The 57,044-nt window shown below is 66.5% G+C and carries 48 protein-coding genes, 1 rRNA gene and 1 pseudogene (1 of these 50 running past the window's edge); 20 read left to right on the top strand and 30 right to left on the bottom strand.

The features are described from left to right. The 10 genes from AC6LKG_RS10970 to AC6LKG_RS10925 form a co-directional block, all read right to left on the bottom strand. Positions 1-906, bottom strand: partial view of an extracellular solute-binding protein gene (locus AC6LKG_RS10970; protein ID WP_498164354.1) — the 5' portion only. It extends 435 nt beyond the left edge of the window; 906 of the gene's 1,341 nt are visible here — the first part of the coding sequence; its start codon is at positions 904-906; the stop codon falls past the left edge of the window. A gap of 4 nt (positions 907-910) precedes the next feature. Beyond that, positions 911-2,167 (bottom strand): D-amino acid dehydrogenase, encoded by a 1,257-nt coding sequence (locus AC6LKG_RS10965; protein WP_498164352.1) that lies wholly within the window; start codon positions 2,165-2,167, stop codon positions 911-913. 203 nt (positions 2,168-2,370) lie between these two features. After that, positions 2,371-3,417, bottom strand: coding sequence for a CDP-6-deoxy-delta-3,4-glucoseen reductase (locus tag AC6LKG_RS10960; protein WP_498164350.1), 1,047 nt, complete (start codon positions 3,415-3,417; stop codon positions 2,371-2,373). A 65-nt stretch (positions 3,418-3,482) separates the two neighbouring features. Next, the gene (panD, locus tag AC6LKG_RS10955) at positions 3,483-3,851 is read right to left on the bottom strand and encodes an aspartate 1-decarboxylase (RefSeq protein WP_183003428.1); all 369 of its coding nucleotides are present in this window, start codon (positions 3,849-3,851) and stop codon (positions 3,483-3,485) included. Positions 3,852-4,103: 252 nt separating this feature from the next. Next, on the bottom strand, positions 4,104-4,976 hold the full coding sequence (locus AC6LKG_RS10950; protein WP_498164348.1) for an MOSC domain-containing protein: 873 nt from the start codon (positions 4,974-4,976) through the stop codon (positions 4,104-4,106). 116 nt (positions 4,977-5,092) lie between these two features. Next, positions 5,093-6,019, bottom strand: coding sequence for an ectoine hydroxylase (thpD, locus tag AC6LKG_RS10945; protein WP_498164346.1), 927 nt, complete (start codon positions 6,017-6,019; stop codon positions 5,093-5,095). A 15-nt stretch (positions 6,020-6,034) separates the two neighbouring features. Further along, a complete protein-coding gene (locus tag AC6LKG_RS10940) occupies positions 6,035-6,439 on the bottom strand; it encodes an ectoine synthase (protein WP_498164344.1) in 405 nt (134 codons plus the stop codon). Continuing rightward, positions 6,436-7,743, bottom strand: coding sequence for a diaminobutyrate--2-oxoglutarate transaminase (gene ectB / locus AC6LKG_RS10935; protein ID WP_498164343.1), 1,308 nt, complete (start codon positions 7,741-7,743; stop codon positions 6,436-6,438). Before ectB ends, AC6LKG_RS10940 begins: the two co-directional genes overlap by 4 nt. A 121-nt stretch (positions 7,744-7,864) precedes the next feature. Next, positions 7,865-8,425 (bottom strand): diaminobutyrate acetyltransferase, encoded by a 561-nt coding sequence (ectA, locus tag AC6LKG_RS10930; RefSeq protein WP_498164341.1) that lies wholly within the window; start codon positions 8,423-8,425, stop codon positions 7,865-7,867. Then, positions 8,422-8,970, bottom strand: a complete 549-nt coding sequence (locus AC6LKG_RS10925; RefSeq protein ID WP_006387826.1) for a MarR family winged helix-turn-helix transcriptional regulator — start codon at positions 8,968-8,970, stop codon at positions 8,422-8,424. The genes ectA and AC6LKG_RS10925 overlap by 4 nt, the downstream gene beginning before the upstream one ends. A 189-nt stretch (positions 8,971-9,159) precedes the next feature. Between AC6LKG_RS10925 and AC6LKG_RS10920 the strand changes: the two are divergent. Further along, positions 9,160-10,159: pseudogene (locus AC6LKG_RS10920) on the top strand (MurR/RpiR family transcriptional regulator). Between the two features lie 61 nt (positions 10,160-10,220). After that, positions 10,221-11,561 (top strand): aspartate aminotransferase family protein, encoded by a 1,341-nt coding sequence (locus tag AC6LKG_RS10915; RefSeq protein ID WP_498164339.1) that lies wholly within the window; start codon positions 10,221-10,223, stop codon positions 11,559-11,561. 16 nt (positions 11,562-11,577) lie between these two features. Here AC6LKG_RS10915 and AC6LKG_RS10910 read toward each other — a convergent pair whose 3' ends face one another. Genes AC6LKG_RS10910 through parE form a run of 4 tightly spaced genes read right to left on the bottom strand, consistent with a single transcriptional unit; the run spans position 11,578 to position 17,730 of the window. After that, positions 11,578-12,789: a DUF418 domain-containing protein gene (locus AC6LKG_RS10910; RefSeq protein WP_498164338.1), complete on the bottom strand. Its 1,212-nt coding sequence runs from the start codon at positions 12,787-12,789 to the stop codon at positions 11,578-11,580. An 11-nt stretch (positions 12,790-12,800) separates the two neighbouring features. After that, positions 12,801-15,122 (bottom strand): DNA topoisomerase IV subunit A, encoded by a 2,322-nt coding sequence (gene parC / locus AC6LKG_RS10905; RefSeq protein WP_498164336.1) that lies wholly within the window; start codon positions 15,120-15,122, stop codon positions 12,801-12,803. 35 nt (positions 15,123-15,157) lie between these two features. Beyond that, complete coding sequence (locus AC6LKG_RS10900; protein ID WP_498164335.1) at positions 15,158-15,769, bottom strand: YcxB family protein; 612 nt, start codon at positions 15,767-15,769, stop codon at positions 15,158-15,160. Beyond that, the gene (parE, locus tag AC6LKG_RS10895) at positions 15,769-17,730 is read right to left on the bottom strand and encodes a DNA topoisomerase IV subunit B (RefSeq protein ID WP_498164333.1); all 1,962 of its coding nucleotides are present in this window, start codon (positions 17,728-17,730) and stop codon (positions 15,769-15,771) included. The genes AC6LKG_RS10900 and parE overlap by 1 nt, the downstream gene beginning before the upstream one ends. Before the next feature lie 326 nt (positions 17,731-18,056). Here parE and trxA point away from each other — a divergent pair, with 326 nt between their 5' ends. Continuing rightward, the gene (trxA, locus tag AC6LKG_RS10890; protein ID WP_006387817.1) at positions 18,057-18,383 is read left to right on the top strand and encodes a thioredoxin TrxA; all 327 of its coding nucleotides are present in this window, start codon (positions 18,057-18,059) and stop codon (positions 18,381-18,383) included. 117 nt (positions 18,384-18,500) lie between these two features. Further along, complete coding sequence (rho, locus tag AC6LKG_RS10885; protein WP_175134072.1) at positions 18,501-19,760, top strand: transcription termination factor Rho; 1,260 nt, start codon at positions 18,501-18,503, stop codon at positions 19,758-19,760. Between the two features lie 102 nt (positions 19,761-19,862). Here rho and AC6LKG_RS10880 read toward each other — a convergent pair whose 3' ends face one another. Beyond that, complete coding sequence (locus AC6LKG_RS10880) at positions 19,863-23,483, bottom strand: YhdP family protein (protein ID WP_498164399.1); 3,621 nt, start codon at positions 23,481-23,483, stop codon at positions 19,863-19,865. Between the two features lie 101 nt (positions 23,484-23,584). Here AC6LKG_RS10880 and glnE point away from each other — a divergent pair, with 101 nt between their 5' ends. Both glnE and AC6LKG_RS10870 read left to right on the top strand, forming a co-directional pair. Continuing rightward, positions 23,585-26,353 (top strand): bifunctional [glutamate--ammonia ligase]-adenylyl-L-tyrosine phosphorylase/[glutamate--ammonia-ligase] adenylyltransferase, encoded by a 2,769-nt coding sequence (glnE, locus tag AC6LKG_RS10875; RefSeq protein ID WP_498164331.1) that lies wholly within the window; start codon positions 23,585-23,587, stop codon positions 26,351-26,353. Between the two features lie 78 nt (positions 26,354-26,431). After that, the gene (locus AC6LKG_RS10870; protein WP_175134070.1) at positions 26,432-27,106 is read left to right on the top strand and encodes an epoxyqueuosine reductase QueH; all 675 of its coding nucleotides are present in this window, start codon (positions 26,432-26,434) and stop codon (positions 27,104-27,106) included. A gap of 36 nt (positions 27,107-27,142) precedes the next feature. On the opposite strand, the gene AC6LKG_RS10865 is transcribed toward AC6LKG_RS10870, so the two are convergent. The 10 genes from AC6LKG_RS10865 to AC6LKG_RS10820 all read right to left on the bottom strand — a co-directional run bounded on the left by AC6LKG_RS10865 (position 27,143) and on the right by AC6LKG_RS10820 (position 36,395). Next, positions 27,143-28,114, bottom strand: coding sequence for an AraC-like ligand-binding domain-containing protein (locus AC6LKG_RS10865; protein WP_498164329.1), 972 nt, complete (start codon positions 28,112-28,114; stop codon positions 27,143-27,145). Between the two features lie 150 nt (positions 28,115-28,264). Then, positions 28,265-28,714, bottom strand: a complete 450-nt coding sequence (locus AC6LKG_RS10860; RefSeq protein WP_498164328.1) for a c-type cytochrome — start codon at positions 28,712-28,714, stop codon at positions 28,265-28,267. Between the two features lie 95 nt (positions 28,715-28,809). Beyond that, a complete protein-coding gene (locus AC6LKG_RS10855) occupies positions 28,810-29,325 on the bottom strand; it encodes a methylamine dehydrogenase light chain (RefSeq protein ID WP_498164326.1) in 516 nt (171 codons plus the stop codon). After that, complete coding sequence (mauD, locus tag AC6LKG_RS10850; protein WP_498164325.1) at positions 29,309-29,947, bottom strand: methylamine dehydrogenase accessory protein MauD; 639 nt, start codon at positions 29,945-29,947, stop codon at positions 29,309-29,311. Before mauD ends, AC6LKG_RS10855 begins: the two co-directional genes overlap by 17 nt. A gap of 20 nt (positions 29,948-29,967) precedes the next feature. Beyond that, positions 29,968-30,525, bottom strand: a complete 558-nt coding sequence (locus AC6LKG_RS10845; RefSeq protein WP_498164323.1) for a MauE/DoxX family redox-associated membrane protein — start codon at positions 30,523-30,525, stop codon at positions 29,968-29,970. Continuing rightward, entirely contained in the window at positions 30,522-31,712 is a 1,191-nt protein-coding gene (locus AC6LKG_RS10840; RefSeq protein WP_498164321.1) for an amine dehydrogenase large subunit, read from the bottom strand. Before AC6LKG_RS10840 ends, AC6LKG_RS10845 begins: the two co-directional genes overlap by 4 nt. Positions 31,713-31,743: 31 nt before the next feature. Continuing rightward, a complete protein-coding gene (locus tag AC6LKG_RS10835; RefSeq protein ID WP_498164319.1) occupies positions 31,744-32,625 on the bottom strand; it encodes a transporter in 882 nt (293 codons plus the stop codon). Between the two features lie 70 nt (positions 32,626-32,695). Then, on the bottom strand, positions 32,696-34,204 hold the full coding sequence (styD, locus tag AC6LKG_RS10830) for a phenylacetaldehyde dehydrogenase StyD (protein WP_498164318.1): 1,509 nt from the start codon (positions 34,202-34,204) through the stop codon (positions 32,696-32,698). A 170-nt stretch (positions 34,205-34,374) separates the two neighbouring features. Beyond that, entirely contained in the window at positions 34,375-35,364 is a 990-nt protein-coding gene (locus AC6LKG_RS10825; protein WP_498164317.1) for a quinone oxidoreductase family protein, read from the bottom strand. Positions 35,365-35,414: 50 nt separating this feature from the next. Then, positions 35,415-36,395 carry a DMT family transporter gene (locus AC6LKG_RS10820; RefSeq protein WP_498164315.1) on the bottom strand — a complete coding sequence of 327 codons (981 nt, stop codon included), beginning with the start codon at positions 36,393-36,395 and terminating at the stop codon, positions 35,415-35,417. A gap of 107 nt (positions 36,396-36,502) precedes the next feature. Between AC6LKG_RS10820 and AC6LKG_RS10815 the strand changes: the two genes are divergently transcribed. From AC6LKG_RS10815 to AC6LKG_RS10795, 5 genes are all read left to right on the top strand, one after another. Then, on the top strand, positions 36,503-37,387 hold the full coding sequence (locus tag AC6LKG_RS10815; RefSeq protein ID WP_498164314.1) for a DMT family transporter: 885 nt from the start codon (positions 36,503-36,505) through the stop codon (positions 37,385-37,387). Between the two features lie 31 nt (positions 37,388-37,418). Further along, positions 37,419-37,919: a MarR family winged helix-turn-helix transcriptional regulator gene (locus AC6LKG_RS10810; protein WP_498164313.1), complete on the top strand. Its 501-nt coding sequence runs from the start codon at positions 37,419-37,421 to the stop codon at positions 37,917-37,919. 100 nt (positions 37,920-38,019) lie between these two features. Beyond that, a complete protein-coding gene (locus tag AC6LKG_RS10805) occupies positions 38,020-39,441 on the top strand; it encodes an efflux transporter outer membrane subunit (RefSeq protein WP_498164312.1) in 1,422 nt (473 codons plus the stop codon). Positions 39,442-39,461: 20 nt separating this feature from the next. After that, positions 39,462-40,721 (top strand): HlyD family secretion protein, encoded by a 1,260-nt coding sequence (locus AC6LKG_RS10800; protein WP_498164311.1) that lies wholly within the window; start codon positions 39,462-39,464, stop codon positions 40,719-40,721. A 12-nt stretch (positions 40,722-40,733) separates the two neighbouring features. Next, positions 40,734-42,350 (top strand): DHA2 family efflux MFS transporter permease subunit, encoded by a 1,617-nt coding sequence (locus tag AC6LKG_RS10795; protein WP_498164310.1) that lies wholly within the window; start codon positions 40,734-40,736, stop codon positions 42,348-42,350. A gap of 71 nt (positions 42,351-42,421) precedes the next feature. Here the strand turns inward: AC6LKG_RS10795 and AC6LKG_RS10790 are convergent, their stop codons facing one another. The 3 genes from AC6LKG_RS10790 to AC6LKG_RS10780 all read right to left on the bottom strand — a co-directional run bounded on the left by AC6LKG_RS10790 (position 42,422) and on the right by AC6LKG_RS10780 (position 46,133). After that, positions 42,422-43,381 (bottom strand): WaaZ-like lipopolysaccharide core biosynthesis protein, encoded by a 960-nt coding sequence (locus tag AC6LKG_RS10790; RefSeq protein WP_498164309.1) that lies wholly within the window; start codon positions 43,379-43,381, stop codon positions 42,422-42,424. A gap of 26 nt (positions 43,382-43,407) precedes the next feature. Next, on the bottom strand, positions 43,408-44,475 hold the full coding sequence (locus AC6LKG_RS10785; protein ID WP_498164308.1) for a tartrate dehydrogenase: 1,068 nt from the start codon (positions 44,473-44,475) through the stop codon (positions 43,408-43,410). Between the two features lie 143 nt (positions 44,476-44,618). Next, positions 44,619-46,133: a helicase HerA-like C-terminal domain-containing protein gene (locus AC6LKG_RS10780; RefSeq protein ID WP_498164307.1), complete on the bottom strand. Its 1,515-nt coding sequence runs from the start codon at positions 46,131-46,133 to the stop codon at positions 44,619-44,621. Between the two features lie 159 nt (positions 46,134-46,292). Between AC6LKG_RS10780 and AC6LKG_RS10775 the strand changes: the two genes are divergently transcribed. The 7 genes from AC6LKG_RS10775 to AC6LKG_RS10745 all read left to right on the top strand — a co-directional run bounded on the left by AC6LKG_RS10775 (position 46,293) and on the right by AC6LKG_RS10745 (position 51,631). Beyond that, complete coding sequence (locus AC6LKG_RS10775; RefSeq protein WP_498164306.1) at positions 46,293-47,024, top strand: YebC/PmpR family DNA-binding transcriptional regulator; 732 nt, start codon at positions 46,293-46,295, stop codon at positions 47,022-47,024. A 165-nt stretch (positions 47,025-47,189) separates the two neighbouring features. Next, positions 47,190-48,497, top strand: coding sequence for a phosphoribosylamine--glycine ligase (gene purD, locus AC6LKG_RS10770; RefSeq protein WP_498164305.1), 1,308 nt, complete (start codon positions 47,190-47,192; stop codon positions 48,495-48,497). A gap of 12 nt (positions 48,498-48,509) precedes the next feature. Beyond that, positions 48,510-49,421: an oxygen-dependent coproporphyrinogen oxidase gene (gene hemF / locus AC6LKG_RS10765; RefSeq protein ID WP_049075287.1), complete on the top strand. Its 912-nt coding sequence runs from the start codon at positions 48,510-48,512 to the stop codon at positions 49,419-49,421. Further along, positions 49,418-50,005, top strand: a complete 588-nt coding sequence (nadD, locus tag AC6LKG_RS10760) for a nicotinate (nicotinamide) nucleotide adenylyltransferase (RefSeq protein ID WP_498164304.1) — start codon at positions 49,418-49,420, stop codon at positions 50,003-50,005. Before hemF ends, nadD begins: the two co-directional genes overlap by 4 nt. Before the next feature lie 76 nt (positions 50,006-50,081). Then, the gene (gene rsfS, locus AC6LKG_RS10755; RefSeq protein ID WP_498164303.1) at positions 50,082-50,486 is read left to right on the top strand and encodes a ribosome silencing factor; all 405 of its coding nucleotides are present in this window, start codon (positions 50,082-50,084) and stop codon (positions 50,484-50,486) included. Between the two features lie 11 nt (positions 50,487-50,497). Further along, the gene (rlmH, locus tag AC6LKG_RS10750) at positions 50,498-50,968 is read left to right on the top strand and encodes a 23S rRNA (pseudouridine(1915)-N(3))-methyltransferase RlmH (RefSeq protein WP_498164302.1); all 471 of its coding nucleotides are present in this window, start codon (positions 50,498-50,500) and stop codon (positions 50,966-50,968) included. 48 nt (positions 50,969-51,016) lie between these two features. Continuing rightward, complete coding sequence (locus AC6LKG_RS10745) at positions 51,017-51,631, top strand: Maf family protein (protein WP_498164301.1); 615 nt, start codon at positions 51,017-51,019, stop codon at positions 51,629-51,631. Positions 51,632-51,705: 74 nt separating this feature from the next. Here the strand turns inward: AC6LKG_RS10745 and AC6LKG_RS10740 are convergent, their stop codons facing one another. Further along, positions 51,706-53,043: a dicarboxylate/amino acid:cation symporter gene (locus tag AC6LKG_RS10740; protein WP_498164300.1), complete on the bottom strand. Its 1,338-nt coding sequence runs from the start codon at positions 53,041-53,043 to the stop codon at positions 51,706-51,708. A gap of 268 nt (positions 53,044-53,311) precedes the next feature. On the opposite strand from AC6LKG_RS10740, the gene AC6LKG_RS10735 reads away from it, so the two are divergent. After that, positions 53,312-55,264, top strand: a complete 1,953-nt coding sequence (locus AC6LKG_RS10735; RefSeq protein ID WP_498164299.1) for a sensor histidine kinase — start codon at positions 53,312-53,314, stop codon at positions 55,262-55,264. Positions 55,265-55,352: 88 nt separating this feature from the next. Next, positions 55,353-56,729 carry a sigma-54-dependent transcriptional regulator gene (locus AC6LKG_RS10730; RefSeq protein ID WP_498164397.1) on the top strand — a complete coding sequence of 459 codons (1,377 nt, stop codon included), beginning with the start codon at positions 55,353-55,355 and terminating at the stop codon, positions 56,727-56,729. A 213-nt stretch (positions 56,730-56,942) separates the two neighbouring features. On the opposite strand, the gene rrf is transcribed toward AC6LKG_RS10730, so the two are convergent. Further along, positions 56,943-57,044: ribosomal RNA gene (rrf, locus tag AC6LKG_RS10725) — 5S ribosomal RNA — on the bottom strand; the annotation flags it as partial.

Raw genomic sequence — 57,044 nt, 5'->3', positions numbered from 1 at the left:
GCCGAACGACAGCGACTTGGTGTTCAGGAATTGGCCGAACGAACCCGAATTGCCGGTCAGCACGGCGCATTCGCCCTTGGCGAAGAGCTTGTCGGCGGCGTTGTCGGCGGAGTGCGCCATGAACAGCAGCGAACGCTTCCAACTGACCATGAGCGAAACATGGCGCATGTAGAGCGTGTCGAACTGCATCGCCGGCGCGGCGCTCTTCTTGGTGATGGCGTCCAGGCCGTTGTTGTTGCTGGTGTACGGCTGGTTATTGACCGGCGCCAGATTCTCCAGGTGGATCGCCACCTGGTCGCTCGACGCGTAGGGACAGTCGAGATCGGCCACATCGCGCAGCTTCAGCAATTCGCCCTGCAGGCCGGTCCAGGTACGGGCAGGCTTGTCCGGATCGAGGCCGGCCTTCTTGTAGGCGGCGGTGTTGTAGAACATCACCGGAATCTCGGCCATCCAGGGGAAGGCCAGCAGGCGGCCCTTGCCGTCCCGGACGAAGCTGCTGGTGGCCGGCACGAACCAGTTCAGGTCCTTGACCGGATACTTGGCCAGCAATTCGTACATCGGCAGGATGGCCTTGTGCTCGGCCACGACTTCCGGCGAATGATTGTCGTTCAGTTGCACCAGGTTGGGGGCCTTCTTGGCCTTGACCGCGGCGGTCGCCTCCTGCTGCAGTTGCGCCTGCGTCGGGAAGGCGCGCAGGACCACTTTGACCTGATCCTGTTCCTTGTTGTACTGCTTGGCCAGCTTCTCGAACTCGGCCTTGTTCGCGTCCGGCAGGGTATGCCAGACCTGGATTTCAACGGGTGCCGCGTGGACCGCGCCCGCGACCGCCATGGCGGCGCCAAACACCCACGTCCGCCGGCTGGCGAACAGTGCGCGGGCAACGCCCGCCAATTGCAATTTCTTCATAGGTTCATAGACCAAGAAAAGGGAATTCCGGTTCTGGACGACGTCCGCTCAGCAGATCGGCCAGCGCCCGGCCCGAGCCGACGCCCATCGTCCAGCCGAGAGTACCGTGTCCGGTATTGATATACAAATTGGGGATATGGCTGCGGCCGATGATGGGCACGTTCGAGGGGGTGGACGGGCGCAGGCCCGACCAGTAACTGACGCGCTCGAAGTCGAGCGCGTCGGGAAAGAGTTCGCGGGCCAGCCGCGTCATGGCCTCGCAGCGGCCGGTATTGAGTTCGCGCGAGTAGCCCGACAATTCCGCCGTGCCGGCCATGCGCAGGCGGTCGCCCAGGCGCGAGAACACCACTTTGTGGCTGCTGTCCGTCAGGCTGACCGTGGGCGCGCCGTCAGGCTTCAGGACCGGGAAGGTGGCCGAATAGCCCTTGGCCGGATAGACATTGCACGGGATGCCCAGCGGCCGCAGCAGCGACGGGCTGAAACTGCCCATCGCCACGACGTAGGCGTCGGCCGCCAGGCTGGCGTAGCGGCCATCGGGTTCGATCAGCTCCACGCCCTGCACCGCGCCAGCGTGCGTGACCAGGCGCGTGACGCGGGTGCTGTAGCGGAATTCGACGCCGGCCCGCGCGCAGCGCTCGGCCAGGGCCACCGTGAACAGGTGGACGTCGCCGCTTTCGTCCTCGGGGGTGTAGTCGCCGCCGACGATCGTGCCGCGATGCGGTGCCAGCGCCGGCTCGATGGCAACCACCTCGTCGGCCGACACCACCCGCCGCTCGACGCCGAAATCGCGCATCAGGCCGGCAGCGCGCTGGGAATTCTCGAACTCGTGGGGATCGCGGTAGAAATTCAGGATGCCGCGCTCGAGGTGGTCGTACTCGATGCCCAGTTCGGCGCGCATGCCGCGCAAGGTGGCGCGGCTGTACTCGGCCATGCGGACCATCGCGCGGATGTTCGGCGCCAGGCGGCCCGGCAGGCATTCGCGCAGGAACGCCAGGCCCCACATCCACTGGCGCCAATCCAGTTGCGGACGGAACAGCAGCGGCGCGTCATCCTGGAACATCCACCGGAGCAGTTTCAGCGGCGCCTGCGGATTGGCCCAGGGCTCGGCGTACGAAACCGAAATCTGCGCGCCGTTGGCAAGGCTGGTCTCCTGGGCAGGTCCGGTGCAGCGGTCGATGACCACGACCTCATGGCCGGCCTGGCTCAGCCACCAGGCGCTGGAGATTCCGATGATGCCGCTACCCAATACCGCTACTTTCATGCCCGCATTGCTCCCTGCGTACCCATCGGGCCGTGGACACGATGTCCGCGCCCCATGGCAAGCCGCTGCCAAGATGACACCGCAGTTTACCCCGGCGCCCCGCCCTCGCCTACGGCGCGGGACATGAAAAAAGGGGAGGAACGTCGGGGCCCGAGACCGGCGCCGGATTCCTCCCCCCTTGCCAGGGCGCGCCCCGCTTCGGATCAGCCCGCGGCCTTCGCCAGATCGGCCTCGGACGTGAAGGCGTCCGCATAGAACTCTTCAGGCGGCAGGCCGCACTGGGCGCTGAATTCGCGCCGGGCGGCATCGACCATGGGCGGCGCGCCGCAGGCATACACCTGGTGGCCGGACATGTCGGCGATGTCGCGCATCACGGCGTCATGCACGAAACCGTCGCGGCCAGTCCAGCCATCTTCCTCGAGCGCGTTGGAAACCACCGGCACATAGCGGAAATCCGGCAGGTCGCGCGCCCATGACCGGGCCAGCTCGTCCATGTACAGGTCGCGCGGGCGGCGCCCCCCCCAGTAGAGCGCGACCGGACGCCGGATGTTCTTGTGGATCATGTGCTCGACGATTGCCTTGACCGGCGCGAAACCCGTGCCGCTGGCCAGCAGGATGATCGGCTTGTCGCTGTCTTCGCGCAGGAAGAACGACCCGAACGGACCTTCCAGGCGCAGGATTTCGCGCTCTTTCATCTGCGTGTCACCGGCGCCGAACACGTGATCGGTGAACACGCCCCCCGGCAGGTGACGGATGTGCAGTTCCAGCGGGCTGCCGGTATGCGGCGCGCCGGCCATGGAGTAGCTGCGGCGGCGGCCGTCCTTGAGAATGATCTCGATGTACTGGCCGGCGTAATAGCGGAACTGCTCCGACGCCGGCAGTTGCAGCTTGAGCACGACCACGTCCGGCGCCGCCTTCTCCATCGTTTGTACGCGCGAGGGCAGCTTGCGGATCTGGATGTCGCTGGCCAGGCGCACTTCGGTGGACTCGACCACCATGTCGGAGGCGGGCCGGGCCTGACAGAACAGGGTATAGCCGTCGGCCAGTTCCTCGGGCGACAGGATCTGCGCGGGATACTGGCCGGCGTCGAATTCCCCGGACACCACTTTGCCCTTGCAGGTGGAGCAGGCGCCGTTGCGGCAGCTATAGGGCAGCACGATGCCGGCGGCCAGGGCGCCGTCGAGCACGGTCTGGCCGGGCTCGACCGGGAATTGATGCTTGCTGGGTTGGATGATGACCTGGAAGCTCATGATGAAACGTATCAGGGGGGATCAGGGTTTACGGCGCATCGGCGGACGCGCCGCGCGGCCCGGCCTCAGGCCGGGAACTTGCGGATTTCCTTGACGCGATTGGCGTCGTCCACCAGCACGACCTGCGGCTTGTGGGTGGCGGATGCTTCTTCGGACATCGGTCCGTAGGTGCAGATGATCATCAGATCGCCGACCTGGGCGCGACGCGCCGCCGCGCCATTGAGCGAGATGATGCCGCTGCCGCGGGCGGCCTTGATGATGTAGGTATCGAAGCGCTCGCCGTTGTTGATGTTGTAGAGCTCGATACGTTCGAACTCGCGCATGCCGGCGGCGTCCAGCAGGTCTTCGTCGATGCCGCAGGAGCCTTCGTAGTGAAGGTCGGCTTCGGTGACCGTGACGCGGTGCAACTTGGCCCGCAGCATGATGCGTTGCATGATGGGAATGTCCTGGTATCGCGTGCCGGAACGCGATGTAATGCGATGAATGCGAAAATACCCGCGGCTGGCAAACCTGCGCGGGCATGCGGCCGGACGGCACCCGGTTTTGCCGTCGGCAGTCGGTATTCTATAGTTTTTGCGCCACGGGACGGCCCGCTGCGGCGTCCTCCGCCAAACGGCGGCATTGACCATAGCCGCGGCCAGCGGCCGGCTTCTTGCGTCCGCCGCCCTGGCGCCGGGCTTGGCAGCCTAGAAATCCAGCTCGATCTCGACCGGGTCGCCGACTTTCAGGCGCGCGCCGGCAGGCGCATCGACAATGGCGTTCTGGCCGAACACCACCCCGATCTCCAGATTGCGATAGCCCGCCAGTGTGCGACCCGGCTCATCGTGCTGCACGGCAGTGCGCTGGTCGATATCGGGAATCGAGCAGCGCGTGCACGGCTTGACGAACGCCATGCCGATCGCGCCGGTGGTGATCATGGCGGTATGGTCCTCCTCGAAGGCCTCCCATTCGCCCTGCACCACGATATTGGGCCGGAATCGGTCCATCGGCACCGGCGCCATGCCCTTGGCACGCAGGCGGGCGTTCAGATCGTCGAGCGAGGCCTGGTTCGCCACCAGCAGGGGGAAGCCGTCGGCAAAGCCGAAGAAGTGATCGCCCCCGAAACGGGCCGCCAGGCCAGGATGGCCGGCGCTCCATTGGTCCACCCATTCCGGCTTGGCCGGCCGCGTGGCGCCGGCATCGACCTTGTACAGGCGGCAAGGCGTCTTTAGAAAGTCCGAACACCACTGCGCGGCGGCCGCGCTTTCGCGACGCGCCTGGAGGGTGTCCTTCCACACGCCGACCGTTTCGACCCCGGCCTGCAAGGTCGAGCCGTCCAGCGGCACTGACAGGTCCGGCATGCCTGGCGCCGACAGGCGCAGCGCATCGGCCGAGAGCGCCGTGCGGATCAGGGCCATGGCAGGCCACTGGCGCTGCGTCATGAATTGGCCGTCGGCCGCCACCAACATCCAACGGCGATCATGCGCCAGGCCGGCGCGATCCAGCGGGGACTCGACCAGGTCGATGCCCGCACAGGATTTAACCGGGTAGATATGCAGGCTGAGGATACGGGCGGACATGGCGACGGTTTCCGGCAAGGCAAGGAGCGCAGAGCATAGCGGAAGGACGAAAAAAAGCCCAGGCCAAGGGCCTGGGCCGCGGCGCGGGCAAGCGCCGGGGGCAAATTGCCGGGTCGTCAGCCGCCAACCAGCTTCAGCGTGTCCAGCGGCGTCACCGCCTTGAACGCCTTGCGCGTGGCGATATGCTCCGGGCGCGGAGTCAGGCCGTACTTGGGCGGCTCCAGTGTGTTTTCCATGCTGTTGTAGACCATGAACACATTGGCGCGCGGCCACGGCGAGATGTTGCTGTTGGAGCCGTGCATGGTGTTGCAGTCGAAGAACACCACCGAGCCCGCCTTGGCGGTCATGGTGCGAATGCCGCCCTGCTCGACCAGCAGTTGCAGGCTGACCGGATCGGGCACGCCATACTCCTGCTTCTTGAGCGACTGCTTGTAGTGCTCGTTGGGCGTCTCGCCGACGCACGAAATGAACTGGCGATGCGACCCCGGCACCAGCATCAGCGGGCCGTTGCAGTCATTGTTCTCGGTCAGCAGCACAGAGCAGCTCAGCGCGCGCATCGACGGCATGCCGTCTTCCACGTGCCAGGTCTCGAAGTCGGAGTGCCAATAGAACTCCTTGCCCTTGAAGCCCGGCTTCATGTTGGCGCGGGACTGGTGAATGTAGACTTCCGAGCCCAGGATCTGGCGCGCCACGTTGACCAGACGCGGATCGCGCACCAGGCGCGCCAGCACCGGGTTGAGCACGTGCACCATGAAAATGGAGCGGACCGCGTTGCTGCCGGGCTCGGTGATCGACTCTTCGCGGCGGATGATCGACGGGTCGCGCGTCATGCGCTCGACCTCGGCCGACAACGCCTGCACTTCATCGGCGGAGAACAGGTTTTCCAACAGCAGGAAGCCGTCGCGCTCGTAGCTGCCGATCTGCTCGGCGCTCAAGGCGTCGGCGTACTTGCCGTCTTCGTAGACCACCGGATCCTGGCGGGAAATGATGGCGGAACTGCGATCCGTACGGGAGGCGTACGGATCCTGCGCAGGTGAGATCATGCGAACCTCCTTATATCAGGCCGCTTGGGCTTCGGCATCAGGCAAGGCGTAGACGCCTTCTTTGTCGTGCACTTCCTGGCCGGTCAGCGGCGGGTTGAAGACGCAGATGACGCGCAGCGGCTCCTTGCCGCCGCACAGCCAATGCTCGTCGTGCTCATTCAGGGCGTAGACCACGCCGGGCCCGAGTTCGTACTTCTTGCCGTCGGCAATGGTCTCGATGGAACCGTCGCCCTCGATGCACCAGACCGCCTCCAGATGATTCTTGTAGTGGATGTGGGTGCGGCCACCCGGGAAGATGGTGGTTTCATGAAACGAAAAACCCATGCCATCTTTCTTGAGCAGCACGCGGCGGCTCACCCAGGTATCGGTGCGGACTTCGTCGGCGGTGCCGATCACATCTTTGACATTGCGTACGATCATTGACGTTTTCCTCCAAATTTCAGAATGCGGGCGGACTGGCCCTCTTCGGCGAGCGCGTCGGCCACGCTGGCCTCGATCACGTCCAGGCCCTTGGTCAGGAGCTCTTCCTCGATGGTCAGGGCCGGCAACAGCTTGAGCACTTCGTCATGCGCGCCCGAGGTCTCGATGACCACGCCACGCTTGAAAGCGTTGGCGGCAATGCGGTTGGCCAGCGCCGGCGCGGCGTTGCTCACCAGGCCCTGGATCAGGCCGCGGCCGCGCACCGACAGGCCGGCGTTGGGATAGCTGTGCACCAGGTTTTCCAGCCAGTCGCGCACCAGGCGCTCCTTGCGCTGGATCTCGGCCGTAAACGCGGTGTTGGCCCAATAGGTTTCCAACGCCTGCGTGGCGGTGACGAAGGCCAGGTTGTTGCCGCGGAACGTGCCGCTGTGCGCGCCGGGCTTCCAGACGTCCAGCTCGGGCTTCATCAACACCAGGGACATCGGCAGGCCAAAGCCCGACAGCGACTTGGACAACGTGATGATGTCGGGGCGGATACCGGCGGCCTCGAAGCTGAAGAAGGTGCCGGTGCGGCCGCAACCGACCTGGATGTCGTCCACGATCAGCAGCATGTCGTGGCGCTTGCAGAGCTTGTCGAGTTCCTTGAGCCAGCGCAGCGTGGCGACGTTGACGCCGCCCTCGCCCTGCACCGTCTCGACGATGACGGCGGCCGGCTTGTCCAGGCCGCTGCTGGGATCTTCCAGCATGCGCTCCAGGTAGGCCATGGTGTCCACGTCCGGGCCGAAGTAGCCGTCATAGGGCATGAAGGTGGTGTTGGCCAGCGGGTAGCCGGAGGCGTCGCGGAACTTCATGTTGGCCGTCACCGCCAGCGAGCCGCCGCTGACGCCGTGAAAACCGTGCGTGAAGGAAATCACATTGGGACGCCCCTTCACCTGGCGCGCGATCTTGAGCGCAGCCTCGACCGCGTTGGTGCCGGTGGGGCCGGTGAATTGCAGGGTGTACTGCCAGTTGCGCGGCTTGAGCAGCACGCGGTCGACCGCTTCGAGGAAGCTCTTCTTGGCGCTGGTGGCCATGTCCAGGCCATGCACCACGCCATCGGCCTGCACATACTCGAGCAGTTTTTCCTTGAGGATCGGATTGTTGTGGCCGTAGTTCAGCGTGCCGGCGCCACTGAAGAAATCGATGTACTCGCCACCGTCCTCATCCACCAGCGTCGAGCCCCTGGCCTGGCTGAAGATCACGGGAAACGACCGGATATAGCCCCGTACTTCCGACTCCATCCGGTCGAAGATTTTCAAGTCCATGTGATTATTCCTCCCTTTCATCTCATAAGTTGACAGACGGCCAGATCCCGTCCGTATGCGCGCCAGGCGCATCCGGATGCTTCAGAGCCATCCCGGTTTTCGACAGGTCCGCGCTGCCGCCTCAGGGGGCAGGCAAGGTGAACGGGCCTATCCTCAACAACATCTCGTCGTCATGGTCCGCGCCGCCAAACAATTGCCGGTCGAAGAACGGCTGCTCGGAAACGTGGGCGCCCAGCTCGCCGGCCAGGCCGGAGAAGGTACGGCGCGAGGCCTGGTTGTCAGGCGCCACCGTGGTTTCAAGATGACGAACATGCGCGAGGCTCTCGCGTTGCAAGAGCGCCCGAAGCATGGCGCGGCCTAACCGTTGGCCGCGTGCGCGGGTGTGCACGGCGACCTGCCAGACGAACAACACGTCGGGCCTGTCGGCAAGCACGTAAGCGGAGATAAATCCATCGATGCGTCCTCCGGCGCTTTCGGCCAGGACGCAGGTGCCGCGGTTGTGCTCGCACAGGAGCAGGTACGCGTATAGGGAATTTAGGTCGAGTGGCGGGCACTCGGAAATGAGCTGGTGGATCGCGGCGCCGTCCTTGCGGCGGGGCTCACGCAACAGATGCGTTTTGCTGCCCGCCGCCGGCGCCACGGCACTTGAGTTCGTAGGGTCGTGCAGTTCGTTTGCTCTCATACAACCAATCCCGATTCGGGAGGCGCGCCACCCGTGGGCACCTCGAGGATGGGCGACGACACGTCGCCCTGGGTTTCCGTCGCTACCCCGCTCTCTTCTTCCATGAGCGCGACGATGCGCTCGAGCGACAGGGTGATGGTGGCCTGCTCCAGCTCCGGCAACGCGTTGAGCGCGTCGGCCAGGTGCTTTTGCAGCGGCGACGGCGCCTGCTGCGCGACTTCGCGGCCGGCGTCGGTGGCGGTCACGAAGACGATGCGGCGGTCTTCGCGGCCGCGTTCGCGGCGGATCAGCCCCTTGTCTTCCAGGCGGTCGAGAATACCGACGACCGTGCTGGGACTGACATGGATTTCACGGCTGATGGCCGTAGCCGTCAGCGGCCCGTTGGCAATGACCGTACGCAGGCACATCAGTTGCGGCGCGGTGATGTGGCTCACCGCCGACAACTGGCGCGAATGCAATGCGATGGACCGCGTGATCCGGCGCAGTGCCCGCAGGATGCGCAGATCGTATTGCTGCGCGGGGTCGGTTACGGTCTGTTTATTCATGACTGAATTAGTTCAGCTAAATTGATTTCTATACGAATGATATTAGTGACCTATCCCTGTGTCAAACCGGATCAACCCCCATTTTGTAATCATTTCCGCGCAATCCGACGCCAATTTGCCGGGGGCAGCCCAGGGAAATCGGGGCGTTACGATTCGCTAGAATCGTCGTACATTTCGTAAATAAAACATATGTTTTTATTTTCCCAATGGATATATCATTTGTTTTATATCTGGCTTCCGCTGACTCATGATCACTTCCCTGCAAGACCATCTGCGCCAGCTCAGCGCCACGCTGCCTGCCGAATTGCAGCGCGCCGCGCAGTGGGTGCTGGCCAATCCAGCCGAAGTGGGGCTATGGTCGATGCGCCGGCAGGCTCAGGCGGTGGGTGTATCGCCCGCCACCATGCTGCGGCTGGCGCGCGCCGCCGGCCATGACAGCTATGAAGCGTTCCGCGCACCGTTCCAGCGCGCCCTGGCCGGCGCCGCCGGCGACGGCCTGCATGCGCGCGCAGCGCGGCTGCAGACATCGCACGCCCAACGCGCCGGCAATCCAGGCCAGGATGCGCTGACCCAATCACAGACGGCGGCGCTGGCCTCGGTCTGGCAAGCCAACGACGTGGCCGCGTTCGACGCGGCCGTCGATGCCTTGCTGGGGGCCCGCCAAGTGGGCTTCCTGGGCACCCGCTCGGCGTTCGGCATCGCCTTCCAGATGCGCTATGCCTATCATCTGCTGCGCCGCAACGGCATCCTGATCGATGGCCTGGGAGGAGCGCCGGCCGAAGACGCCGACAGCTTGCAACCGGGCGATGCGCTGGTGGTGGTGTCGCAGGCCCCCTATCCCGCCGCCACGGTGCGCCTGACCCGCCAGATCGCCGCCCGCGGCGTCGCCGTACTGGCGCTGACCGACAGCATCACCAGCCCGGTGGCGCAGGTCGCTCGCCATGTGCTGCATTTTTCCCGCCTGACAGAGACCGGCGCCGATGCGCCGGCGCCGCATGACCCCGCCTCGTTTTTCCACAGTACCGCGGGCCTGCTGGGCCTGGCCGAACACCTGATCGCACGGCTCGCGGCCCGCGGCGGCGACGAGGTGCTGCAGCGCCTGGCCGAAATCGAAACACGATTGCAGGCCGAAGGCGCCTATTGGCCGCAGCCGCCGCGCCCGCGCGACCGAGCTCCGTCCCGCGCCTGATTCCGCCCACACGTCACCCACACGCCCCTTGCCACCGTTACTCGCCACGGAGCCCTTCGCCATGACCAGCACCCGAGTCCTTCATCGTTCCCTGCGCGGCACGCCGCCTGTCGCGGTTCGCGGCCAGGGCGTCTGGCTTTATGACCAGGCGGGCCGCGCCTACCTGGACGGCTCGGGCGGCGCTGCGGTCTCGTGCCTGGGACACAACCATCCGGACGTACAGGCCGCGATGCACGCGCAGATCGACGCGTTGGCCTACGCCCACACCAGTTTCTTCACCACCGAGGTCGCCGAAAAGCTGGCCGCGCGGCTGGTGGACGACGCGCCGGCCGGCACGTCGCACGCCTACTTCGTGTCTGGCGGCTCGGAAGCGGTCGAAGCCGCGCTGAAGATGGCGCGCCAGTACTACGTCGAGATAGGCCAGCCGCAACGTCGCCATATCGTGGCGCGACGCCAGAGTTATCACGGCAACACGCTGGGCGCGCTGGCGGTCGGCGGCAACGCCTGGCGCCGCGCCCAGTTCGCGCCGCTGCTGATCGACGTGTCCCACGTCGCGCCGTGCTACGCCTATCGCGACCAGCATGCCGGCGAAACCGACGGCCAGTACGCCGAACGGCTGGCGCAGGAACTGGAGCAAACCTTCCAGCGGCTCGGCCCCGACAGCGTCATGGCCTTCGTCGCCGAGCCGGTGGTGGGCGCAACCTCCGGCGCGGTGACTGCCGTGCCGGGCTATTTCCGCCGCATCCGCGAGGTCTGCGACCGCCACGGCGTGCTGTTGATCGCCGACGAAGTGATGTGCGGCATGGGCCGCACCGGCACGCTGTATGCCGTCGAACAGGAAGGCATCACGCCCGACCTGATCACTATCGCCAAGGGCCTGGGCGGCGGCTACCAGCCGATCGGCGCGGTCATGGCGCAGGAACGCATTGTGCAGGCGATGCAGCAGGGCAGCGGCTTCTTCCAGCACGGCCACACCTACCTGGGCCACGCCACGGCCTGCGCGGCCTCGCTGGCGGTGCAGGAAGTGATTCGGCGCGACAACCTGCTGGCGCGCGTGCGCGTCCAGGGCGATGGATTACGCCAGCGCCTGGAGCAGGCGCTGGGCGAGCACCCGCACGTTGGCGATATCCGCGGCCGTGGGCTGTTCATAGGTGTGGAACTGGTGCGCGACCGCGCCAGCAAGGCAACCTTCGATCCAGCGTTGTCGCTGCATGCGCGCATCAAGCGCGAAGCCATGGCGCGCGGCCTGATGGTCTACCCGATGGGCGGGACCATCGATGGCCGACAGGGCGATCACGTGCTGCTGGCCCCGCCCTTCATCATCACGGACGATGAACTGGACCAGTTGACCGAACGCCTGGCCGGCGCCATCGACGCCGCCATCGCCGACGGCGGCCACTGAACCGTTGCCACCGGCGCTAGCCGGCCTGCTCCGCCAACGGACGGCGCCACGCGGGCCAGGCGCCGATGGTGAACGCGCGCAGCAGCCATTCGACCGGGCCGTAGGCGTGGCCGCGCAGCCACCATGCCGACAGCGGCAGTTGCGCCAGGAAGATCGCCACGGCGATCACCAGCGCCGCGCCCGGCGACACGCTGCCCGTCAGGCGCAGGCCCCAACCGGTGAAGAGGAAGGCGCACACCGCCGACTGCATCAGGTAGTTGCTCAGGGCCATGCGGCCGGCTGGCGCCAGCGCACGCACCAGCCATGCGCCCGGCCGCGTGCGCATCGCCAGCAGCAGCGCCGCTGCGTACGACATGCTCAATAGCGGCGCCGTGAACATACCCATGGCCAGGCCCGGGGCTTCCCACAGCGGTGACATAGACGGCAAGGCGGTGGTCGCATAGACGGCGGACCCGGCCAGCCCGGGCAACGCCCCCAGCGCGCACAATAGCCACAACACCCGCGGCTGGCGCCACGGATCGGCCAGCGCCTGGCGCCGTCCCAGCGCATAGCCAGCCAGGAACATGGCGAAGGCGAACGGACCCTGCACCAGCAGAATGACGCCCCAGACGCTGGTGGTCAGCTCGTACCAATGCCGGGCGATGGTGCTGCCAATGGTGCCGCGATAGGCTTCGACGGCGGCCTGCGAGTCGGCGACAGAGACCACGCTGGCGGCGCGGTTCAACGCGACAGTGCCGGCGGGGTCCAGCAGGCTTAGCGACGCCAGCAGGGCCCACGCCAGCGACGCCAGCCCGACCAACCAGAGCGCGCAGCGCAAGGCGCGGCTCGGCCGCATGCGGCGGCAGGCCATCAGCGCCAACCCCAGCAAGGCGTAGGCCAGCAGGATGTCGCCCACGTAGAACAGCACCGCGTGCGCCAACCCCAGCAGCGCCAGGCCGGTCAGGCGCCGCAGGAAGCGCGGCCCGAAGGCGGCGCCCGAGCGTTCGGCCGCGCTCATCTGCAAGGTGAAGCTGTAGCCGAACAGGAACGAGAACAGCAGGTAGAACTTGGTCTCGAACAGCCAGGCCACCAGCCAGCGCACCGCCACATCCCACGGGCCGGAAAAGGCGGGATCGACGATGCCGTTGGCGTAGAACGGCGAGGCGAACACGCCAATATTGACGACCAGGATGCCAAACAGCGCAAAGCCGCGCAGCGCGTCAACCTGCGCCAGGCGCGGCGGCGCCATCGTGGCGGCGCTCAGCCCAGCACCGGCGACAACAGCGGCTGCTTGGGCCGCACGTCCAGCGCTCGCCCCTTGCGCGCGCGCTTGCCGACGTATACGGCCAACGCCGAGCCCACCAGGATGTCCTCGGTGTGCTTGTTGCGGTAGATGCCCGCCGCGCGCAGGCCGAGCGCGCCGATCGGCACGGTCTGGTCGAGCTTGTCGGCGCCGTCCAGCCCCATCAGGATGGTGCCGCGCCCACCGCCGGACAGCGATTTGACCTCGTCCAGCCCGAACACCAGGAACTTGCCCTTCTGCGACAGCAGCGCCAGTTGCGTGGCGCCCTTGAACAGCGGCACCGGACGCAGCAGTTCGTCGCCCGCCTCCAGCGTGATGAACTGCTTGCCGGCGCGCTGGCGGCTGGTCATGTCGGAGAGCTTGGCGGCAAAGCCGTAGCCGCCGCGCGTGGCCAGCAGCCAGCGGCTGTCGGCCGCCGCCGCAATAGTGTGGACAATGCGGGTGCCGCTTTCCAGATCGATCATGGTGGTGACCGGCTGGCCGTCGCCGCGCGCCGACGGCAACCCCGACACCGCGACCGAGTAGACCCGGCCGTTGTCGCCCACGGCTATCAGCGTGTCGGTGGTGCGGCATTCGAAGGCGCCGTAGAGGTCGTCGCCCTGCTTGAAGCCGAACTGCGAGGCGTCGTGGCCGTGGCCCTGGCGGGCGCGCAGCCAGCCCTTCTGCGACACGATCACCGTGACCGGCTCGTCCAGCACCTTGGTTTCGAGCACGGCGCGCTCGGCGGTCTCGATCAGGGTGCGGCGATCGTCGCCATACTGCTTGGCGTCGGCCTCGATTTCCTTGATCAGCAGGCGCTTGAGGGTGTTGGGATTGTCCAGCAACTCCTGCAACGTGACTTGCTCCTTGCGCTTGTCCTCGAGTTCCTGTTCGATCTTGAAGCCTTCCAGACGCGCCAGCTGACGCAGGCGCATTTCCAGGATGTCCTCGGCCTGGCGTTCGGACAGCTTGAAGCGCTCCATCAGCGCGGCGCGCGGCTCGTCCGATTCGCGGATGGTCTGGATCACCTCGTCCACGTTCAGGTAGACCACCATGCGGCCTTCCAGCACGTGGATGCGATCGATGACCTTGTCCAGGCGGAAGCGGGTGCGGCGCAGCACGGTGTTGGTGCGGAACGCCAGCCATTCGGTCAGGATGTCGCGCAGGCCTTTCTGGCGCGGACGGCCGTCGGTGCCGATGCAGACCAGGTTGACCGAGGCGCTGCTTTCCATGCTGGTCTGGGCCAGCAGGGTATTGACGAACTCGTCGCGGTCGACGCGCGAGGTCTTGGGTTCAAACACCAGGCGTACGGCGGCGTCCTTGCCGGATTCGTCGCGCACCGCGTCCAGCAGGTTCAGCATCACGGCCTTGGCCTGCGTCTGCTCGGGCGTCAGGCTCTTCTTGCCGCTCTTGACCTTGGGATTGGTGATTTCCTCGATCTCTTCGAGCACCTTCTGGCACGAGGTGCCTGGCGGCAGCTCGGTGACCACCAATTGCCACTGGCCGCGCGCCATTTCCTCGAACTGCCAGCGCGCCCGCACCTTGAGCGAGCCGCGCCCGCCAGCGTAGATCTGGGCGATGTCGGCGGCCGGCGTGATGATCTGGCCGCCGCCGGCGAAGTCCGGGCCGGGGATCATGCCGAACAGTTCGGCATCCGGCAGTTGCGGCTGCTTGATCAGCGCCACGCAGGCCTGCGCCACCTCGCGCAGGTTGTGCGGCGGGATCTCGGTGGCCATGCCGACCGCGATGCCGGAGGCGCCGTTCAGCAGCATCACCGGCAGGCGCGCCGGCAGCATCTGCGGCTCCTGCTGGCTGCCGTCGTAATTGGGCACGAAATCGACCGTGCCTTCATCCAGCTCGTCCAGCAGCAACTTGGCGATCGGCGTCAGGCGCGCTTCGGTGTAGCGCATGGCGGCGGCGTTGTCGCCGTCGCGCGAACCGAAGTTGCCCTGGCCATCGATGAGCGGATAGCGCAGGGAGAAGTCCTGCGCCATGCGCACCATGGCGTCATAGGCGGCCTGGTCGCCGTGCGGGTGGTACTTGCCCAGCACGTCGCCGACCACGCGCGCCGACTTTACCGGCTTGGCGCCGGCCGCCAGCCCCATGGCCTGCATGGCGAACAGGATGCGGCGCTGCACGGGCTTCTGCCCGTCGCCGACATCCGGCAGGGCCCGGCCCCGCACCACGGACACTGCGTAGTCCAGATAGGCCTGTTCGGCGTAGCGCGCCAGGGTGATGGCGGCATCGCCGCCCTCGTCGGGCGCGGCGTCGAACAAACCTTGTTGATTGCTGTCGGTCATGATGGTTTCAGGTAGACAAATTCATTGAAACGGCGTCATTGGGGATGCGCGGCGCCCAGCAACTGGGTGTCGGCCACGTGCTCGCGCACCTGGGCGCGCACCGCGTCCAGCGTGGCCGGGGCCTGCCCGCGCTTGGGAATGATCACGCCCTGCAGCGCCCCCAGGATGACATACAGATGCTGCGGCGTTTCCTCGACCCGCCGCACGTCGGCCCAGTCGATGCGTCCGGAGGCGGCAGCGACGCTGTCCTGGATGCCGTCGGCGTCAAACACCAATTGATGGCGCCCCAGGAACAGCCCGTCCGGCTGCCTGGCCAGCATGCGCCGCGTGTTCATGCGCACCCGCCACGGCAATACGAACTCGTAGGCCAGCGCCAGCAGCGCCAGGATGCCCAGGCCGACCGCCAGCCCTTCGAAGTACACCGGCAGCAGCGCGCCCCAGTTCGGGCCATGCCCGTCCCAGGTCTGCCACATCAGGTAGCCCAGCAGGACCACCACCATCAGCACGGCGAAACGCAAGTGCGACAGATAGCGGCGGCGACGCAACTCGGGCCGCTTGTACACATAGGCCGCGAACTCGGCGTAGTCGTCGGCAGTCAGGTCGACCGTCATGGCGGCGGACGGCAGTGGGGACGAGGACAACGTCATCAGATGTCCAGCTCTGCCAGGTTGCCCTTCTCTTCGATCCAGGCGCGGCGTTGCGAGGACTCGCCCTTGCCCATCAGCATGTCGAACATGCGGGTGGTGTCTTCGGGGGTCTGGTCGCCGTAGCCCACCGGCAGCAGCCGGCGCGTGTCCGGATTCATGGTGGTTTCCCACAGCTGCTCGGGGTTCATTTCGCCCAGGCCCTTGAAGCGGCTGACCGCCCAGCTGCTTTCACGCGAGCCTTCCTTGCGCAGCTTGTCCTGCGCCGCTTCCAGTTCGCCTTCGTCCAGGCAGTAGATCTTGCGCGCCGGGCGCTTGCCCTGCGCCGGCACGTCCAGGCGGAACAGCGGCGGCTTGGCGACGTAGACGTGACCGGCCTCGACCAGCTTGGGAAAGTGCTTGTAGAACAGTGTCAGCAGCAGCACCTGGATGTGCGAACCGTCGACGTCAGCGTCCGACAGGATGCAGATGCGACCGTAGCGCAGCCCCGAAAGGTCGGGCGAGTCGCCCGGGCCGTGGGGATCGACGCCGATGGCGACGGAGATGTCGTGGATCTCGTTGTTGGCGAACAGGCGGTCGCGGTCGACTTCCCAGGAATTGAGCACCTTGCCGCGCAGCGGCAGGATGGCCTGGAATTCCTTGTCGCGGCCCATCTTGGCCGAGCCGCCGGCCGAGTCGCCCTCGACCAGGAAGACCTCGGTGCGGGTGGCGTCGCTGGATTCGCAGTCGGTCAGCTTGCCGGGCAGCACCGCCACGCCGGAACTCTTGCGCTTTTCGACCTTCTGCGCCGAGCGCTGGCGCGCCTGCGCCTGGCGGATGGCCAGCTCGGCCAGCTTCTTGCCGTATTCGACATTGCTGTGCAGCCACAGGTCGAGCGCGCTCTTGGCGAACCCACCCACCAGGCGCACGGCGTCGCGGCTGTTCAGGCGTTCCTTGATCTGGCCCTGGAATTGCGGGTCCAGCACCTTGGCCGACAGCACGAAACTGGCGCGCGCGAACACGTCCTCGGGCAGCAGCTTGACGCCCTTGGGCAGCAGGCTGTGCAGCTCGGCAAAGCCCTTGACGGCGCCGAACAGGCCTTCGCGCAGGCCCGACTCGTGGGTGCCGCCGGCCGGCGTCGGGATCAGGTTGACGTACGACTCGCGCACCGCGTTGCCGTCTTCGGTCCAGGCCACCACCCATTGGGCGCCCTCGCCTTCGGCGAAGGTTTCGTGGTCGGCGCCGGCGTACTGCTGGCCTTCGAAGAACGGCACCATCAGTTCGGCGCCCGCCAGGGCCTCGGACAGGTAGCCGCGCAGGCCGTCCTGGTACTGCCAGGTCTTGATGTCGCCGGTCCTTTCGTTGACCAGCGAGACCTTCACGCCCGGCAGCAGCACGGCCTTGCTGCGCAGCAGGTGGGTCAGCTCGCCCAGCGGAATATTGGGGCTGTCGAAATATTTGGCGTCCGGCCAGACCCGCACGCGGGTGCCGGATTTCTTGCGGCCGCCTTGGTCGTAGGGCGCCAGCGGCTCGGCCACGTCGCCACCCTTGAACACCAGGCGGTTGACGGCGCCGTCGCGCCACACTACCACTTCGAGGCGGGTGGCCAGGGCGTTGGTGACGGACACGCCGACGCCGTGCAGGCCGCCGGAAAAGGCGTAGGCGCCGCCGCCGGCCTTGTCGAACTTGCCGCCCGCGTGCAGCCGGGTGAAGACCAGCTCGACCACGGGGGCGTTTTCCTCGGGGTGCAGGCCGACTGGAATGCCGCGGCCGTCGTCCTCGACGGAGACGCTGCCGTCGATGTGCAGCGTGACCAGGATCTGCTTGCCGTGGCCGGCCAGGGCCTCGTCCGCGGCGTTGTCGATGACTTCCTGCACGATGTGCAGGGGGTTTTCGGTGCGGGTGTACATGCCCGGGCGCTGCCGCACGGGCTCCAGCCCTTTCAGGACGCGGATGGACGCCTCGTTGTAACGTGGAGTGGCCAAGTTATCCCCAACATCTGTGGAAAAAAACCGACATTTTACGGATAAGCCCAGATTCTGCGCGGCTCCGGGTGGGATGCGCACGACCTGACCAGCTCCGAATTCGGTAGGATGACGATAGAGACACAGCCAGCGGATCCGGGTTCAATGCCCCGGGTCGCGATAACTGCGCCGCGATATCCTACACAAAAGCGGCGAATACTGTTGTTATAAACAGTGGTATGCCTGTTGTTTTTGACAGTGGTATGCTTTAATCCATCCCACAAACAAGAACAACGGCAAGGCGTCCCTTTTTTCGCCTTCTGCTGCCGAACCCGAGAATCACCATCATGAGCGACCAAATCAAGAACGTCAGTGACGCGAGCTTCGATGCCGATGTGCTGAAATCCGGCCAGCCGGTGCTGGTGGACTACTGGGCTGCCTGGTGCGGCCCCTGCAAGATGATCGCCCCGATCCTGGAAGAGGTCGCCACCGAATACGCCGGCCGCCTGACGATCGCCAAGCTCAACGTGGACGAGAACCAGGGCACCGCCGCCAAGTACGGCATCCGCGGCATTCCCACCCTCATGCTCTTTAAAGACGGCCAGGCTGCCGCCACCAAGGTTGGCGCGCTGTCGAAGTCGCAACTCACCGCATTCCTGGACGGCGCGTTGTAAACTGCGTGCTGTGAACGAACGCGCCGCCCTGGGGGCGGCGCGCTTTCAATACCGCGCGAGCCCGTCCGTGGCGCGCCGCCAGAACCCTCCTTTACTTTTCCCCCAACACTCACCGCGATGCACCTCAACGAACTGAAGGCGCTGCATGTCTCGCAGCTGCTGGAAATGGCCGCTGGCCTGGAAATCGAGAACGCCAACCGCCTGCGCAAGCAGGAGCTGATGTTCGCCATCATGAAACGGCGCGCCAAACAGGGCGAGCAGATCTTTGGCGACGGCGTGCTGGAAGTCCTGCCCGATGGCTTCGGTTTCCTGCGCTCGCCCGAGACCTCGTATCTGGCCAGCACGGACGACATCTACATCTCGCCGTCGCAGATCCGCCGTTTCAACCTGCACACCGGCGACTCGATCGAAGGCGAAGTGCGCACGCCCAAGGATGGCGAGCGCTATTTCGCGCTGGTCAAGGTGGACAAGGTCAACGGCGTGGCGCCCGAGGCGATCAAGCATCGCATCATGTTCGAGAACCTGACGCCGCTGCACCCGAACCAGCCGCTGCGCCTGGAACGCGACATCAAGAGCGAGGAAAACCTCACCGGCCGCATCCTCGACATCTTCGCTCCCATCGGCAAGGGCCAGCGCGGCCTGATCGTCGCCAGCCCCAAGTCCGGCAAGACGGTGATGATGCAGCACATCGCGCACGCCATCACCACCAACTACCCCGACGCAGTCATGATCGTCCTGCTGGTGGATGAGCGCCCCGAGGAAGTGACCGAAATGCAGCGCACCGTGCGCGGCGAAGTGGTCGCCTCGACCTTCGATGAGCCCGCCACCCGCCACGTGCAGGTCGCCGAAATGGTTATCGAAAAGGCCAAGCGCCTGGTCGAAATGAAGAAGGACGTGGTGATCCTGCTGGACTCGATCACCCGCCTGGCCCGCGCCTACAACACCGTGGTGCCGGCCTCCGGCAAGGTGCTGACCGGCGGTGTCGACGCCAACGCCCTGCAACGTCCCAAGCGCTTCTTCGGCGCCGCGCGCAACCTCGAGGAAGGCGGTTCGCTGACCATCCTGGGCACCGCGCTGATCGAGACCGGCAGCCGCATGGACGAAGTCATCTACGAAGAATTCAAGGGCACCGGCAACTCCGAAGTGCACCTGGAACGCCGCCTGGCGGAAAAGCGCGTCTACCCGTCCATCAACCTGAACAAGTCGGGCACCCGCCGCGAAGAACTGCTGATCGCGCCCGACCTGCTGCAGAAGGTCTGGGTGCTGCGCAAGTTCATCCACGACATGGACGAAGTCCAATCCATGGAATTCATCCTGGACAAGATGCGCGCCACCAAGACCAACGCCGAATTCTTCGACATGATGAAGAAGAAGTAAGTCCGGCGTCCGCACGCGCGGGAACCCATATTTGGCGAGGATTGCCCCGGGGGCGGTCCTCGCCAAATTCTTTTGCGCTGGCGAACCGCCCCACGGGCCGGTTCAATGCTCGATGAACTCTTCCAGGCTGCGCGGCTTCGGCGTCTGCTTGGGCGCGGGCTTGCCCGAAGCGTCGATCGGGTCTATGCGGGGATCGTCCCAACTGCCGGTGACGGCGTATTCCATGGTCATGGCGCGCGCCAGCGGCTGCTTGAGCAGCCATTGCGTCACGAACGCGCCCAGGCCGATCAGCGGATTGACCGCAAGTGCCGTCACCATCGCCGCGCCGCTGGCGTCCAGGTTGGGAATCACCACCGCCTTCAGGTTCCAACGTTCCTGCACGATGTTGACGTCGCCGGCCAGCACGATGGCGGCGACCGGGCCGTTGATCTTGTAACCCTCGGTCTTGAGCGAACCCTGCGCCAGCTTGACCTGCCCGCGCACGGTGTCGAATGGAAAACCATCGCGCAGCAGGTTGGTCGGATTGACGTCGAGCCGCGCCAGGCGCTGCAGCGATTGCAGCGAGAGCAGCTCCAGCAGGCGCGCCGTGCGCGAATTCACGTGCATGAAGCGCCCCTTGTCCAGGGAAATGTCGGCGTCCCCGGCAACGTCCGCGATGTCGTGCGTCCAGGGCAGGTTGCGCCAGCTCAGCTTGGCCTTGATGTCACCGGTGCCCCCCGAGACCACGTGTTCGAGTCCGATGCGGTCCATGAAGCTGCCCACGTTCTCGAACTTGGCGGCGGCATCCACCGTCAGGCCGCGGTCGGGGCCTTCCAGCCGCCAGGTGCCGGTCGCATTCAAGGTGGCGGCGTCGTTTGCAATCGACAACTTGTCCAGGCGCCATTGGCGGCCACGTTCCAGGTTGGTGCCAATCACCTGCAACTCGCCCAGGTTCTTGCCATAGAGGCGGAACTCCTTGGCCTGCAGATCGATCGCGGGAATGTCGGACAGATCGTTGCCGGAAGACAGCGCCTTGTCGGCCTCGTTGCCGTCCTCAGCCCCCCCCAGCGCCAGATGCTTGAGCCGCGCGGTGATCTGGCCGGCGATCGCACCGGAGGCTTCGCGCCACGACAGCGACCCGGCCGCCTGGCGCGATTCAAGGTCGACGCGCCATTGGGCCGCCGCGGGCCGGGTGGCGTACAGGGTGAGATCATTCAGGGTATAGCCGCCGGTACGCAGCACCCCGGTGGCCAGACTGACGCGCTCGAGCGGCGGCAGCAAAGGCCGGGAAGCCGCTCGGCCCTTGGCCGGCGGCGTACTGAAGCCGTCGAAGACAGCCTCCCAGCGGTCCATGTCCAGCTCTGGCAGGCTGGCGTTCAGGCTAAGGCCGCGCTCCGGCAGGCTGGCGGGCCGATCGATACCCAAGGCGCCTCGGGCGAAATACGTCGCCGCGCCATCGGCGGGATCGCGTTCGAACAGGGCATTGACGTTATCGCCCAGGCTGGCGGTCAGCCAGCGCCGGCCCTTGGCGCCGGGGTCCTGCGCGGCCCCCCATTGCAGCTTGAGCGGGCGCGTCGATTGCGCCGGCTTGCCCAGCGGCGCCGGCATGTCGATCGCCAACCCGGCCAGATCCGTCTCCATCGACAGTTCGACCGAGCCGCCACGCTGGTAGCCGACCTTGCCCTTGTAGGCGGTCTTGCCCGAGAAACGCGCCATCGACGGGGCATTGCCGAGCTGCGCCAGCCCTGCCCCGGTCAGCGTGCCTTCGAATCGCAGGGCATCGTTCGGCTGGATCAGGCTGCCATTGATCCTGACCGGCCCGCCCAGGAACTGGGCGCGGATTTCCTTGGCATGCACGCCTTTTTCCGAAAATTCCAGGTCACCGTGCATCTGGCTGAGCAACGGCATTTCCGGCATGAAAGTGAAGGTGTTGTCGGCGAACAGGATCCTGCCTTCAACCTGGGTGTCGTCGGTATTCATCAACGGCACCTTGAGCTTGAGCGGCATGCGCCAATTGCCGGTGCCGCGAGCCTCGTCCAGTGCGCCGTCCAGCAACTGGCCCAGCGGCGAGCTGCCGGCCAGCGCCAGATAGGCGGGCACCGGGCCGCTGGTCTGGCCATCGACCGTCAGCTCGGCCTGGTGCTCCATGTCGGGAATGGTGGCGGTCACGGCGCCGAGCGTCACGGTCTGGCCCTGGCCCGTATGAAAGACCGCGCCCCCCGGACTGTCGAGCGCGAGCCCGACCTTGTCGACCCGGAAGTTGCCCGACAGGTTCTCCAGCATCGGCCAGCCCTTGCGATGCGGCCGCGCCGGCGCATAGTCGACCGTGGCGCCGGAATAGGCGCCGGCAATCACGAACTCGCCCGTCGATCCGGGCGCGCCGAATGGAAATTCGTCTAGGTCGCCCTTGAGGGTGATGGCCGCCGATTCCATCCGGCCCGCCGGCAGGCCCGTGGCCAGCCACTCGCGCGCATCCGGGTTGACCTCCAACGGCAAATAACGGTGGATCGCGTTCATGGCGCCGCGCACCAACGTGCCACGCATGTCGACGCTGCCGGCAGCGCTCTTGCCTTCGCGGCGCCACTGGCCTTGCAGGCGGATGTCCAGGTCATCGTTGGCAACACGCAACTGGCTCACGTCGACGAACCAGTCGCGCGCGTCCGCGCCCTTGATGCGGGCATCCAGCGCAACCTCGCTGGCCGCCAGCTCGGGCTGTTCAAAGATGCCTGGCAGCGTCACGCGCAATTGCTCGACACGGCCATGGAGCGCCAGGTTGGCCGCCCCGGCGCTACGCGCCAGCGGCACGCGCGCGCTGTCGATGAAATCGCCCGGCGTGCCCTCGATGTGCAACCGCGCATCGCCCCCGCCCACCGCCGGCCCGTCCGCCCCCGCCGACCAGTCGACCCCGCGCGCCGCCAGGTCGGCGGTCAACGTGGAGAACTTGCCATGGTCCAGTTGCAACCAGGCGCGGGCGCTGACGCGCCCCCGCACCGGCGGAGGCGGCGCCCAGGGAGCCCAGGCCAACGGCTCGGCATCTTCGATCGCGGCATAGATTTGCCCGCTCCAATTGGCGGGGCTGGCAGCGTTGGCGGAGAACAGGCTGCGGTTGAACTCCCCACGCAGGTCGAGCTTGCGCGCCAGCGCCGGATCGGCGTCGGCGCGCAAGGCGAAACGGTGCGACAGGCTGCCGTTGCGCGCCAGAAAATCGACATTGTTCAAGACCAGGTCGGGCGCCTGGCGCAGCTCGTCCTGCCAGCGGATGCGGGCGCCATGAATGAACAGTTCGCGCTGCGCGGTCAGCCAGCGCAGCGCGGGATGGTCCAGGTCGGACTGGTGATCACTGGCGTTCAGGTCGATGCCCTGCCCCGCCACCCAGAGGCGATTGTCGGGGTCGCGCCGCAAGGTCAATTCAGGCTGCTCCACCCGCAGGCGCAGCAGTGTGGGCGACAGGGTCAGCAGGCTGCGCCATGCCAGCACCGCCGACACCGAGGGCAGCGTCAGGACGGGGGCAGGCTGGTCGTCGTAGACTTGCACCGAAGTCAGTGCCAGCCGTGGGTTGAGGCCTTGCCAGTCGGCCTGGATCGCGCCGATCGTGACCCGCGCGCCCAGCGCCTGGCTGGCGTAGGCTTCGATCTGGGGACGCCACTGGTCCACGCGCGGCAAGACCCAATAGCGCACGCCCAGCAGCCCGATGGCCACCACGCCGTATACGGTCAGCGCCACCCAGAACAGGCAGCAGAGCACTTTCTTTGAAACAGACACGGATCGGTGGGCAGGAGAATAGTCTTGCGGTATCGTCCCCACTTATACCTGAAACGCGCCCATTCGTCTCCCGTCCGATCGCCATGTCCACGCCCGCCCTGTTCGCCCCCGCCCTTGCCTGGTCCGGCCACCTGCGCCGCCGCCTCGATGCCCACCCGGATCTGGCCGCCTGGCTGGAAGACGCCGCGCAACACCCGGTCACCCCCGAACGGCTGGCTCACTGGCAGGCCGAGCTGGCCGGCCCTGGCGCGCCCGCCATCCTGCCGGTGGAGCAGTGCCGCCAAGTGCTGCGCAAGCTGCGCGAGCGTGTCTTCAGCACCCTGATGGTGCGCGATCTTGCGGGGCTGGCGCCGCTCGAAGAGGTGGTCGGGGCGATGACGGCGCTGGCCGACGCGGCGGTCGCCGCCGCCTACCGCAGCGTGGCCGCGGAACTGGCCGAGGTGCACGGCGTGCCGCGCGACCCGGCTACCGGCCTGCCCCAGGAAATGCTGATCGTCGGCATGGGCAAGCTCGGAGGCGGCGAATTGAATGTTTCGTCCGACATCGACCTGATCATGCTGTACGGCGAGGAAGGCGACACCGATGGTCCGCGCCGCATCAGCCATCATGAGTTCTACGGCCGCCTGACCCGCCGCATGATGCCGGTGCTGTCCGAGGTCGATGCCAACGGCCAGGTCTTCCGTACCGACCTGCGGCTGCGCCCGGACGGCGATGCCGGACCGCTGGCATGGAGCCTGGATGCGCTCGAGCATTATCTGATCGGCCAGGGCCGCGAATGGGAACGCTACGCCTGGCTCAAGGCGCGCCTGATGCCGGCGCGGGCGTTCGAGGGCAGCGACAGCGAGGCCCAGGCCCGGCAGCTCGAAAGCCTGCGCGTGCCGTTCGTGTACCGCAAGTATTTCGACTTCGACGCGCTGGCCGCGCTGCGGGCCCTGCGTGAGCGTATCCGCCAGGACTGGCAGCGGCGCGCCACCGCCCGCAATGGCATCGACAGCGCCAACAATATCAAGCTCGGCGACGGCGGCATCCGCGAGATCGAGTTCGTGGTGCAGTTGGCGCAATTGATCCGCGGCGGGCGCATGCCGGCACTGCAACAGCGCGGCCTGCTGGCGGCACTGCACGCCGAACAAGTCGCCGGCCTGGTGTCCGAAGACGATGCGCGCCGCCTGGAGGACGCCTACCGTTTCCTGCGCCGCACCGAGCATGCGCTGCAATACCGCGAGGATGAGCAGACCCATCTGCTGCCGTCGGATCCGGCCTTGCGGACCGCGCTGGCGGGCGCCCTGGGCCTGGACGCCAGGCAGTTCGAAAGCACGCTGGCCGCCCACCGCCAGTTCGTCTCCCGAACCTTCCGCAATGTGTTCCGCATGGTGGGCATGGACAAGGAAGACACGGCCGATGCCGCCGGCGGCGAGACGCCGGCCGCCGAGTCCGAGGATCAATGCGAACTGGCTGACCAGATCCGCCAGGCCTTCGGCGAACAAGCCGACGACCTGCTGCGCCGCGCCGACACCCTGATGAACAGCCATCGCGTGCGCAGCCTGCCCGACAGCAGCCGGCGCCGCCTGGAAACCCTGCTGCCCGCCGCCCTGCGCGCCGCCCGCCAGACCGGCGCGCCGCTGGACGCCGCCGTGCGCCTGCTCGACCTGATCGAGAAAATCGCCCAGCGCAGCGCTTACCTGGCGCTGCTGGCCGAATACCCTGACACGCTGGCGCGCGTGGCCCGCATGGTCGCGGCCAGTCCCTGGGCGGCGCAATACCTGACCCAGCACCCGCTGCTGCTGGACAGCCTGATCGACTGGCGCACACTGTTCGAACCGCTGGACTTCGCCCAGATCGCGCGCCAGTTGAGCGCCGACCTGGACGCCTGCCGCCTGCCCGATGGCGAGCCCGACATCGAGCGCCAGATGAACCTGATGCGCGACGTGCAGCGCCAGGCCAGCTTCCAACTGCTGGCGCAGGATCTGGAGGGCGAACTGACGGTGGAAAAGCTCGCCGACCAGTTGTCGGCCCTGGCCGACCTGCTGCTGACGGAGACCATCCGCCGCACCTGGCCGCTGGTGAACAAGGCCGCGGGCGCCGAACCGCGTTTCGCCGTCATCGCCTACGGCAAGCTGGGCGGCAAGGAACTGGGCTATGCCTCCGACCTGGACCTGGTGTTCCTGTACGACGATGCGCGCGAGGACGCGGCCGAGGTCTACGCCAAGCTGGGGCGGCGCATGACCTCATGGCTGTCGACCATGACCTCGTCCGGACGCTTGTACGAAATCGACCTGCGCCTGCGGCCGGACGGCGATGCCGGCCTGTTGGCAGTGTCGCTCGAAGCCTTCGAGCAATACCAGCAAAAGCATGCCTGGGCATGGGAACACCAGGCCCTGACGCGGGCCCGCTACGCCTGCGGCGACGCCACCGTCGGCCAGCGCTTCGAGCAGATCCGCGAAGCCATCCTGGTGATGCCGCGCGATACCGCCAAACTGCGCGAAGAAGTGCTGGCGATGCGCGAGAAAATCAATGCGGGCCACCCCAACAACACGGACAAGTTCGATCTCAAGCACGATGCCGGCGGCATGGTCGACGTGGAATTCGTGACCCAATACCTGGTGCTTTGCCATGCCGGCACCCACCCCATGCTGGTGCGCAACCTGGGCAATATCACCCTGCTGCGTCTGGCCGGCGAAGCCGGGCTGATCGATTCCGGCCTGGCCACGCGCGCGGGCGATGCCTACCGCACGCTGCGGCGGGTGCAGCATCAACTGCGCATGCAAGGGGTGGAAAAGGCCCGCGTGGCGCCCGATCAACTGCAGGCCGAACGCACCGCCGTGCGCGAACTCTGGCACGCAGTGCTGGGCTGACAAACCGGAGCGCCCCGCCCCATGGCGCCAACTCGGCGTAAAATAAGGGGTTTTCCGCCTTACCGCCTGCCTTTCACCATGTCCGAATTCGTGCGCCCCAAACTCGACCTGCCCGCCGGCCGCAGCAAGGTGCTGCTGCATTCGTGCTGCGCGCCCTGTTCCGGCGAGGTCATGGAAGCCATGACGGCTTCCGGCATCGACTACGCGATCTACTTCTACAACCCGAACATCCATCCGGTCAAAGAGTACGAGATCCGCAAGCAGGAAAACATCCGCTTCGCCGAACAGCACGGTATCGAATTCATCGACGCCGACTACGACATGGACAACTGGTTCGAGCGCGTCAAGGGCATGGAAGACGCCCCCGAGCGCGGCGAACGCTGCACCGCCTGCTTCGACATGCGCTTCGAGCGCACCGCGCTCTACGCCCACGAACATGGTTTCGACACCATCACCAGCTCGCTCGGCATCTCGCGCTGGAAGGACATGAACCAGATCAACGGCTGCGGCGAACGCGCTGCCGCGCGCTATGACGACCTGGTCTACTGGACCTACAACTGGCGCAAGGGCGGCGGCTCCTCGCGCATGATCGAAATCAGCAAGCGCGAGAACTTCTACCAGCAGGAATACTGCGGCTGCGTCTATTCGCTGCGCGACACCAACCGGCACCGCCGCGCGCAGGGCCGCGAACGCATCCACATCGGCGTGAAGTTCTACGGCAAGGAAGACCTGATCAACGCGGAAGAACTCTAGGGCTGCCGCACACCCGCGCCAACCCGGCCCGGCCCTTCAGGCCGATTCGTCCGGCTGGCGCCGCAGGCGCCGGTATTCCGACGGCGACACCCCATAGCGGTTGCGAAACGCATGGCTGAAGCGCGCCGCATCGGAAAACCCATGGCGGAAGGCGATCTCGCCAATCTGCCGCGCGCTCTGCGCGGCATCGGCCAGCATATCGCGGCAGCGCTCCAGGCGCGCGCCGAGAATGAAATCAGCCGGCGTGGTGGCCGCCTGCGCGAACAGGTTGTACAGATAGCGCCGTGACACACGCAAGGCCACGGCCGCCGCCGCCGGCGACAGGTCGGGATCATGCAGGTTCTCGATCAGGTACTGCTGCACACGGCGCAACTGCGCCTGCCGCAACGTCGCGGGATCCTGCGACGCCCCGCCAGCGGCCCGTTCGCTGATATCCAGCCCCATCATCTGCATCACCGCATTGGCGGCATCGCGCGCCGCGCTGTCGGACAGATGGGCATGTTCGCTCAGGGCCACCCGTAACAGATCCATGGCCATGCGGCCACAGCCATGGCGGGCGCTGAAGCTGCGCGCCACCGCATCGCGCATCGCAGGCAGCCAGGCCTCAGACTGCTTGCCAGGCACCTGCATCACCAGGAAATGCGCGTTGTCATCGACATCGACTTCATATGGACGGGTGGTGTCGTAGATTCCCCATTCGCCCGGCATCAGCAAGGCAGTACGCGCGGCCTGGCGGATTTCGCTACGGCCGTCGAGCTGCAGCGTCACCTTGTAGCCGGACGCCTCGGCGCGGTCGGCCAGCGTCTTGGTGCGCCGCACGCGTTGCGCGTCGGTGCGCATTTCGCAGATCTGCATCCATCCCAGGAAATCGACCGCCACGCTGCTGCGAAAGCGCTTGGGATCGGCCGCCGACACTTCCAGCGGCACGAAAGTGTTGCTGATGTTTTCCTTCCAGCTGGCGCAATCCAGAAATTGCTGGGGCGCGCTGCGTACGAGGGGGGCTGACATGGCGACTCCGGCGCGCGGCGTGGAACAAATAGCGATCTTCTTTCTATCACCGAGCCCCGGGCGCGGAGTATCCGTGACAACCCCTATGCGAGAACGGCTTTACACGCCCCGCGGCCGCGCTCATTCATGCCTGGCGGACGCCACGCGGTCTCAAGGCTTGCGGGCACTGCCATACGAATAGTCGGAAAGGGCAAAACCCAGCGCTGCCAACTCGCGCGCCAGACCGTGCCGCACCGGCACCACATCGTCGTAGCGACGCGGCCGGGCCGATGCCACTTCGTCCTCGGTGTACGGCTGGAAGCTGGCCGCCAATTGCGCCGGGCTGAACGTGCGCAGCAGCCAGTTCAGCACATTGGCCAGTTCGGCATCGCTCAACTGCGAATAGGCGGCCCCCGGCACCCGGATCAGGTATTCGCGGCCGGCGGGCAGGCGCGTGAACGCTCCCACCGAATTGCGAAAATCAGGGATGCCGTGCGGCATGCTGCCACGGCCGTCGACCCGATGACAGCCTGCGCACTGCAGCACATAGTCCGCGCGCGCGGCCTGCCCCAAGGTGGCGACGTCGGGCGTCGCCTCGCCGGCGGCGGCATCGCGAGTCATGCCCGCCCCTACCCCGATCGCCACGGCGACGGCCAGCGCGGCGGCGATACCCGCCCGACGCCGCGCCCTGCCACGCCCCCTTGCCCGCGCGTCGTTCATGGTTTCTTCTTGGCCAACCCGACAATGACGGAGGTGGTGCAATGGAAAATGGACGACTCGTTCGACATGCACCAGTTGACGTCGTTGTGCAGGAACATCTGGTAGCCCGGCCGCTCGCGCTCGGCCGAGGCGCACATGCACTTGCCGCAGGCCGTCTTGCCGCAGCAGTCGTTGTAGCTGATGAGGTAGTCCTTGCCGTCCAGCGGGTTGTGGCAGGTCCCCACCCACGACACCGCCGAAGGCGAGGTGCCCGGCGGACACGAGGTCATGCTGCCGCCGCAGCACGAGCACAGGAAGCCATCCACCGCGCAATAGCGCCAGTAATCGCAGGCAGTCTCGTCGGTCTGAGGCTTCTTGGTAGCGGCGGGCGCGGAACGCGCCACCGGCAGCACCGGCACCAGGAAGGCGGTGCCGACCAGCACGCGGCCGATGCGGTTGAGCACGCTGCGCCGCGAGGTGGTGTGGGCAACCGAGCGCGTGACGCGCTCGCCAAGCTTATCCAACCAGAGCATTGCCGTTCTCCTTGCGCGAAACACGGGTTTCCTGCAGCGCACCGCCGGCCAGGAATTCCTGCACCGAGGCCACGCCCAGCTCCTTGGCCGTGAACAGGCTTTCGAGCTGCTCGCGGGAATTGATCAGGCCCTTGGCGCGGATCACGCCGGACTCGTCGATCAGCACCGCATACGGCAGCTTGCTGATCTGGAACTTCATGCCCAGTTCCGTGGACAGCAGGTAGGGAAAGCGTTCCAGCCCCGCCTGGCGGTAGAAGGCCAGATGCTCGGGCATCTCGCCATCGCTGGCCAGCACGATACGCAACCAGGCGTTCTCGGTGCCGGCCACCGACTTGAGGATGGGCAGCAGCTTCTTGCACACCGGGCAAGTGGGCGAGAGAAAGAACAGCAACTGGCTGTGTTGGCCCCGTTGTCCGATGCTCAGGCGCCGGCCCAGCAGGTCGGCCAGTTCGAAACGCGGCGCGGGCTCGCCAACCGCCGGCCCCTTGTCCATGGTCAGCGCCCCCATCGGCGCCACGCGCTCGTAGAGCACGCCGATCTGGCGCGACAGCGCCAGAACGACCAGCAGCAGGCACAGCACCACGCCCCACAGCAGAAAATTGGAAATGATCAAGGCTTCCATATCGTGTCGCTCCGTTGTTCCTAGATGTGCAACTGCCGCAGCTTCAGATGCGAGGCCAGCAGATGATTGGCGGTGAAATACAGGGCCACGGCGCTCATCGCCAGGCCGAAGACCGAGGCGGCGTCAGCCCATTGCAGGCTGCGCGAGGCGCCCTGCGCGGCGGCGAACACCGGCAGCGTCCATAGCGCCAGCAGCGCGTTGCGCGCCACCATCCACCAGGACAGACCCGCGCCGCGGGCCGCCGCGCCACGCATGGCAGGACCGCCGCAACCGCAATCGATGTCGCGGCGTCCGCGCGCCAGGTTCACCGCCACACCGGTACTGGCCAACGCCAGCACCAGCAGCGCCAACAGCGCTCCCGGCACGCGCAGGCCGGGCGTCAGCAGCAAGGCGCCGGCCAGCGCCTCGGCCAACACGTAGCACCAGGCGAAGAGGCCGCCGAGGGCCGCCGGCACGATCTCATAGGCCTGCGCGGCGGCGGCGAACGCAGCCATGTCCTTGAGCTTTTCCAGCGCGCCCAACAGCAGCACGCAGGCCAGCGCGGCACTGGCGGCATACAGCAGGACGGGGTCGTTCATTGCGCGCCCCCCGGTTGCGGCTCGACCTGCAAGGCGGTTTCACCCGCGCCCTGGATCGTGCCCTTGAACACCGGCGCGGCCGGCGCCGCGTCGTAGATATTGACGTTGCCGCCATCGATGGTGAACAGGCGCGGTTTGTCGTCCTGTGATACCGACATCGACAGCGCGTTCTTGCCGGGTATGCGCGCCAGCCGCTTGTGCGTGGCCAGGTCGTAGACCCAGATTTCGGCGGCCGGCGTCTTGTGCGAGCCCTCGACGCCGTTCGGATGCATGCCCACGTACAGGCGCTTGCTGGCGCGGTTCACCGCCAGCAGGTTGTAGCCGCCGGGCCGCCAGCCGCGATCCTTGCCGGAAACGTCCAGCAGCGACCAGCGCTCGCCGAAGCGGGCCTCGGCACCGCTGAAGTCGGCGCTGTAGACGTTGCCGTTGTACGAAACGAAGTAGAAGGTATCGCCCAACCGGTCGGTATGGGTGAAGATCGGGTCCTTCTCGACCTCGAACATGGGCTTGCTGCGCTGCTGGCCCGAAGGCTTGCCGGCGGCGTCCAGGTCGACCGTGACGAACGAGCCGTCGCCGCAGATGCTGGCGAAGCTGCGCGGCCGCGACGGCGGCACGATGATGCTCCAGCAGCCCGCCGACGCGGTCACTTCGTCGGCGAACTTGCGCGCCTTCAGGTCCACCACCGTCACCGACGAGGCCGGCGTGGCATTCTGCACGAACAGCAGGCCGCCATCCGAGCTCTGCTGCAGGTAGTTGCGGTAGTTCAAAGCCTGCGCGCGCTTCTCGGGAATCGGCACCTCGAATTTGGGCGTCAATGTCTCGGCGTCCCAGGCCTCGACCACGTCGGTGCGCTTGCCGCGGTTCAGGCGCTCGTAGTAGGTGGTCATGATGTAGATGTCCTTGCCGTCCGCCGACACCGTCATGTGGCCGTTGAACGAAGAGGGCACCAGCCCCAGGAATTTCATCGTGTCGCCGTCGTAGATGTTGACGCGGCTGTCGACCAGGTGGTTGAACACCGCGTCCATCACGTACAGCCGGTGCGGCGTGGCGGGCGGCAGGCGGGTGCCGCCCTTGAGCTCCTCGACCGGCAGGTCGGCGCGGGCAAGCCCGGCGGCCGCGGCCAGGGCCGCGCACAGCGCCCATTTTCCGGCCCGGGCAGCCCTCCCGTTGGCACAAAGCGCAATCATTCGATCTCTCCTGCTGTCATGTGCGTTGCTCCTAGAAGGCATAGACGTAGCGCATCTGCACGCCCCGCATGCGCGGACCGTTCTCGACCTTCAGGTCGTGGATGTACTGCATCTGGATCTGGTTGGCGTCGTTGATCTGGTGGGTCAGTTCCAGCGCCAGTTGGTGGTTGCGGGCGCGGCTGGTCACCGTCTCGCCCGCCGCGCGCTCGCGGCCGCCAGTCTCGTAGCGATAGCGGATGCCGGTGTAGGTGTTTTCAGTGATGTTGGTGGAGGCCAGCGCGAAGAAGCGGAAGGACGGGTCTTTCTTGAGCGTCTGGCTCATCCAGTCGCTGTTGCGGCCGTAGATCTCCACTTCGCCGATGGCCTCGAGAAAGGTGGACTCGCCCACGCCCTTGACGAACGAGAAGTCCTGGATGGTGGACCAGCGGTTCTTGCCCGGCGAGGTGTCCGGGCGCGAGCCGTCGTAGCGCCCCACCGGCACCACCACGAAAGGTTCCCAGGCGAACCAGGTCTTGGTCTGCTCGTTGTTGTAGAGCCAGATCGCGGAACCCAGCGTCACGTCGCCGATGCCGGTCTGGCGGTCGCGCGGGGCGCCCGGCAGCTCCATCGTGGTGCGCGACATCGGCACGATGAATTCGAGCTGCACGGTCTTGCCGAAAAGTTCCCGGTAATGCATCTGGCGGTAGATCAGCGCGTCCACGTCCACCGACGCGCCATCGATGCGCTTGCCCGCCGAATACAGCCCCGAAGATCGCAGGCCGGCGAGATAGCCGGCGACGATGTTGGTGCCCACCGGCGCCGGTATCCAGTCACGCGCGCTGGGATCTCCGGCCCACGCTGTCTGCGCCATCGCCAGGCACGCCAGCAGCAGCGCTGCGCGTGCCCGGCCCCGGCCATTGGTCTTGCCTGCCATGCACTTCCCCTTGGTTGCGCGGCCTCGCGCGCGCCGGTATTTTCCCGGCTTGTCTGGCGCGGCCGTCAGTCTAGTAAGCGATACAAACGGACTTCTGCTCCAGGTACAGGTCGAGCACCGCGCGGCCGTGTTCACGGCCCACGCCCGACTGCTTGAAACCACCGAACGGCATGTTCGGGTCCAGCATGTTGTGGGTATTGATCCATAGCGTGCCCGCGTCGATGCGCGGGATGAGACGCTGGACCCGCGCCAGGTCGTTGCTCCAGAGGCTGGCGCCCAGGCCGAAGGCGCTATCGTTGGCCAGCCGCACGGCGTCCTCGAGCGTGTCAAAGGGCTGAGCCACCACCACCGGCCCGAAGATCTCCTCGCGGACAATGCGGGCGTCGGGCGCCACGTCGGCGAACACTGTCGGCCGCACGAAGTAACCCGCGCCTTCGCCGGCGGCGCCACCGGCCAGCACCTTGCCGCCCTCGGCGCGGCCAATGCCGATGTAGTCCATCACGCGCTGCTGGTGGCGGGCCGACACCAGCGGTCCCACCTGCGTATCCGGTGCAAAACCGGAACCCAGCTTCATGCCGGCGGCCAGGTCGGCCAGCCGTTCCACCACCTTGGCGTACAGGCCCTTCTGTACGTACAGCCGCGAACCGGCGGTGCAGACCTGGCCCTGGTTGAAGAAGATGGCGGCGGCCGCGCCCTGCGCGGCCACATCGGGGTCGCAGTCATCCAGCACGATCACGGGCGACTTGCCGCCCAGCTCCAGCGATACGCGCTTCATGTCGTCCATGGCGGCGCGGCCGATGAGCTTGCCGACCTCGGTGGAACCGGTGAAGGCGATCTTGTCCACGCCCGGATGCGCCACCAGCGCCGCGCCGGCAGTCTCGCCACGCCCTGTAACCACGTTGACCACGCCCGGCGGAAAGCCCGCCTCCAGCACCAGTTCGGCCAGGCGCAGGGCGGTCAACGGCGTTTCCTCGGCGGGCTTGAGCACCACCGTGCAGCCAGCCGCCAGCGCCGGGGCGATCTTCCAGATCGCCATCAGCAACGGGAAATTCCAGGGGATGATCGCAGCCACCACGCCCACCGGCTGCGGCAGCGTGTAGGCGCTGTACTTGACGCCGGGCGGGAACGGGATCGACAGGGCCAGCGTATCGCCGGTCAGCTTGGTGGCCCAGCCCGCCATGTAGCGCAGCCACTGCGCGCCTGAGCCGACCTCCAGCTCCTGGGCCACGCCCAGGAGCTTGCCATTGTTCAGGGTTTCGAGCCGCGCCAGTTCCTCGCCGTGGCGCTCCACCAGGTCAGCCAGGTTCAGCAGCAGGCGTTCGCGCCCGGCCGGCAGCATGTCGTGCCACGGGCCGCTGGCGAACGCGCGTCGCGCAGCCTGCACCGCCAGATCGATCTGCGCCGGACCGGCGTCAACCTGAGTGGCGATGACCTCCCCGGTGGCCGGGTCGTGCACGTCGATGAGATCGCCCTGCCCCTGGCGCAAAGGCTTGCCGTTGACGATCATGTATTCCCGGATGGCGGCCAATTCCGGACGGCCGGAGGCACAAGCGCTGGCAGTGGGGCGGGTGGACGACATGCGGTTGGCTCCAACGGATAGGGTCGGGCCAGAATAGCAACGGCCCGCCGTGCTGGCTTGTCCCCCCGTGCATGGCGATTTGTCCGGGTGCGCACGGCCCAAAAAAAGCGGGACGCTCGCTGCGTCCCGCTTTGCCGATGTCGCTCCGGGGCGCGCCGGGGCGCGCCGGATCAATCCAGCATCAGCACCGTGGCACCGGTGGTCTTGCGCGCGGCCAACGCGGTCTGGGCCTCGCCGGCCTGCTCCAGGCCATAGCGCTGGTCGATGCGGACCTTGATCTTTTTCTTCAGGATCAGGTCGAACAACTCATCCGAGGCGGCCTGCAGCTTTTCCAGCGTGTTGACATGCACGCCCAGCGACGGCCGCGTCACGTACAGGCTGCCCTTCTGGTTCAGGATGCCCAGGTTGACGCCCGCCACCGGGCCGGAGGCATTGCCGAAGCTGACCATCAGGCCGCGCGGCTCGATGCAGTCCAGCGAGGTTTCCCAGGTGTCCTTGCCAACGCCGTCATACACCACCGGGACCTTCTTGCCGCCAGTCAGTTCCAGTACCCGCTCGGCCACGTTCTCACGCGAATAGTCGATGATTTCCCAGGCGCCATTGGCGCGGGCCAGCTCGGCCTTCTCGGGGCTGGAAACAGTGCCGATCAGTTTCACGCCCAGCGCGCGCGCCCATTGGCAGGCGATCAGGCCGACGCCGCCGGCGGCCGCGTGGAACAGGATGGTTTCATTGCCCTGCAGGCGGTAGGTCTGGCGAAACAGGTACTGCACCGTCAGGCCCTTGAGCATCACGGCGGCGGCCTCGTCGAAGCCGATACCCTTGGGCAGCTTGACGACCTGGTTGGCCGGCACGTTGCGGGCCTTGGCGTAAGCGCCGATCGGGCTCTGGCCGTAGGCGACCCGGTCGCCCTTCTTGAGATGCTTGACGTCGGCGCCCACCGCAGTCACCACGCCCGCGCCCTCGAAGCCCAGGCCGTGCGGCAGCGGATGCGGATACAAACCCGTGCGGAAATAGATATCGATGAAGTTCAAGCCGGCCGCATGCTGGTCGATGGTGACCTCATTGGCGGCAGGCGGCGGCACTTCGACCTCGACCAGTTTCAGGACTTCGGGACCGCCATGCTGCTCGATACGGATTGCCTTGACGAGATTGCTGGCCATGCTGGCCTCCTTTCATTGGAATGTTGCGACTCAAACGGGAAAACCGGATCTCAGCGCGCCGGCGCGCTGCCGCCCGGCGCGGCGGGCGGCGCCTTCGCGGCCCCGCCCCCCATCAATACGAATACCCCTGCCAGCACCAGCGCGGTCCCGGCCATCTGCCACACCGTAATGGGCTCATGCAGGAACCACGAGGCCAGGAACAACACAGACACGGGTCCCAGCATGCCCAGCAGCGACGCCGTCGGCGCGCCGATCAACGCCACCGCCCACATCAACATGAAGACTGGCACCACCGTGTTCAGCGTGGCATGGATCAGCGAATAGCCGTACACGCCCATCGGCTGGACCAGCACCGAGGCCGGATGCACCACGAAGAACTGCACGATGCAGGCCACGCACGACACCAGCATGGCGTAGGCCACCAGGCGGGTCGGCCCGATGCGCTTGATCAGCTCCCCGGAACAGATCAGGTACACAGAATAGCTGAGCGCCGAACCGAACACGAACAAAGACCCTGACAGCACCTCGGCGGAACCGCCGAAGGTCAGGTCGTGGGCAAACACCAGCACCACGCCGGCATACGACAGGATCATCGCCAGCCATTGGCGCCGCTCGACCGGACGCCGGAACCAGAACGCGGAAATCAGCACCACCAGCGAGGGCGACAGGAACAGGATCAGCCGTTCCAGGCTGGCGGTGATGTAGCGCAGTCCGAGGAAATCGAGGAAGCTCGACAGGTAATACCCGAGCAGCCCCAGCACGCAGACCTGGGCGCGCTCCTTCCAGGTCATGACGACAATCTCGCCGCGCGCCGCCAGGCGCGACTGGTGCCAGGCCACCGCCGCGAAAAAAGGCATGGCGAACAACATGCGAAAGGCAATCAGGGTGACCGCGTCGATACCGTAGCGGTAAGTGAACTTGACGACGATGGCCTTGGCCGAGAACAGGATGGCGCCAAGCGCGGCCATGAGGAACCCGGCCGCGCGGCTGGAGGGACGGGAGACCGGCAAAAGCTTGGCAATACGATTCATGCGATGATTTTAGATTCAGCGCAGCGCGATTTGTACGCCCGCTGCGCGCTTTTTTAGCCCCTTGTCACGCCCCCGGCCACGCCGCCGCCCTTGCCGCCTCACTGCGAATGACCCGACACCGCGCCCTTGCCTACATCCATATCGCCGCCGTCCTGTTCGGCCTGACCGGCGTCTTCGGTGAACTGATCCAGGCCAGCGCAGCGGTCATCACGCTGGGCCGGGCAGTCTTCGCCGTCATCTCGCTGGGCCTGTTCGCCCGCATGCGGCGCCGTCCCCTGCTCGGCGCCCTGACGCCTGCCCAACTGTTCGTGCTGGTGATCGCGGGCGCGCTGCTGGCGGCCCATTGGGTCACCTTCTTCATCTCGGTCAAGGTGGGCGGCATCGCCATCGCCACGCTGGGCTTCGCCAGCTTCCCCGCGTTCATCACGCTGTTCGAGGGCCTGATTTTCCGTGAGCGGGTGCGGCTGGCAGAATGGCTGCTGCTGGGCCTGGTCAGCGCCGGCCTGGTGCTGGTCACGCCTTCGTTCGACCTGGCCGACCAGGGCACCATCGGCCTGGCCTGGGGCGTGTTGTCGGGCCTGACCTTCGCCTTGCTGGCCCTGAGCAACCGCCGCTCGGCCTCGGGCATGGACCCGATGCAGGTGGCCTGCTGGCAGAACCTGGTGGTGGCACTGGTGCTGCTGCCGTTCGCGGTCGGCCAGTTGCCCGCCCTGCCGGCCGTGGATTGGCTCTGGCTGGCGCTGTTGGGCGTGTTCTGCACCGGCCTGTCGCACTTCCTGTTCGTTTCCAGCCTGACACGCCTGAACGCCCGCAGCGCCGGGCTGGTGATCGCACTGGAACCGGTCTACGCCATCGCCTTCGCCTGGGTCCTGTTCAGCCAACAGCCCACGATGCGCATGATGGCCGGCGCGGCGCTGATCGTGGCCGCCATCGTCTGGTCCGGCTTGCGCAAGGCGCCGGCGTCGTCGGGTCCGCCGAAAAAGCAGCCTTGACAATTACTGACTAGGCAGTAAAATCTGCCTCATGAATGCCCCGTCACGCCCTGAATCCTCCGAAAATCCGGTCCATTACCGCGGCGATACCCGCTGCATGATGGAAGACAATGCCGGCTACCTGATCAAGCTCGTCGCCAACTCCCTGAACCGCATGCTGGACCAGGAGATGGCGCCGCTCGACCTGACGGCCATGCAGTGGCGCCCCATCGCTATGGTCTCGCTGCGCCGCGCCGACACGCCTGCGGAACTGGCCCGGCTCAATGGTGTCGACACCGGGGCCATGACCCGCACCCTCGACCGTCTCGAGGCCAAGGGCCTGCTGCGCCGTGTCCGCAACCAGCAGGACCGGCGCGTGGTGAAAATCGAATTGACCGAACTCGGCGAAGCCAAGGCGCGCGAAATTCCGCCCAATATCGCCCGCGTGTTGAATCATCATCTACGCGGCTTTTCCACTGACGAGGTCACGCAGCTGATGCACTTCCTGCGCCGCATGATCGCCAATGGTTCCGCCTCAGCCCCCGAGCGCTGACGATACCCGCCCGCCGTCCTCCCTGCATAAGGGCTTTATTTGACGTAATATTTGCCTAGGCAAATACAGATTAATCAACTACTTTCAGCAGATTGTCAGGATGAAACGCCTTCTTTCTACCGCATTAGTGCTGGCCTTGAGCGGTTGCGCCCTGATGGAACCCGGTCCGAAGCCGGTGGCCGCCCTGAATGAAACCAAGCTGGGCCTGACCGGGCAGACCATCACCTGGCCCGATACGCAATGGTGGCAACGCTACGGCGACAGCCAACTCAATGCCCTGATGGACGAGGCGCTGGCGAACAGCCCCTCCATGACAGCCGCGCAGGCGCGCCTGGCCAAGGCGAACGCCGCCGTCGGCACGGCCCGCGCTCCGTTGATGCCGCGAGTGGACGCCAACTACACGCTGAACCGTGAACACTTGTCCAGCGACTACATCTATCCGGCTCCGCTGGGCGGTTCGGTCGTCAGTGACAACCGCCTGGCGCTGGACTTCAGCTACGAGCTGGATTTCTGGGGCAAGAACCGCTCGCGCCTGAAGGCCGCCGTCTCGCAGCAAGCCGCCGCCCAGGCCGACGCCCAGGCGGCCCGCAACGTGCTGGCCAGCGCCACCGTGCGCGCCTATCTCAATCTGCAGGACGCATTCGCGCAGCGCGATGTCATCAAGCGCGTGCTGACCCAGCGCGAGGAAGTGCTGGCGCTGACGCGCGACCGCTATTCCGCCGGCCTGGATACCCAGGTCGAGGTCAAGCAGGCCGAATCGTCGCTCGCCGCCGGCCAGGTCGAGCTCACCCAGACCGAGACCACACTGGCGCAATTGCGCAACCAGGTCGCGGCACTGGCGGGCGCCGGCCCGCAGCGCGGCCAATCGCTGGTGGCCGTGGCCCTGACGGCGCCAGTCGGCGCCGTGCCCGACAGTGTTCCGCTGGAACTGCTTGGGCACCGCCCCGATGTGGTCGCCGCGCGCTGGCGCGCCGAGGCCGCCCGCCACCAGATCGCCAGCGCCCGCGCCGAGTTCTATCCCAACATCAATCTGGTGGCGTTTGCCGGCTTCCAGGCGATCGGCACCGGCAACCTGCTGGGCGCCGCCGCCCGCACTGCCGGCATCGGCCCGGCCATCACCCTGCCGATCTTCCACGGCGGCGAACTGAACGCCAACCTGGCCAGCCGCCGCGCCGACGCCGACCTGGCAGTGTCCGACTACAACCAGACGGTGCTGGATGCCGCGCATCAGGTCGCCGACGCAATTGACGGCCTGCGCCTGCTGGAACAGGAACGCGCGCAACAACGCCAGGCGCGCGAAGCCATCGAGGCGGCTTACTCGTTGGCCGTCAATCGCTACAAAGCCGGCATGGGCAACTACCTGACCGTGCTGGTCGCGCAGACCGGTGTGCTGACGCAGGCGCGGCTCGATACCGACTTGCGCATCCGTGCCTACCAGCTCGACGCCAACCTGGCCAACGCCCTGGGCGGCGGCTATGCGTCCGCGCCCGACTCGCACCCCGCCACGCCCATTACTCATTGAATGCTCCGGATTCAGACGTCATGAACGCAGCCACTCCCGCTCCCAACCCCGCCCGCAAACGCCTGCTGCTGATCGCGACCGGCGCTTTCATCCTCATCGCGATCGCCTACGGCATCTGGTGGATCCTGTTCGGCGCCCACTTCGAAAGCACCGACGACGCCTACGTGCATGGCAACCTGGTGCAGATCACGCCGCAAGTGCCTGGCACGGTGGTGGCCATCGAAGCCGACGACACCGAAACCGTTACCGCCGGCCAGCCGCTGGTGCGCCTGGATCCGGCCGACACCGAGGTCGCCCTGCAGCAGGCCGAAGCCAAGCTCGCGCAGACCGTGCGCCAGGTCCGCACCTACTACGTCCAGAACGACGCGCTGGCGGCGGACGTCGACCTGCGCCAGGCCGACATCCAGCGCGCCCAAGCCGAACTGACGCGCGCCCAGAGCGACGTCACACGGCGCCAGCAGTTGGCCAAGTCCGGCGGCGTCAGCGGCGAGGAAATCCTGCACGCCGAGGCGGCCCTGAAGACCGCGCAATCCGGCCTGGCGCAGGCCCGCGCCGCGCTGGCCGCCTCACGCGCCAAGCTGGCGACCAACCAAGCCCTGACCCAGGGCACCACGGTGGCCGACCATCCCGATGTGCGCCAGGCCATCGCCGGCCTGCGCAACGCCTGGCTGGCGCAATCGCGCACGGTCTTGCCCGCGCCCGTCGGCGGCGTCATCGCCCGCCGCAGCGTGCAGGTGGGCCAGCGCGTAGCCCCCGGCGCCGCCCTCATGACCGTGGTGCCGCTTGACCAGGTCTGGGTCGAGGCCAACTTCAAGGAGGGTCAATTGCGCAAGATGCGCGTCGGCCAGCCGGTCAAGATGGTCGCCGATCTTTACGGCAGTTCGGTCACTTACCACGGCACCGTCGAGGGCCTGGATGCAGGCACGGGCAGCGCCTTCGCCCTGCTGCCGGCACAGAACGCCACCGGCAACTGGATCAAGGTGGTGCAACGCGTGCCCGTGCGCATCAAACTCGACCCCGCGGACCTGAAGACGCACCCGCTGCGCGTGGGTCTGTCGATGGACGTGGAAGTCGATGTCGGCAAGCAGGACGGCGAGGCGCTGGCGGCCGCCGCCCGCAAGGAACCCGCATGGTCGACGCGCGCGTTCGAGCCGGCACATGATGAGGTCGACGCTATGATCACCAAGATCATCCAGGCCAATCTCGCTTCCGACGAATTCAGCCCGCAGGCGGCCACTGCATCCGTGACCAAAGCAGGCGCGGCGCGCGGCGCCAGGTAAGGGAGCGCTCCCATGAACACCACCGCGCAGCCCGCGGCCGGCGGCGCCCCCGCCGAACCCACTGTCCTCCCGCCGGGCACTTACCCGCCACTGGAAGGCGCGACCCGCATCATCGGATCGATCGCGCTATCCACGGCGGTGTTCATGAACGTGCTGGACACCTCCATCGCGAACGTGTCCATTCCCACGATTTCCGGCGACCTGGGCGTCAGCTCCAGCCAGGGCACCTGGGTCATCACCTCGTTCGCCGTGGCCAACGCCATCACCGTGCCCCTGACTGGCTGGCTGACGCAGCGCTTCGGCCAGGTACGGCTGTTCCTGATCTCCACCCTGCTGTTCGTGCTGGCATCGTGGTTGTGCGGCTTCTCGCCTTCGCTCGAGGCCCTGATCGCCTTCCGCGTCCTGCAGGGCGCGGTGGCCGGCCCGATGATTCCGCTGTCGCAGACCCTGATGCTGGCCAGCTTTCCCAAATCCAAGGCGGGCATGGCGCTGGCGGTCTGGTCCATGACGACCCTGGTCGCGCCGGTGGCCGGCCCCTTGCTGGGCGGCTGGATCTCCGACAACTACACCTGGCCGTGGATCTTCTACATCAACGTTCCGGTGGGCCTGCTGGCGGCATGGATCAGTTGGCGCATTTACGGCAAGCGTGAGTCGCTGACCCGCAAGCTGCCGATCGACAAGCTTGGCCTGGTGCTGCTGGTGATCTGGGTCGGCGCGCTGCAGATCATGCTCGACAAAGGCAAGGAACTGGACTGGTTCGCCAGCCCCACTATCATTGCGCTGGCCGCCATCGCCTTCGTCGCGTTCGTCTTCTTCCTGATCTGGGAACTGACCGACGCGCACCCGGTCGTCGACCTGCGACTATTCAAGGAACGCAACTTCACCGTCGGCGCGCTGACGCTCGCGGTGGCCTACGGCGTGTTCTTCGGCAACGTGGTGCTGCTGCCGCTATGGCTGCAAAGCTACATGGGCTACACCGCCACCTACGCCGGCATGGTGACCGCGCCCGTGGGCCTGCTGGCCATCCTGCTCACCCCCATGGTGGGCAAGATGCTGGCCACCCGCGACCCGCGCCAGATCGTGACGGTGGCGTTCCTGATCTTCGCGCTGGTGTGCTTCATGCGCTCGGGCTTCAACACCCAGACCGACGTACGCACGCTGATGATTCCGACCATCATCCAGGGCGCGGCCATGGCCGCGTTCTTCGTGCCGCTGACCTCGATCACGCTGTCCAGCATCGAACCCTGGCGCATCCCGGCCGCCTCGGGCCTGTCCAATTTCCTGCGCCTGACCGCCGGCGCCTTCGGCACCTCGATCGCGACCACGCTGTGGGAGAACCGCGCCACCCTGCACCACGCCCAATTGACCGAGGTCGCCAAACCCGGCCAGCAGGCATTCGACCAGACCCTCAACGCGCTGCAGAACGGCGTCGGCATGTCGCACCAACAGGCGCTGACCACCGTCGACCGGCTGATCAACGCACAAGCGTTCACCATGTCGGCGGTGGACGTGTTCTACGCGTCGGCTGTCATCTTCCTGCTGCTGACCGGCCTGGTGTGGTTCGCGCGCCCGCGCTCGGCCAAGGCGGGCGGCGGTGGCGCCGCGGAAGCGGCGGCTGGCGCTCACTGACGGCCGCGCGTGCAGCGCGCGGCGCCATGGGAGCGTCCGATAAAAATAGGCCCGGCACTCGCCGGGCCTTTTCAATCCTTCAGCAACGTATGCCAATCCTGCCGCTCGATCACTTCGGGCGGCAGCGCGCTCACCGGCGACAGGTTGATCACCGAGACACCCCGGCTGCGCCATTGCGGCGCCGCGAAACGGAACGACGGCTCGATGAGCCGGGAGAAATTGCGCGCCAGCCGGCTGGCCTGGGGCCAGCCGCCCTCATCGTAGAAACGCATGCCGTGCTGCAGATTCAGGTCCAGGCCGTGCAAGTAGACCTTGCGCGCACCGCCCGAGATCAGGACCTGCAGCGCGACATAGGCCACCGTATCGGCATCGAATACCCCCAGCGAGGCATCGAAGCTGTAGCCCAACCCCTGCTTCGCATCCAGCAGTTGCAAGTCAGGCGAGGCCGCCGCCATGCGCTTGAGTACGGCCGGCGCGGCACTGCGCTGGTAGGCGCGCTCGGAAATCAGTTCGACGATACAGACGCGGCAGCGGATGAGTTCCTGGGGAATTCCCTGCATGATGTACCGCAGCACCTCCGGCAGCACGTAGAGCGTCAGGTCACAGGCAACGATCTCGCGCACCAGGTCGATGCGATCCCGCACGAAATTCTGGTCGATGATGCAGTAATACTTGAAAGGCACCTTGAACTTGTGCCTGAGCGCAATCGAGCCGTTCACGCCCATCGCCGCGCCAATGGCCAGGCGATCGTAAGGGATCTCGGCGATCGACGGTCCGCTCAGGATCAGATGCACCTCGCGATCTTCGGGGTCGTACCCCTGCCCCAGTGGGGTGATGGGCAGCGTGCGGCCGAAGGCGCGGAAACCGCAGATCGCCCCCGCGGAATCACGCCAGATCCGCACGAACGGCCACAGATGCTGGTTGTGCCGCTGCGTGCGCGAACGCAACATGCGGAACAGCTTGCGGGCGAATCGGTCGGCACGGCTCCCTCCCACCGGCGTCGGTGGGGGGGAAGCGACGGAGTCGACCATATCTTCAGCCCCCTGCGAATGCACCGCTAGGCCGCCGCGATCAACGACGCGATGGCATCGCCAACCTCAGCGGTCGAGGCGCTACCTTGCATGTCGCGCGTGCGCGGGCCTTCGGCCAGCACCGTTTCGATGGCGCGCACCACGGCAGCCGAAGCGTCGGGATAACCCAGGAAATCCAGCATCAGCGCCCCGCTCCAGATCTGGCCGATCGGGTTGGCGATGCCTTTGCCATAGATATCAGGTGCGGAACCATGCACGGGCTCGAACAGGGACGGGAACTTGCGCTCCGGATTCAGGTTGGCCGACGGCGCGATGCCGATCGTCCCGGTGCAGGCAGGCCCCAGATCGGACAGGATATCGCCGAAAAGATTGGAGGCCACGACCACATCGAACCAATCCGGATGCTGCACGAAATGCGCGCAAAGAATATCGATGTGGTATTTGTCCCAGCGCACATCCGGATAGTTGCCGGCCATGGCGGCGACCCGCTGGTCCCACCAGGGCATCGAAATGGAAATGCCGTTGGATTTGGTGGCCGCCGTCAGGTGCTTGCCACGCTTGCGTGCCAGTTCGAATGCGAATTTCAGCACGCGGTCGGCGCCGATGCGGGTGAACACGCTTTCCTGGATCACCACTTCGCGCTCGGTGCCGCCGAACAGGACGCCGCCACTGTTGGAATACTCGCCTTCGGTATTTTCACGCACGATGAAAAAGTCGATTTCACCGGGCTTGCGGCCGGCCAGCGGCGACGGCACGCCCGGCATCAGGCGCACCGGGCGCAGGTTGATGTATTGGTCGAATTCGCGACGGAACTTGAACAACGACCCCCACAGGGCCTCGTGATCGGGCACCGTGGCGGGCCAGCCGATGGCGCCGAAGAAAATCGCCTCATGCCGGCCTATCTGCTGCTGCCAGTCGTCCGGCATCATCTTGCCGTGCTTGGCGTAATAGTCGCAGCTCCAGTCGAAATGATCCCACTGGAAGTCGATGCCGAAGCGCGTCGCCACGGCATCGAGCACCTTCAAACCTTCCGGCACGACTTCCTTGCCGATGCCATCGCCGGGAAGCACTGCAATCTTGTGTTTCGCCACCACTGTTTCCTTTGGATTTCCGGGTTATATCGCCCAGAATCATAGGCATAAATGGCACGAGTGCAATACCCCCGGTTACAAACAACCCACTACCGCACATTACAAGACGCAGTAACCGCATTTGTCCCAAAAACGGAATACAGCGTTCAACGCCGCGACTTCGAACCCAGCAGCGAACCCAGGATGCCGCGCGCCAGTTCGCGCGCGATGGATCGCGCCGTGCTCTTGGCCACGGTCTGCACCACGCCATCGCGCTTGCCGCCACGCGGGCCGGTCGAACCGAACAACACGTCGTTGAGACTGTCCATGAAGCCGCCGCGTTCCTCGGCCTGCGCCTTGCCCGCGCCCGGAGCCGGCTCGGTCGGGACCTGCCCGGCCGGCTTCGCGGCGCGTCCGGCCAGCACTTCGTAGGCCGATTCCCGGTCTATCGCCTGCCCGTATTTGGCGGACATCGGGCTCGCCTGGCGCAGGGCCTGGCGCTCGGCGTCGGTTGCCGGGCCGATGCGACTGGCGGGCGGCACGATCCAGGCGCGTTCGGTCGGCGTTGGCCGGCCCTTGGCGTCCAGCAACGACACCAGCGCCTCGCCCACGCCCAGTTCGGTGATTGCCGCCTCGATGTCCAGCCCCGGGTTGGGCCGCATGGTCTGCGCGGCGGTCTTGACGGCCTTCTGGTCGCGCGGAGTGAAGGCCCGCAGCGCGTGCTGCACCCGGTTGCCCAACTGCCCCAACACCGTGTCCGGAATATCCAGTGGATTCTGCGTGACGAAATACACGCCCACGCCCTTGGAACGCACCAGCCGCACCACCTGCTCGATCTTGTTCAGCAGCGCCGGCGGCGCGTCGTTGAACAGCAGGTGCGCCTCGTCGAAGAAGAACACCAGCCTGGGCTGGTCCGGGTCGCCCACCTCGGGCAGCTTCTCGTACAGGTCAGCGAGCAGCCACAGCAGGAAGATCGCGTACAGCCGAGGGGCCTGCATCAGTTTGTCGGCGGCCAGCACGTTGACGATGCCACGGCCCTGGGCGTCGGTGCGCATCAGGTCGGCCACGTCCAGCATCGGCTCGCCGAAGAATTTTTCCGCGCCCTGCGACTCCAGCGCCAGCAGGCCGCGCTGGATCGCGCCGACGCTGGCGGCGGACACGTTGCCATAGCGGGTCTTGAGCTCGGCGGCGCGGTCGGCGACGTTCTGCAGCATGGCGCGCAGGTCTTTCAGATCCAGCAGCAGCTGGCCCTCGTCGTCGGCCACCTTGAAAACCAGGGTCAGCACCCCTTCCTGGGTATCGTTCAGTTCCAGGATGCGCGCCAGCAGCAGCGGCCCCATGTCGGTGATGGTGGCGCGCACCGGCGTGCCCTGCTCGCCGAACACGTCCCACAGCGCGACCGGGCTGGCGCCCCAGGCCGGCTCGTCAAGGCCCAGGTTCTTGAGCCGCTCCTGCAGCTTGGGGCTGGCCACCCCGGCCTGGGAAATGCCCGTCAGGTCGCCCTTGACGTCGGCCATGAAGACAGGCGTGCCGATACGTGAGAAGGACTCGGCCAGCACCTGCAGCGTTACGGTCTTGCCGGTCCCGGTGGCCCCGGTAATGCAGCCATGGCGGTTGGCCAGCGCTGGCAACAGGGCCAGTTCGGTCTGCGCGTTCCTGGCAATGACAAGGGGGTTGGGCATGGGCTGCTCTCCGGACCGGAATGACTCAGATGCCCAAGTGTAGAGCCTGCGGTGGCGCTTGTGCGCGTGGCAATATGGACACAGGCGGCGCACTCCCGGGCGCGCAGGCCGCCGGCACGGTAAAATGCCGTTTTTGCAGACAATTTATCCTGGGAAGCCATGGCCGGACACAGCAAATGGGCCAATATTCAGCACCGCAAGGGCCGTCAAGACGCCAAACGCGGAAAGCTCTGGACCAAGATCATTCGTGAAATCACCGTGGCGGCGCGCGCCGGCGGCCCCGACCCGGACAGCAACCCGCGCCTGCGCATGGCCTGGGACAAGGCCACCGACGCCAACATGCCCAAGGACAACATCCAGCGCGCCATCCAGCGCGGCGCGGGCGGCGCGGACGGCGATGCGTACGAGGAAGTGCGCTACGAAGGCTACGGCATCGGCGGCGCGGCGGTCATCGTCGACTGCATGACCGACAACCGCACCCGCACCGTTGCCGAAGTGCGCCACGCCTTCGCCAAGAACGGCGGCAACCTGGGCCAGGAAGGCTCGGTGGCCTTCATGTTCAAGCACTGCGGTCAATTCGTGTTCGCCCCCGGCACGCCCGAAGACCAGGTCATGGAAGCGGCCCTCGAGGCCGGCGCCGAAGACGTCACCACCGACGAGGAGGGCGTGATCGAAGTCATCTGCGCCCCCACCGACTACGCCGCCGTGCGCAAGGCGTTCGACGACGCCGGCCTCAAGGCAGAAGTCGACGGCATCGTCATGAAGGCGCTGAACGAAACCGAACTGGCCGGCGAAGACGCGGTCAAGATGCAGAAGCTGCTCGACGCCCTGGAAGGCCTGGACGACGTGCAGGAAGTCTATACCACCGTCATTTTCGACGAAGCGCAGTAATTTCCCCGCGGTTTTTCCGCGCGGTTTTTCCCTTACCCGGCGTGCGGCAGGCCTCGCCTACTCGCGCCACGCTGTCACCGGATCCGGGCCCACCCGGGTCCGTGGCCTATTTCTCGGGCAGGTGTCTCGCGACACTCGACTGGCAACCTTAAGAATCACGCAACGATGAAACTCCTGGTAATTGGCTCGGGCGGCCGCGAACATGCCCTCGCCTGGCGACTGGCCCGCTCCCCGCGCGTACACAAGGTGTATGTGGCGCCGGGCAACGGCGGCACCGAACGGGCCGAGCAGATGGAAAACGTCCCGCTCACCGATGCCGAGGAACTGGCTGACTTCGTCCAGCGCGAAGGCATCGCCCTGACGGTCGTCGGTCCCGAGGCGCCGCTGGCCGCCGGCGTGGTCGACGTCTTCCGTGCCCGCGGCCTGAAGATCTTCGGGCCGACCAAGGCCGCCGCGCAGTTGGAAAGCTCCAAGGACTATGCCAAGGCCTTCATGGTCCGGCACAACATCCCGACCGCGCGCTACGAGACCTTCACCGACCCGGCCCTGGCTCACGCCTACATCGACCAGCAAGGCGCGCCCATCGTGATCAAGGCCGACGGCCTGGCCGCCGGTAAGGGCGTGGTGGTCGCGGCCACGCTCGACGAAGCGCATGCCGCCGTCGACGCCATGCTGGGCGACGGTTCCATGGGCGCCGCCGGCGCGCGCGTCGTCATCGAGGAATGCCTGGTGGGCGAGGAAGCCAGCTTCATCGTCATGTGCGACGGCCGCAACGTGCTGGCTCTGGCCACCAGCCAGGACCACAAGCGCCTGCTGGACGGCGACCAGGGCCCCAACACCGGCGGCATGGGCGCCTACTCGCCCGCCCCCATCGTCACGCCCGAGTTGCACCACCGCATCATGCGCGAAATCATCCTGCCAACCGTGCAGGGCATGACGCGCGACGGCATCCCCTACACCGGCTTCCTGTACGCTGGCCTGATGATCGCTCCTGGCGACGATCCCGACCGCGACATCAAGACGCTGGAATTCAACTGCCGCATGGGCGACCCGGAAACCCAGCCGATCATGATGCGCGTCAAGAGCGACCTGCTGGACGCGCTCGAGCACGCCGTCGAGGGCACGCTGGACCAGGCCGACATCACCTGGGACCGCCGCACCGCCCTGGGCGTGGTGCTGGCCTCGCACAACTATCCCAACACCCCGCGCACCGGCGACGTCATCCGCGGCCTGCCCGCCGATGCCGACGACTGCATGGTGTTCCACGCGGCGACCCGCCTGGAAGGCGACGAAACCCAGACCACCGGCGGCCGCGTGCTGTGCGTCACGGCGCTGGGCGACTCGGTCAAGATGGCGCGCGATCGCGTCTACGAAGCCATCGACGGCATCCACTTCGACGGCCGCCAGTACCGCAGCGACATCGGCTGGCGCGCGCTCAAGCCGTCGCAGCAGAAGCCCAAGTCCAACGCGTAACCGGAAGCGCCGATGAACGCCTTGCCCGTCGCCGACGTCCGCGGCTACCTCACCGGCCTGCAGTCCCGCATCGTCGCCGCGCTGGAGGCCGCCGAAGGCGGTCCCTTCCGCAGCGACGAATGGGTCCGGCCCGAAGGTGGCGGCGGCCTGTCGCGCCTGCTCGAAGGCGGCCAGTTGTTCGAGCGCGCTGGCGTGCTGTTCAGCCACGTCCAGGGTTCGAAGCTGCCGCCGTCGGCCAGCGCGCACCGGCCCGAGCTGGCCGGCCGCTCCTGGGAAGCCATGGGCGTGTCGATGGTGCTGCACCCGCGCAACCCGTACGTGCCCACCACGCACATGAACGTGCGCATGTTCGTCGCGGCGGCCCGTCCCGGCCATGACGAGGCCGACGTGTTCTGGTTCGGCGGCGGCATCGACCTGACGCCTTACTACCCTTTCGAGGAAGACGCGCGCCACTTCCACACGGTGTGCCGCGACGCCCTGGCCGGGCATGGCGCCGACTACTACCCGCGCTACAAGCGCTGGTGCGATGAGTATTTCTTCCTCAAGCACCGCAACGAAACCCGGGGCATCGGCGGCATCTTCTTCGATGACCTGAACGCTCCCGGCTTCGACGCCTCGTTCGCCCTGACGCGCTCGGTCGGCGACGCCTTCCTCGACAGCTACCTGCCGATCGTCGAACGTCGCCGCCACACTCCCTACGGCGAACGCGAACGCGACTTCCAGGCCTACCGCCGCGGCCGCTACGTCGAATTCAACCTGGTATTCGACCGCGGCACGCTGTTCGGCCTGCAGTCCGGCGGCCGCACCGAGTCGATCCTGCTGTCCATGCCGCCGCTGGCGCAATGGCGCTACGACTGGCAGCCGGAGGCGGGCACGCCCGAGGCCGAGCTGGCTGCCTACCTGACGCCGCGGGACTGGGTGTGAAGCGTATCGGGCTCCTGGGCGGCAGTTTCGACCCCGTCCACGTCGCGCATGTCGCGCTGGCCGAAAACGCGCTGCGGGCGCTCGGCCTGGCGCAAGTGCAGTTGATCCCGGCGGCCAACCCCTGGCAGCGCGCCGCCTTGCACGCCACCGCGGACCAGCGCCGCGCCATGCTGGAACTGGCCATCGCCGGCCATGACGGTCTGGTGGTCAACCCGATCGAACTCGAACGCGGCGGCGCCACCTACACCATCGACACCCTGCGCGCCCTGCCCGCGGATGCCCGCTATGTCTGGCTGCTGGGCGCCGACCAGTTGGCCAATTTCTGCACCTGGCAGTCCTGGCGCGAAATCGCCAGCCTGGTCGACCTGGCCGTGGCCACACGCCCCGGCACGCCGCTGGCGCCGCCGGCCGAACTGGTCGACTGGCTGCGCGGCCAGGGACGCCAGCTCGAAGAATTGCCTTTCGCCCCGATGCCGGTCTCGGCCTCGCAGATCCGCCAGCGCCTGGGCCGCGGCGAACCGACCGATGGCCTGCTGGCCGCCCCGGTCGCCGCCTATATTGCGGCGCACCATCTTTATCGATAAACCCACGCCCGCCCGGCATGCTTCGCATGCCCTGGAACCGGCATCCGCCGTGCTTCAGCGGGTTATATTTGCAGCTATGGATATTCAGAAACTCCAACGCGCCGTCATCGACGCCCTCGAAGACGTCAAGGCGCAAGACATCAAGGTGTTCAACACCACGCATCTGACCAGCCTGTTCGATCGCGTCGTGATTGCCAGCGCCACCTCCAACCGGCAGACCCGCGCGCTGGCCTCCAGCGTGTCCGATCGCGGCCGCGCGCTCGGCCTGTCCGGCATCACGATCGAAGGCGAAGACACCGGCGAATGGGTGGTGGTCGACCTGGGCGACATCGTCGTCCACGTCATGCAGCCCGCCATCCGCCAGTACTACAACCTGGAAGAAATCTGGGGCGGCAAACCGGTGCGCGTCAAGTTGTTGCCCGAATCCACCCGTGCCGCGCCGGTCGCCAGCGACAGCGCCTACGACAGCACCGACGACTAAGGCGGCGCGGCGTGAAACTGATCGTCGCCGCCGTCGGCACGCGCATGCCTGACTGGGTGCAGATCGCCTGGGACGACTACGCCAAGCGCCTGCCTCCCGACTGTGCGCTGGAACTGCGCGAGATCAAGCCTGAACCCCGCACCACCGGCAAGACACCGGCCCAGATGATGGCGGCCGAGGCCAAACGTATCGAGGCCGCATTGCCGGCCGGCGCGCTGCGCCTGGCACTGGATGAGCGCGGCCGCGACCTGACCACCATGGCCTTGTCGCAGAAACTCGAGCAATGGCGGGCCGGCGGCCAGGATGTCGCCTTCCTGGTCGGCGGGCCGGACGGGCTGGACGCCGGGCTCAAGGCTTCGTGCAGCGGCCAGTTGCGGCTGTCGTCGCTAACCTTGCCGCACCCCATGGTGCGGGTGGTGCTGGCCGAGCAGCTCTACCGCGCCTGGGCCATCATGACCAACCATCCCTATCACCGCGCCTGATGCCAGTCGCCGGGCGCGCTCCCTCGCGCCAGCGACGCGCCGCCTCACATGACTGACGCCTCCTCTCCCGCACGCATCTATCTCGCCTCGGCCAGCCCGCGGCGGCGCGAACTGCTGACCCAGATCGGCCTGGCCCACGAGGTGCTGCGCGTCCCCGCGCCTCCCGGCGAAGACGAACCGCAACACCCTGGCGAGCGCGCCGCAGATTACGTCCGGCGCACCGCGCGCGACAAGGCCGAGCGCGGCCGCGACTGGCTGCGTGCACAAGGCCTGCCCGAACTGCCATTGCTGGCCGCCGACACCACGGTGATCCTGGATGATCTGGTGCTGGGCAAACCCGCCGACCGTGATGACGCGATCCGCATCCTGCAAACGCTGTCAGGGCGCGCGCATCAGGTGCACACCGCCGTGGCCCTGTGGAGCGGCGAACGCCTGCTGGAAGCAGTCTCCATCACCGAAGTGCGCATGCGCGCGCTGCAACGCGACGAGATCGCGCGCTATTGCGACAGTGGCGAGCCCTACGGCAAGGCCGGCGCCTATGGCATCCAGGGCCTGGCCGGCACGTTCGTGGCGCGCATCGAGGGCAGCTACACCGGGGTCATGGGCCTGCCCCTGTTCGAAACCGCCAACCTGCTGCGCGCGGCGGGTATCGCCCTTCCCTGACCGATCGGTCCCAATGGCAAAAGCCCCCGGACCATGCGGTTCGGGGGCTTTTGCACGCACCGGGCAGACTGCGATCAGCCCTGCGAAGTCGAGACCTGCGGCGCCATGCCAGGCGGCTGCGCCGCGGGCGCACCGCCTTCCAGCGCCGCGTGCAACTGCTCCTTATCCAGCTCGCCCTCCCAGCGCGCCACGACAACCGCCGCGGTGGCGTTGCCAACCAGGTTAGTCAGCGCGCGGCATTCGGACATGAAGCGATCCACGCCCAGGATCAGCGCCATGCCGGCCACCGGCACCGTCGGCACCACCGACAGGGTCGCCGCCAGGGTAATGAAGCCGGCGCCAGTCACGCCCGCCGCGCCCTTGGAACTCAGCATCGCCACCAGCAGCAACAGGATCTGGTCGCCCAGCGACAGCGGAATGTCGCACGCCTGGGCAATGAACAGCGCCGCCATCGTCATGTAGATATTGGTGCCGTCCAAGTTGAACGAATAGCCGGTGGGCACCACCAGGCCGACCACCGATTTGGAGCAACCCGCTCGCTCCATTTTCTGCATCAGCGTCGGCAGCGCGGCTTCCGACGAACTCGTGCCCAGCACCAGCAACAGTTCTTCGCGGATGTAGCGCACCAGCTTCAGGATCGAAAAGCCGTTATAGCGCGCCACCATGCCCAGCACCACCACCACGAACAACACCGCGGTGGCGTAGAACGTACCCACCAGCATCGCCAGGTTGACGATGGACTTGATGCCGTACTTGCCAATGGTGAATGCCATCGCGCCGAATGCGCCAATCGGCGCGGCCTTCATCAGGATGGCCACCAGCTTGAAAATGGGCTGGGCCAGCGCCGTCAGGAAGTTCAGCACCGGCTTGCCGCGCTCGCCCACCTGCGCCAACGCGATGCCGAACAGCACGGCCACGAACAGCACCTGCAGGATATCGCCGCCGACAAAGGGGCTGAAAATAGTGGTGGGAATGACGTTCAGCAGGAAACCCGTGATGGTCGAATCATGCGCCTTGGCGACATAGCCAGACACCGCCTTCTGGTCCAGCGTGGCCGGATTGATGTGCATGCCGGCTCCCGGCTGCACGATATGGCTCACCACCATGCCCACGATCAGGGCCAGGGTCGAGAACACCAGGAAATACAGCATGGCCTTGCCCGCCACGCGACCGACCTTCTTCAGATCGCTCATCGCCGCGATACCGGTGGCCACAGTCAGGAAGATCACCGGCGCGATGATCATCTTCACCAGTTTGATGAAGCCATCGCCCAGCGGCTGCATCGCCTGGCCGAGGTCGGGTTTGAAATATCCCAGCAGAATGCCGACCACGATGGCGAACAGCACCTGCACATACAGGATTTGATAGAACTTGAGCTTGCGCGCAGGCGCGCCTTGATCCACGTCGATCATTGGGATTTGTCCCCACCAGGGCCCCATGCTCCCTGCGACGGCGCGCTGCGGGTACGGGGCGTTTTCTCTTTCAGAGCGCTGCGTATCTCCGCAGGCCGATTTCACCCGGCATGCGATACCGCCGGGCTTGCCCCATACATGCAAATGGCGTGCCAGCGTCCGCGGCAACAGGAAATTAAGTTAAGTTTTTGATTTATTTATATTTTTCGACAACCTACTTGGTCGCTCGAATGAATATTGGCGAAATGCCACACAAAAACCGGATAGAATGTGCGAAAAACCGCACACACCCATGCCATCCCGTTCCCCTCCCCAGGCTGCCGCGCCAGCCGGCCGCCGACGCCGCACGGCCTGGCCCTGGGCATTGCTGCTCGTGGCCGGAGCGGCCATCGTCGTGGGCGTGCTGTACGCGGCCGGACAATGGGCGCGCGAAGGCGCGCTCAAGGAGGCCTATCTACAGGCGCGTAGCGCCGGTCAGATCAACGCCGCCCTGCTGCGCAACAACCTGGACAAGTTCCGCGCCCTGCCCTTTGTCCTGACCCGTGACGTGGATCTGCGCGCCACACTGCAGACCCCAACGCCGGCCCTGATCGAATCGCTGGACGAAAAACTCGACACCCTCAGCCACGGCGTGGGCGCCTCGGCCATCTATGTATTGAATCGGAACGGCTACGCGATTGCCGCCAGCAACTGGCGGGAACCGGCCACCTTCGTTGGCGTCGACTATCAATTCCGGCCCTATTTCCAAGGCGCGGTCGCGCATGGCGCCGCCGAGCATTTCGCGCTGGGCACCGTCAGCCACGAGGCTGGCCTCTACCTGTCCCGCCGCGTCGACGACAACAGCGGTGCCATGCTCGGCGTGGTGGTGCTGAAGGTGGATTTCCGCGATCTGGAGGCCGACTGGCGCCAATCGAACGCGCCCATTTTCGTCACCGACGAACACGGCGTGGTGCTGCTGGGCAACCAGCCCGGCTGGCGCTTCCGCGTGCTGGCGCCGCTGGCGCCCGACGTGGCGCAGAGCCTGCGAACCAGCCTGCAGTTCGGCGATGCCATGTTCCAACCGTTGCCACTGCAGCCGCCGCTGCAGACCGTGACAGGCGGCCAGGTCGTGCGGGCGAGCGAGACCTTGCCGCAGATTCCCGCCGGCACGCCTTTGCTGCACACCACGCTGCCGATCGTCGAATCACCCGGCTGGACGCTGCACCTGCTGTCGCCAATGCAATCCGCGCTGAATCGCGCCACCGCCAACGCCCAGCTCGGCGCGCTTCTGGCGCTGGCAACGCTTTCCGCCATCATCGGCATCCTGCTTTACCGCCGCCACCGCGGCCTCGAACGGGTCGCGCAGCAATTGGCCATCAGTCAGCAACTGGCCGCCCAGGTGGAAGACCGCACCGCCCAGCTACGTGAAGCCAATCGACAGTTGCTGGCGCAAATGGACGAACGCCAGCGCACCGAGGCACGCCTGCACACCATGCAGGATGAATTGGTGCAGGCCAGCAAGCTCGCGGTGCTGGGGCAGGTCGCTGCGGGCGTCGCGCACGAGATCAACCAACCCGTGGCCGCGATCCGCGCCTATGCCGATAACGCCGCCGAGTTCCTGCGCCGCCGGGACACGTCTTCGGTAGAGGGCAACCTCGGCACCATCGCCGCGTTGACCGAACGGATTGGCCACATCACCGGCGAACTGCGCGCCTTTTCACGCAAGGCCGGCGCCACGGTCGGCCCCACCAGCCTTAAAGAGGCGCTCGACGGCGCCCTACTGCTGGTCGGTCCGCGCGCCAGGCGCCAGGGCGTGACGCTGCAATGCCCGCCGGCCGGGCAGGACTATCTGGTACAAGCCAACCGCATTCGCCTCGAACAGGTGCTGGTGAACCTGCTGCAAAACGCCCTGGATGCGCTCGAAGGCCAGGCCGACGGCAACATTGTCATTGCTGTGCAGGACATGGACGCCACGGTACGGCTGTTCCTCAATGACAACGGCCCCGGCCTGTCGCCGCAAGCCCGCGCGCGCCTGTTCACACCGTTTCACACCAGCAAGGCCGAAGGCCTGGGGCTGGGACTGGTGATCTCGCGCGACATCGTCGCCGAGTTCGGCGGCGACCTGCGCGCTGCCCAGCCAGGCGACACCCATTTCCCCGCGCCCCACGGCCCCGGCCGCGGCGCGATGTTCACGCTCACGCTACGCAAGTCGCCGCCCACAAACCATGATCCGCGTTCCTGACCCTTCTTCACCAGCAAAAGCCGGCGCGGACGCGCCATCCGCCTCGCCCTCCGGCTTCGCGGCGGTTCCGTCGCCCGCAGCCTCGCCCCTGCTCGATGACGCGCCAGCCTGCCCTCAGGCTACGCGCGTCGCCTTCATTGACGATGACGAGGACTTGCGCCTCGCCAATGTACAGACGCTCAAACTGCAGGGCATCGCGGTCGAGGCCCACGCCAGCGCGCGCAGCGCGCTGGCCACACTGACTCGGGATTTCGACGGCGTGGTGGTCACGGACATCCGCATGCCCGACATCGATGGCCTGCAGCTATTTCAGCGGCTGCGCGCCGTTGACCCGCAAATCCCCGTCATCCTCATCACCGGCCATGGCGATATCGCCATGGCGGTGCAGTGCATGCGCGACGGCGCTTATGATTTCCTGGCCAAGCCCTATCCGCCCGATCGCCTGGTCACCGCCATTAACCATGCTGCCGAAAAGCGCCGCCTGGTACTCGAGAACCGGCGCCTGCGCGATGCGGCGTTCGCAGTCGAGGCTGACGAGGTGCCCTTCATCGGCACCACGCCGGCCATGCAACGCATCAAGCAGACCCTGCGCCATATCGCCGACGCCGATGTCGACGTGTTGGTGGAGGGAGAAACCGGCACCGGCAAGGAAGTCGTGGCCACCGCCCTGCATCGCCTGAGCCGTCGGCGCAACCGCGCGCTGGTCGCGATCAATTGCGGTGCGTTACCGGAAAGCGTGATCGAGAGCGAATTGTTCGGCCATGAAGCCGGCGCTTTCACCGGCGCACAGAAGCGGCGCATCGGACGCATCGAGCATGCCAGCGGCGGCACCCTCTTCCTGGACGAAATCGAAAGCATGCCCCTCGCGGTGCAGGTCAAGCTGCTGCGGGTATTGGAATCACGCCAGATCACGCCACTGGGCAGCAACGAGGTACGCAACCTGGATCTGCGGGTCGTCGCCGCCACCAAGGAAGACCTGGGCAGCCCCGCCATCCGCGCCAAATTCCGCGAAGACCTGTTCTATCGGCTCAATGTCGTCACCATCCGCATTCCGCCGTTGCGCGAGCGCCGCGAGGACATCCCATTGCTGCTGGCCCACTACCTGGGTCATGCTTCGCGCCGCTTCCAGCGCGACATCCCCGACATGCCGGCCAATATCAAGCAGCATTTGTTGACGCATGACTGGCCCGGCAACGTGCGAGAACTCGCACACTTCGCCGAGCGCTTCGTGCTGGGCGTCCTCGATGCGCCTACCGCGGCCTTGCCGGCACAGGAAACCACGCAGGGCACCCTGCCGGAGAAGATGGAACGCTTCGAGGCCCAACTCATCCGCGAAGCGCTCGCCGCCCACCAGGGCGATGTACGCGCCACGCACGAAGCGCTGGGCATTCCGCGCAAGACCTTCTACGACAAGCTTCAACGCCACGGCATCGACCGCCAGGAATACACGGCCCCCCCGGGCTGAGCGGTCCTGGCAGGCTTCAGCAGTCAAAAACCCCCATGTGGCGCGGCCGCACGGGGGTTTTTCATGGGTTTTGCGATGCGGCCGCCGATGGGATTTGCCGCGCAGGGGCGTGGGGCGCTGGCGGCCGAGCCTGGTTCAGCCGGCCCGCGTTCGTGCGCCACCAAAAAACAAAACCCCGCCAGGCGTGAGCCTGCGGGGTTTTGAGCAATAAAAGCCTGACGATGACCTACTTTCACAGACGTCCGTCCACTATCATCGGCGCAAAGGCGTTTCACTGTCCTGTTCGGGATGGGAAGGAGTGGTACCACCTTGCTA

It is taken from the genome of Achromobacter sp. 46006, assembly GCF_059761975.1.
This window is presented reverse-complemented; position numbering and strand designations above follow the sequence as displayed.

Excerpts from the sequence above, each read along its gene's own strand:
- AC6LKG_RS10805 (WP_498164312.1), top strand. The coding sequence starts at position 38,020 with ATGAAACGCCTTCTTTCTACCGCATTAGTGCTGGCCTTGAGCGGTTGC.
- AC6LKG_RS10845 (WP_498164323.1), bottom strand. The coding sequence starts at position 30,525 with ATGAACGACCCCGTCCTGCTGTATGCCGCCAGTGCCGCGCTGGCCTGC.
- mauD (WP_498164325.1), bottom strand. The coding sequence starts at position 29,947 with ATGGAAGCCTTGATCATTTCCAATTTTCTGCTGTGGGGCGTGGTGCTG.
- AC6LKG_RS10775 (WP_498164306.1), top strand. The coding sequence starts at position 46,293 with ATGGCCGGACACAGCAAATGGGCCAATATTCAGCACCGCAAGGGCCGT.
- AC6LKG_RS10800 (WP_498164311.1), top strand. The coding sequence starts at position 39,462 with ATGAACGCAGCCACTCCCGCTCCCAACCCCGCCCGCAAACGCCTGCTG.
- AC6LKG_RS10790 (WP_498164309.1), bottom strand. The coding sequence starts at position 43,381 with ATGGTCGACTCCGTCGCTTCCCCCCCACCGACGCCGGTGGGAGGGAGC.
- ectA (WP_498164341.1), bottom strand. The coding sequence starts at position 8,425 with ATGAGAGCAAACGAACTGCACGACCCTACGAACTCAAGTGCCGTGGCG.
- hemF (WP_049075287.1), top strand. The coding sequence starts at position 48,510 with ATGAACGCCTTGCCCGTCGCCGACGTCCGCGGCTACCTCACCGGCCTG.
- AC6LKG_RS10860 (WP_498164328.1), bottom strand. The coding sequence starts at position 28,714 with ATGACTCGCGATGCCGCCGCCGGCGAGGCGACGCCCGACGTCGCCACC.
- AC6LKG_RS10910 (WP_498164338.1), bottom strand. The coding sequence starts at position 12,789 with ATGGCGCCGCCGCGCCTGGCGCAGGTTGACGCGCTGCGCGGCTTTGCG.
- AC6LKG_RS10900 (WP_498164335.1), bottom strand. The coding sequence starts at position 15,769 with ATGACGTTGTCCTCGTCCCCACTGCCGTCCGCCGCCATGACGGTCGAC.
- AC6LKG_RS10960 (WP_498164350.1), bottom strand. The coding sequence starts at position 3,417 with ATGAGCTTCCAGGTCATCATCCAACCCAGCAAGCATCAATTCCCGGTC.
- AC6LKG_RS10865 (WP_498164329.1), bottom strand. The coding sequence starts at position 28,114 with ATGTCAGCCCCCCTCGTACGCAGCGCGCCCCAGCAATTTCTGGATTGC.
- AC6LKG_RS10795 (WP_498164310.1), top strand. The coding sequence starts at position 40,734 with ATGAACACCACCGCGCAGCCCGCGGCCGGCGGCGCCCCCGCCGAACCC.
- styD (WP_498164318.1), bottom strand. The coding sequence starts at position 34,204 with ATGTCGTCCACCCGCCCCACTGCCAGCGCTTGTGCCTCCGGCCGTCCG.
- AC6LKG_RS10950 (WP_498164348.1), bottom strand. The coding sequence starts at position 4,976 with ATGTCCGCCCGTATCCTCAGCCTGCATATCTACCCGGTTAAATCCTGT.
- AC6LKG_RS10735 (WP_498164299.1), top strand. The coding sequence starts at position 53,312 with ATGTGCGAAAAACCGCACACACCCATGCCATCCCGTTCCCCTCCCCAG.
- AC6LKG_RS10940 (WP_498164344.1), bottom strand. The coding sequence starts at position 6,439 with ATGATCGTACGCAATGTCAAAGATGTGATCGGCACCGCCGACGAAGTC.
- panD (WP_183003428.1), bottom strand. The coding sequence starts at position 3,851 with ATGCAACGCATCATGCTGCGGGCCAAGTTGCACCGCGTCACGGTCACC.
- rsfS (WP_498164303.1), top strand. The coding sequence starts at position 50,082 with ATGGATATTCAGAAACTCCAACGCGCCGTCATCGACGCCCTCGAAGAC.
- AC6LKG_RS10915 (WP_498164339.1), top strand. The coding sequence starts at position 10,221 with ATGACCAGCACCCGAGTCCTTCATCGTTCCCTGCGCGGCACGCCGCCT.
- AC6LKG_RS10810 (WP_498164313.1), top strand. The coding sequence starts at position 37,419 with ATGAATGCCCCGTCACGCCCTGAATCCTCCGAAAATCCGGTCCATTAC.
- AC6LKG_RS10840 (WP_498164321.1), bottom strand. The coding sequence starts at position 31,712 with ATGATTGCGCTTTGTGCCAACGGGAGGGCTGCCCGGGCCGGAAAATGG.
- AC6LKG_RS10925 (WP_006387826.1), bottom strand. The coding sequence starts at position 8,970 with ATGAATAAACAGACCGTAACCGACCCCGCGCAGCAATACGATCTGCGC.
- AC6LKG_RS10815 (WP_498164314.1), top strand. The coding sequence starts at position 36,503 with ATGACCCGACACCGCGCCCTTGCCTACATCCATATCGCCGCCGTCCTG.
- glnE (WP_498164331.1), top strand. The coding sequence starts at position 23,585 with ATGTCCACGCCCGCCCTGTTCGCCCCCGCCCTTGCCTGGTCCGGCCAC.
- AC6LKG_RS10835 (WP_498164319.1), bottom strand. The coding sequence starts at position 32,625 with ATGGCAGGCAAGACCAATGGCCGGGGCCGGGCACGCGCAGCGCTGCTG.
- AC6LKG_RS10745 (WP_498164301.1), top strand. The coding sequence starts at position 51,017 with ATGACTGACGCCTCCTCTCCCGCACGCATCTATCTCGCCTCGGCCAGC.
- trxA (WP_006387817.1), top strand. The coding sequence starts at position 18,057 with ATGAGCGACCAAATCAAGAACGTCAGTGACGCGAGCTTCGATGCCGAT.
- AC6LKG_RS10870 (WP_175134070.1), top strand. The coding sequence starts at position 26,432 with ATGTCCGAATTCGTGCGCCCCAAACTCGACCTGCCCGCCGGCCGCAGC.
- purD (WP_498164305.1), top strand. The coding sequence starts at position 47,190 with ATGAAACTCCTGGTAATTGGCTCGGGCGGCCGCGAACATGCCCTCGCC.
- AC6LKG_RS10825 (WP_498164317.1), bottom strand. The coding sequence starts at position 35,364 with ATGGCCAGCAATCTCGTCAAGGCAATCCGTATCGAGCAGCATGGCGGT.
- ectB (WP_498164343.1), bottom strand. The coding sequence starts at position 7,743 with ATGGACTTGAAAATCTTCGACCGGATGGAGTCGGAAGTACGGGGCTAT.
- AC6LKG_RS10855 (WP_498164326.1), bottom strand. The coding sequence starts at position 29,325 with ATGCTCTGGTTGGATAAGCTTGGCGAGCGCGTCACGCGCTCGGTTGCC.
- parC (WP_498164336.1), bottom strand. The coding sequence starts at position 15,122 with ATGACCGACAGCAATCAACAAGGTTTGTTCGACGCCGCGCCCGACGAG.
- AC6LKG_RS10740 (WP_498164300.1), bottom strand. The coding sequence starts at position 53,043 with ATGATCGACGTGGATCAAGGCGCGCCTGCGCGCAAGCTCAAGTTCTAT.
- AC6LKG_RS10965 (WP_498164352.1), bottom strand. The coding sequence starts at position 2,167 with ATGAAAGTAGCGGTATTGGGTAGCGGCATCATCGGAATCTCCAGCGCC.
- AC6LKG_RS10780 (WP_498164307.1), bottom strand. The coding sequence starts at position 46,133 with ATGCCCAACCCCCTTGTCATTGCCAGGAACGCGCAGACCGAACTGGCC.
- thpD (WP_498164346.1), bottom strand. The coding sequence starts at position 6,019 with ATGATCTCACCTGCGCAGGATCCGTACGCCTCCCGTACGGATCGCAGT.
- AC6LKG_RS10820 (WP_498164315.1), bottom strand. The coding sequence starts at position 36,395 with ATGAATCGTATTGCCAAGCTTTTGCCGGTCTCCCGTCCCTCCAGCCGC.
- rho (WP_175134072.1), top strand. The coding sequence starts at position 18,501 with ATGCACCTCAACGAACTGAAGGCGCTGCATGTCTCGCAGCTGCTGGAA.